Origin of the sequence: Vreelandella halophila, from assembly GCF_009856365.1 — a bacterium.
Lineage (GTDB): Bacteria > Pseudomonadota > Gammaproteobacteria > Pseudomonadales > Oleiphilaceae > Halospina > Halospina utahensis_B.
This window is the reverse complement of record NZ_WMEX01000002.1, coordinates 452,458-500,435: the sequence shown is the minus strand read 5'-3', so window position 1 is coordinate 500,435 and position 47,978 is coordinate 452,458. Positions and strand designations below refer to the sequence as shown.

Sequence of the window (47,978 nt, the reverse complement as noted above, 5' to 3'; positions counted from 1 at the left end):
GGTGGCGGTAGTTGATCACCACCATCGCGTCCTGATCGTAGTTGTAGGGCTTGAAGCGGGGCATGCCAACGACTCCCTGTTGCTCGGTGCCAGCCTACCAAATCGGGGGTTTTTCTACAGTCTCAACGCGAAGCTAAGCGGCGCGCTTTAGCGCGTCCGGTGTAGGCCCAGCGGGCCGAAACGTACTTGAGCGATTGGTTACACGGCTCTCAGCGATACGTACAAGTTTAAACATCCGCTCCCTTTGCACTAACCATAGAGCTTCAGCGATATAGATGGGAGAGGAGATTAACGCCTGCACACTGAACGGAAGCTGACCTATCTCTTTTAGTGGACCTAAAACGATAAGCAAGAGATAGACTGCAAAGACAGATAAAAAGAGAAGAAGCAACGCATAGGTTCGGACAATGCTCAAAGTGACGCTATGATGCCCCCGCGCACTATTAATCAGCTTTCTTCTAGACCTCCACCGCTTCACCCTCAATCGCGTGCGAGATTTTCTCGAAATGAGGGAAGCGTGGCCGATCAGGTATTCGCCGAGCATAGAGAGACGCTTCGCGAACATAGCGCCCAAAACAGTGACAACGACACTCAACATTACAGCTGGTTCAAACAGAACGTCCATATTCACCTTTTTCGATACGTGTAACAGAGATTAGACCGAATTCCGCATGATTGAATATACGAGCGTTCTGTATAACACCGCAATTTCGGGCCTCTGCCTGTGAGGCTTTTGCTCCTCAAAACAACAGCCTAGCCGATGGCCAGGATTCGGTCTATGTAATCGTTTGAATTCCCGTTTTCGCGCAGCGAATAGTAGGGTCGACGTCGCGCTGCCAAGGGTATGGAGTCAGTCCTGCTCAAGCAGATCCGTCCTGACGTGCTCGGCCACAGCATCGGCCAACCGGTCCAGCTCTGCCAACCTGTGTTGCTGATAATCGGTGGTTGCCTGGTCGTTCTGTAGCCCGGCCCATATCAGCAGGGTGTCGCAGGCCTGTGCGTCATCAAACACCCCATGGATGTAGCAGCCAGCGATGGCCTGGTCCTGGCTAACCGCCCCATCCGGCCGCCCATCCAATGACACCAAAGGCCGCGTCAGAGCATTCCCGGTCGTCACCCCGTTATGAATCTCATACCCACTCATCGGCGTCCCGCTTTCCGCAAACACCCCGTTCACCCGCCGCAGCTGCTTCCCTTGCACCAGCCGCGTCTCAAGATCCAGCAGGTTCAGCCCTTCGGTTTCGCCGGGCTCGCCTTCGATGCCGTCCGGGTCGGCAATGGTTTTGCCCAGCATCTGGAATCCCCCACAGATCCCGAGCACCTTGCCGCCGTAGCGCAGGTGGCGCTGGATGTGCTCGTCCCAGCCCTGGGTCTTGAGCCAATCCCGGTCACCTCGGGTGCTTTTGCTGCCGGGGAGGATGATGAGGTCGGCGCCGGGTTTGGGTTGATCGGGGCCGATGAACTGGAGGTCCACCTTGGGGTGGAGGCGCAGGGGGTCGAAGTCGTTGTGGTTGCTCATTCTGGGGAGCGCGGGGACGACGACCTTGAGGGCGTCTTCGTCGGCGTCGGTGCCGGTGAGGCCGACGCTGTCTTCGGCGTCCAGGATGAGGCCCTGGAGGTAGGGGAAGACGCCGACGATGGGTTTGCCGGTGTAGTCTTCGAGCCATTTGAGGCCATCTTCGAGCAGGGCCGGGTCGCCGCGGAAGCGGTTGATGAGCAGGCCGGTGACGCGGTCGCGTTCGGACTGGGACAGGAGCTGGAGGGTGCCGACGAGCTGGGCGAAGACGCCGCCGCGGTCGATGTCGCCGACGAGCAGTACGGGGAGGTCGGCGGCTTCGGCGAAGCCCATGTTGGCGATGTCGTTTTCGCGCAGGTTCACTTCGGCGGGGCTGCCGGCGCCTTCGACGATGATGACGTCGTACCTTGCCTTGAGCGCTTCCCAGGCAGCCATGACGCTCTTGCGGGCTTCTTTCTTGAAGCCGTGGTAGTCGACGGCGTCCATGTTGCCGTAGACCTGCCCTCTCAGGATGACCTGGGCGCCGCGGTCGGTCTGGGGCTTGAGGAGCACGGGGTTCATATCGCTGTGCGGTTCGATGCCGCAGGCCAGGGCCTGGAGGGCGGTGGAGCGGCCGATCTCGCCGCCGTCTTCGGTGACGGCGCTGTTCAGGGCCATGTTCTGGGGCTTGAACGGGGCCACGGAGATGCCCTGGCGGTGGAGCCAGCGGCATAGGGCGGCGACGATGGTGCTCTTGCCGGAGTCCGAGGTGGTGCCCATGACCATCAGCGATTGCATGAGGTGTTGCCTCCGTTGTGCGTTTTCCCTATAGGAGCTTGCTTGCAAGCGATAGTGCCAGAGAGGGTATCGCGAGCAAGGCTCGCTCCTACGGTAGATTGATTCGCCCGCGATATCGCTTGCAAGCAAGCTCCTACAATTCGACGCCTTTCTGGGCACGGACGCCGAGATCCTTGAACGCGTGCTTGACGATGGTCATGTCGGTCACGGTGTCCGCCAGCTCGATCAGCTCTTTCGGCGCGTTCCGGCCGGTGACCACGACGTGCTGCATCTCGGGGCGGTTCTGGAGGTCATCCAGGACGCGGTCGAGGTCGAGGTATTCGTAGCGCAGGGCGATGTTGAGTTCGTCGAGCAGCACCAGGCTGTAGCGCTCGTCGGAGAGCATGCGCGCGGCTTCCTTCCAGGCGTTCTCGGCGGCTTCAACGTCCTTTTCACGGTCCTGGGTGTCCCAGGTGTAGCCGTCGCCCATGACGTGGTAGTCGACGTTGGCCTGGTCCCGGAAGAAGCGTTCCTCGCCGGTCTGCATCTTGCCCTTGATGAACTGGACGATGCCGACCTGCAAACCGTGGCCGAGGCTGCGGGCAACCATGCCGAAGCCGGAAGAGCTTTTGCCCTTGCCGTTGCCGGTGTTCACGAGGAGGACGCCATGGTCTTTCTGGGCGTTGGCCATGCGTTCTTCCATGACCTTTTTCTTGCGGGCCATGCGCTGGGCATGGCGTTCCGGGTCTTTTGCGTTCTCTCGCATCGTTATTGCTCCTGGCCTTTGAAAAGTTCCGCAACCAGTTTGGGGGCCGTGGGGAAGTAGCCGTGGAAGTAGCTCGCTGTGAGTGAGCCCTGTTTGAACACGCGTTCCCCTTCGCTGCCGTTTTTCTTGGTCGTTCTCATGGCCGGCTCCCGTTCCGTTTCGAGTTCGGAGTGGTGGAAGGTGTGGCCGCGGAGTTCGCCATTGTCGGTGTTCAGGGACTGGATGCCCAGTGCCTTGAGCTTGGGGGCCATGGAGACTTTGCCGGGCATGAGGGCATAGAGGCTGTGTTCGGTGCCGTCTTCCGGGTCGATCATGGTTTCGGTGCAGGCCATCAGGCCGCCGCATTCGGCGTAGATGGGTTTGCCGGCCTGGTGGTGGGCCTGGATGGCGGCTTTCATTTCTTTGTTGTCGGCGATGGTCTGGCCGTGGAGTTCGGGGTAGCCGCCGGGGAGCCAGAGGGCGTCGGCGTTCGGGAGTTCTTTGTCCGTTAGTGGGGAGAAGAACTTGAGGGGGGCGCCCATGGCTTCCAGGAGTTCCGTGTTGGCCCGGTAGATGAAGGCGAAGGCGGCGTCTTTGGCGATGGCGATGGTGGTGCCTTCGAGGAGCCTTGGCGGTTGTTCGGGTGTTGTTGCTTCCAGAGTGACCTGGGCCGGGAGCTGGTCGAGGCCGGCTTCCTTGAGGACCTCGGCGGCGGCATCGAGTTGTTCATCCAGGTCGGTGATTTCGTCGGCCTGGACGATGCCGAGGTGGCGGTCCGGGATGTCGAAGGCCTCATTCCTCGGGATGGCGCCGAGGAGGCTGATGTCTTCGGGCAGGCTCTCCCTGCACAGGTGGGCGTGGTAGCCGCTGCCGGTGCGGTTGGCGATGACTTCCTTCACTTCCAGATCATCGCGGTAGCGGGCGAGGCCCAGAGCAATCGCGCCGAAGGTCTGGCCCATGGCGTTGGCGCCGATGACCGGTAGCGCGGGGATGCCGCAGGCGACGGCCATGTCGGCGGTGCTGGGGTCGCCGTCGAAGAGACCCATGGAACCTTCGACCAGTATCAGGTCAGCGGTCTGGGCGGCTTCGGCGAGGCGCCAGCGGACTTCGTCCATGCCGGTCATCCAGCCGTGGACCTGGTAAACCGGATTGCCGGAGGCTCTTTCGAGGACCATGGGGTCGAGGTAGTCCGGGCCGTGCTTGAAGACGCGGACGTTGCGGCCTTCGTTTTTGTGGAGGCGTGCCAGGGCGGCGGTGACCATGGATTTGCCGTGGCCAGAGCCCGGGGCTGTGATCATGGCGGCGGCGGTGGTGCCTGTGATGGTCTGGGTGTTCATTGAATTCAGCCTCGGTTAGTCCTGTTCCCTGCAGGAGCGAGCTTTGCTCGCGATTGTTTTATCGCTTGCTTTGTCTGGATCGCTTGGATCGCTTGCAAGCAAGCTCCTACAGGGGGGTCATTTTTGGGGGTTCTTTCCGTCATGACGGCACGAATACGGGAGCCCCATCCACCTCCGCCCACGTGAGGGGCTGGCCGTAGAGCTGTTCGAGGGCTTTGGGTTTGAGCATGCTTTCGGCCTCGCCCCAGCAGGCTTCGCCGTCCGGGTACAGGAGCAGGAGGTGGTCGCACCAGCGGGCGGCGAGGTTGAGGTCGTGGAGGCACATGACGACAGTGTGCCCTGCCCTGGCCTGTTCCGAGAGCAGTTCCATCACGGCCACCTGGTGGCGGAGGTCCAGGTGGTTGGTGGGTTCGTCGGCGAGCCAGATGCTGGGGCTCTGGGTCAGGGCCGTGGCCAGGGCGACGCGCTGGCGTTCGCCACCGGATAGGGTACTGACGGAACGATCCGCCAGGTCGCTGAGTTCCAGGCGTTCCAGGGCCTTTTCGGCCATTTCGAGGTCGTCGCCGCCTTCGAGCTGCCAGGGGGACAAAAAGGGGTGCCTTCCGATCAGGGCGGTTTCGAGGACGGTGGCGGGGAAGCCGTCCTGGCGTTCCTGGAAGACGAGGCCGAGCTGCCGGGCGATGGTGCTGCGCCGCATCTGGCGCAATGGGGTGTCGTCGATCCGCACTTCCCCGCTCCTCGGGCGGTTGAGGCCGCCGAGGGTGTGCAGCAGGGTGCTCTTGCCGGCGCCATTGGGGCCGAGGATGCCCCAGGTCTGGCCCGGTTCCATGCGCAGGCTGAGCGGGCGGCCGTCCGCGCGCTCGGGGATGTCGATGATGAGTTCCCGGGTTTCAAGCACGGCCATCAGCGACTCCGGTACAGCAGCACGAGGAAGGTCGGCACGCCCAGCAGGGCGGTGATCACACCCACGGGGAGCTGTTCGGGGGCGATGACGATGCGCGCGAGCGTGTCCGCCAGCGTGAGCAGTGCGCCCCCGGCCAGCGCGCAGGCCGGCAGGATGAGGCGCTGGTCGTTGCCCAGCACCAGCCGGAGCATGTGCGGCACCACCAGCCCCACAAAGCCGATGCTCCCAGCAGTGGTCACGGCCAGTGCGGTGAGCAGGCTGGCGAGCACGTAGATGGTCCATTCCAGCGGGCGCACGGCCACGCCCAGCGCCGCCGCCTGCAGCGGGCCACGTGCGAGGACGTTGAGGCTGCGCCCGAGGGGAATGACCAGCAAGCAGACCAGCGCCAGCGTGATCAGCGCCGGCCAGGGGGTCTGGGCGTAGGTGAGGTCGCCCATGAGCCAGTAGAGCATGCCCGGGAGTTTGTCCGTCGGGCCGATGGCCAGCATCAGTGTGATCACCGCGCCCCAGCCGGAGGCGACCACGATGCCGGTAAGCAGCAGCCGCGCGGGGGTCCAGCTGCCGGTGCCGTGGGCGAGGCCGAAGACCAGGAAGGTGGACAGCAGCGCGCCCGCGAAGGCGGAACCGGAGAGCACGGCGGTGCCGGTTCCGGCAAGCATGGCGGCGAGCGCACCCACCGAGGCACCGCCGGAGACACCGAGCACGTAGGGGTCCGCCAGCGGGTTGCGCAGCAGGATCTGCATGAGCGCCCCGGCCACCGCCAGCAGGCCCCCGGTGGCGAACCCGGCCAGTGCGCGCGGCGCGCGCAGCTCAAAGATGAGGGTGCGGTGCAGTTCACTGCCCTCGCCCAGGATCACCGCCCAGAACTCGCCCGGCGCGATGGTCACGCTGCCGATGGCGACGGCCATCATTAGGGCCAGCAGCCCCAGCAATGCCAACCACACCAGCGGCAGAAAGGGACGCCAGGCGGAAATGGCCATGGAGGCGCTGGCCCGGTGTGCGACGGCCTCAGCGGCGTTCACGGGCGGTCTCCAGTTTCTTGCACAGGGTGGCGCCGCCTTCCAGCAGGCGTGGTGTAGGCCGCTGCAGGGTGGACGGCGGCACGAAGAAAAGGTTGCCCCGCTCGGTGGCGGTCAGCGAGCCGTACTGTTTCCATTCCTGCAACCAGTCCCGGTTCTGCTCGCCCATACCGCCGGCGACGATCGCCTCCGGGTTGCCGGCCAGAACGGATTCCCGGTCGATGCGTGGCACCAGCCGATCGAGCTCCGCGTAGATGTTTTCGCCACCGCACAGTTCAATCACTTCGTGGATGAAGTGTTCGCCATTAACCGTCATCAGCGGCTGATCCCAGACCTGGTAGAACACTGGCACCGGATCGGCATCACCGTATTCATCACGCAGCGACTCGATCCCGGCGCGGAACCGATCGGCTTCCCTGTAGCCCACCTCTTTGGTATCCGCCAGGGTCGAGAGGCGCTCGATGGCGCTGGCGATGCCCTCGAAATCCCTGGGCTCGAGGTAGTACAGGGTGAGGTCCAGCTCTTCCAGCCGCTCGGTCTGTTCCTTGGGGTTACCGGTCACCCAGACAATCACCAGATCCGGCGACAGGCTCAGGATTCGCTCAACATCCAGCCGCTTGAGGCTGCCGATGATGGGCAGTTCCCTGGCGGCCTCGGGGTAGTCGCTGTAGTTGACCACACCCACCACGTCGTCCCCGGCGCCGGCGGCGAAGAGCAGCTCAGTGGCGCCGGGCGAGAGGCTGATGATGCGTTCAGCGGGGCTGTCCAGGCAGACCTCCTTCCCACGATCATCCGTGGCACAGACTTCCGCGTGGGCCGTCGTGGTGGCGACCAGAAAGAGAAGGGCGACGGCGGTGAGTCGGTGCAGCATCCGGATCACTGGCTGTTCCCCTTGTCGATCATGATCATGCGCCCGGTTTCCGGGTCCCGGTAGACCTGGCCCATGGGCTGGAAGCCTTCACCGGATTCGCCCGCGCCCTCGGGCAGTTCCGGCATCTCGCGGCCCGCCTTCACGTCCACGCCGCTCTGCTGCGGATCGTTGGCCCTTTCGGAGGCGGCCAGCGCCACCATCAGGCCAACGGCGAATACCAACATGATATCAGCCAGGTTCGCCAGCGGGCCCATGGGGTCCTCGTCGGTGATGTCGAAACGGCTGCGGCGGTACTCGGGCACACTCATGCCGCGGCCTCCTCCAGCTGGGCCATGGCGCCATCGTACCAGCGGCGGCGCATGCGCCCGAGCAGGAAGCCGATGATGCCGGCAAGCAGGCCGAGGACGGTGGTGTTGAAGGCCACGGTCACCGCCTCCGCCAGCACGTCGAGCTCACCGCGCCCGAGCGCGGCCAGGCCCGGGCCGAGCGGGATCAGGGTGCCCATGAGGCCCATCATGGGGCCGACACGAGCGATCAGGTCGGCGCGGTCAATGCGGCGCTGGGCGCGGGCGGCGAGGGATTCCGTATCACCGCGTTCGATCATCCGGCGCAGGCCGCCGGTGCGTTCACCGATGGCCAGGCCAGTTTCCCAGAGCGCCAGGGCGATCAGCGCCAGCAGCGCGATGATCACCGGCTCCAGGAGGAAGCTCACCATGGAGTCCATGATGTCGAGGGTTGCGGATGTAAACATTGCTTGCCTCCTTCAGGCCTTATGAGAGGCGTCGACCGGCGACGACACCACCACCGAGAAGCAGCAGGACACCACCGCCGATGAACCACGGAAGCAGGACCTGTCCGCCCTCGGCCGAGGCCTTTTGCGCATCGGGTTGCTCGGACGTTTGTTCCGTTTTCTTTTCCGATTGCTGCTGGGCCTTCTCTTCGGCTTCCTGCTGCTTGGGTTTCTGTTTCATAGTGACTTCGCGCATGCTCACCGGCTGGGCCTTGCCGGACTCCGGCGATTGCATGCGCGCGGCATCGAGGACGGCCCTGAAGTCTTTCTTCAGCTCGGCATCGCTCAGGTTCTCGGCCACCCACTGCATGGTGGGGTGGTCCGGGCGGGTGTGGCCGCTGCCGGGCAGGCCGTTCTCGACGACGAGTTGGGCGAACTCCTGGCGCAGTTTCTTGAGGGTTTCCTCGTCGGGCTTCCAGAAGCCGCGATGCGCGGCCACCAGTGTGATCGCCTGCATGTGGGTTTTGACGTGGACGTTGTGGTCCTTCTCGAGGAACTTATCGAGACCCAGGTTGTGACGGTCCTCGAAGTAGACCTCGTTGATGTCGTCCCAGACGGCGGATTTCACCACGTCCGGGCTCGTCACCTGCCAGCCCCAGAGGTTGTCGAGGAAGTCCGCGGACATGGTGCGTGCGCCGGCGTAACCCTGCTCCATCAGCGGTTTGATCCACTGCGGGTTCAGGTTCTGGCCACGCAGCTCGCTGAGCAGGGCCTGCTGCAGGGATTCGACCCTGGGGTTGTCCGGATCCGCATGCATGAGCACGCGGTTGGTCGGGGCCTCGCCGGTTTCGTGTTCCACGGCCATGGAGAGCCCGCCCTGGAAGTCGAAGCCGTCGTCGTTGTCGAGCAGGCCGTAGACGTGGCTGGCGCGGCCGAGATAGGTGCGGCCGACGTCATCCAGACGATCCTTGAAGGCATCGTGCGCAGGGCGGCCTCCCTCTTTGTCGCCGCCGAAGGCGTAGCCCATGCGGCGGGTGTAGGCGTCGGCGACCTTGCCGCGGTCGTCCCAGGCGCCGGAGCGGTCCGCGAGGCGGTTGACGCCGGCGCCGTAGGAGCCAGGGGCAGTGCCGAAGACGCGCAGGGCCGCATCCGAGCCGGCTTTTTGGGCCTTGGCGCCGTTGGCCATCATGGCCTTGGTATCGGCGACCCAGCGGGCGGCCACGTCATTCTTCGCGAGGCTTTCACTGCCGGGGTCGCGCATTTCCTCGGGCAGCGGTTCCATGGCGGCTTCCAGGGCGCGGTCCAGCTGCGGGTGCTTGTTCATGATGGTCTTGTAGGCGCCATCCAGGGCCAGGCGCGAGGCCTGGTCGAGCAGCACCAGCTGGTCCTCGTAGAGGTCCCGGAACAGGCCGGAGGTGGTGAAGAGTGCGTCGCGGCGGCGGTTGCGCTCATCCAGCGGCATGCGCTCGAGGCCTTCCACGATGCCACGGGAATTCCACTTGGGCTTGATGCCGAGCATGTCCAGGCCGAAGGCGATCATCACGCCCTCGTCACGGACGGTATCGGAGGCCCAGAGGACGATGGCCTCGCTGCCCTCGGCCTTGGGGTCACCCTTGTTGCGGGCGTCCTTGGCCATTTCCGCGCCCAGGGACCAGGCGACGCGGGTCGGGACCAGGTCGCTGGACAGGGCGTGGAAGTTGCGGCCGGTGGGCAGTACCGCCGGGGTTCGCACGGGGTCGTTGCCCTCGCCCGGCGGGACGAAGCGGCCGTCGAGGCCGGCCATGAGGTGGTCCATCTCTTCGCCGGGGGAGGCCTTGAGCTTCTCGCGCCACTTGGGCTTCGGCTCCTCGTCGTCACCGGCCATGGAGTTGAGCATGGTTTCGATGCCTTCCTGTTCCCAGTCACGCCCGAAGACGTGCAGGCCGAGGGGCATGAAGCTTTCCTGCATGGTGGTCAGGTAGTGGCCCACCTCGTGCACCAGGAGTTCGTCATCCACGTCTTCCAGGTGGACGGTTTCCTCGTCGTGGTGGTGCTCGTGGCCATGCCCGTCACCGTCCTCATGCTTATGGGCGTGGGCGTGCTCGCCGCCCTCTTCCGGCGCCTCGACGTCTTCATGCTTGTGGTGATGTTCGGTCTCGGCGTGCACCTCGCCCTCTTCGTGCTTACCCTCTTCTTCGCCTTCCTCCTCGTTGTGCTCTTCTTCACCGTGGTGGTGCTCGGCGGCGAGTTCCTTCTCGATATCCTGGACCATGTCCAGTTCCCTGAGGCGCTTGCGCAGTTCCTTCACGGCACGGTCGCGCGAGGAGGAATCCGGATCGTTGGAGGACTCCCAGGTTTCGACGAGCTGGCGCAGTTCCAGCAGGTTGTCGTAGAGCTTGGTGGTTTCCAGCGGCGGCGTGAGGTGGCTGATCATTACACCCATGGCGCGGCGCTTGGCCTGGATGCCCTCGCCCACCCCGTCAACGATGTAGGGGTAGATGAGCGGGAGATCCTTGCCCAGCAGCTCCGGGTAGTCGTCCTCGGCCAGGCCCGCGCGGCGCCGGGGCAGGAACTCGCGGGTGGAGTGGCGGCCCAGGTAGACGAGCGCGTCCGCGTTGAAGTCCTTGCGCAGCCACTGGTAGAAGCCGACGTACTGGTGGGTGGGCGGGAAGGTGGTGTTGGCGTGCAGCAGTTCCTCGCTCACTTCCCAGCCACGCGGCGGCTGCGGGCCGATGAAGACGTTACCGAAATGGATGCCGGGGAACAGCATCTCGCCTTCGTGAACCATGGAGCGGCCCGGCGCTTCGCCCCAGCCCGAGAGGCCGGGGATGCCGGTGCGGATCAGGGCATCGCGGATGCTGGTGACCTTCTCCGTCGAGTTCTGCTCATTGCGGAGAACGGCGCGCCAGCCGGTCTGGTACTGGTCGAGCAGGTCCAGAGCGCGCTGAGTGGCGTCGTGCTCGTAGTTGCGCAGCATGTGGCGCAGGTCCTTCACGCCGTTCTTGAGCAGGTCGTTACCCAGCTTGGTATGGCCGTTGTTGGCGGCGTTCTTCAGCTGGGCGTGGAGGTAGCCCACGGGGCCGTGCTGCATCTCCGCCTGGACTGCTTCCGGCAGTTGCTTGAACCGTTCCAGATAGGTTTCCTTACTCACGGAGGGGACCTTGCCGGCCAGATCTTCCAGTCCGGACTGCTGGTCCGGGAGGTTCACGCCACGATCCTGGATCTCATCCAGCAGGGCTTCCGGGGACTCGGGAAGCTCGCCCGTCTTGTAGCCCTCAGCCTTGAGCCGCTGCAGGATCTCGAACAGGGATTCCGGGACGTTGAGCTTGTCCGCGCCGATGTTCTGCCGGCCCGGCGGGTGATTGTAGTAGACCACCGCAACACGCTTGTCCGAGTTCTCCTTGGTCTGGAGCGTGACCCAGCGATCCATCCGGTTCGCGAGGGCGTTGACGCGCTCGGCCACCGGCGTGGTCAGCGTGAGTTCCACGCCCGTTTCCTCATCGATGCGCGGCGGCTCGGCCACCGCCAGCACCATGGGCTGGCTGATGCCCTGGAGTTCGGGCATGGCGAGCTGGTAATGCACCGAATCCCACGGCAGCCCTTCATCGGAGAGCAACCATTCGGGCTTGGTGAGCTTGGAGATGCGGATCCCCTTGATGACCGGCACATCCAGGTTATTGAACGCTTTGGTCACGGCTTCGCGGCCATCGCCACCGCCAACGGTGAAATACTGCAGGCTGACGATGCCGGACAGCGTAGCCGGCTGGATCCGTTCCTCCAGCGTCTTCACCGCTTCAACGCTCGCCCCACCCCAACGGGCCAGGATGGTGAAGCACTGGATGCCGCGCTTTTCCATCTGCTCGCAGGCGGCGTCCAGCAGGTCCCGATCGCCGGGGCGGTCGCCCGAATCCAGGTCCAGCAGGGCCACGGCCGGGCCTTCCTCCAGGTTGAGGGAATCCGGATCGGCACTGGCTTCGCCATTACGGTAGTACCGGATGGGCTCGCGGGGCTTGGGTTCCGGCACCTCGATGTCATACCCGGCCTGGGCCAGCGCCCAGCGGAAGAGGCCATCCATGTGCTCGGGGCTGCGGCCCTGGTAGAAGGCGCGGCCGGTGAGCCATTCCGCCTGCTCCGGGTACTGCTTGCGGCGTTCATCCAGGTGCGCGGCGGGGTCCTCGCCGGGTTCAGGGTTCGCGACCATCTCGTTGATGGTCCTGTCCGAGAGATCCGCCATCACGCGCTCGCCCTCGAGCCGGGAAAGGCGGGTTATGCCGCGCTTGCTGTTCATGGCCATGATGGGCACGTCCGCCCCCGGCCCCTGGTCACGCACCAGCCGGCGGATGCGGCCCGACTCCTCGCCAAAAACGGCGGCCAGGATGAGCGCGTCCGCGTCGCTCCAGAGGTCCGTAACCTGTTCGTCGGGAAGATCCTTCAGCTGCTCGGGCGTGCGCAGCACGATCTCGTGTTCCGGGAACGCGGCCAAATGCTCCTCGGCGCCCGCCGCCATTTCGGCGGAGGAGCGGTCCGAGACGATGCCGACGATGGTGGCGGCGTTAAGCGCCGGTGCAGCCACCAGGATGAAGCATGCGACCAGCAGGCGCTTCATTGCCACGGCTCCCAGCGGATACCGACAAACGCGGAGAGATCGCGCGTGTTGTAGGTGTTCGCGAGCTGGTAGTCACTGTTGGTCAGGTTCTCAACGCGCGCCTCGAGCTTCAGGCCCTCGCGGAGCTGACGGGTTGCGGCCAGATTCACGACCCCGTAGCCGGCCAGGGTGGTACTCCCATCCGGGCGTTCACCGGCGACTTTCGCTTCCACGGAGAGCCGTGTCCGGTTGTCGAGGTCATGCCCAAGCACCAGGCTTGCTTTCTCATCCGGCCGCCGTGCCAGACGTTCCCCGGTGGTGCGATTCTCGGCCTTCTGGAAAGTGGCACTGAAATCCAGGTGCCAGTCCTGGAGGGAGCGACCGTAGATGAACTCCAGCCCCTGAATCTCGGCCTCATCCACGTTCACCGCCTGGAAATCCTGCCCCTGGTACGCAATCAGGTCATCGATGCGGGTCACGAACAGGTTCACCTCCGCCCGTTCACTGCCGCCCTGGTCCCGGAAACGCACTCCGAGCTCACCGCTGCGGGACTCCTCGGGTTCAAGATCAGGGTTACCAGCGTAGAGTCCGCCAAAGAACCCTGGGCTGTAGAGTTCGTTGGCACTGGGCGCCTTGAAGGCCGTGCCCAGGGAGGCTCTGAGGCGCACACCCTGCTCAACAGGAATGCCTCCGGCCAGTTGCCATGTGGTGGCGCTGCCGAAATCCCGGTTGTCGTCGTGGCGCACGGAAGCTTCTGTGTCCAGGCCGTCGAACATGCCGCGCCAGAGCGCGTAGACACCAGTGTTGCCGAGTGTCTTGTCAAAATCCTCGGTCCCGGTTATCCGGTCCTCGGAGAGAACATTCGCCTCGCGGAAATCCGCGCCGAACTGCACCGTCTGGCTCTCGGTGACGCTCACGTCATGACGCCAGTCAACGGTGGTACGGCGGGTGCGGATGAGGTTATGGACGTCGTCACTGCGGGCCCCGAAGTTCTCCAGCTGATCTTCCGAATAGCCCACACCGATCTCATGATCCCAGGCCGCCATCAGCGACTGTTCCAGCGAGACCCGCGAACTCAGGTTGCGGGTATCCTGCTCTCCAGTCTCGAACTCGCCCTGGCTGTTGGTGGTGGAGAACTCCACGGCACTGCTGTTGGCCCAGACACGGCCGGTCAGGCGGGTTTCTGCGGCAACGGGTGCGGAGGCGAAGCCGGATACGGTCCGCCCCCGGTACCCATGATCCTCCTGAACACCGGCGCCTTCCTCCTGGGAAGGGAATCCGTCCGTCGCCTCATAGCCAACATTCAGGCCATAGCGCACGGGGCCGTCATCGCCGAAACCCGCTTCAACCTGGCGGGTCCGGTTACTGCCGCCGCGCAGCCTCAGGTAGGGCTCGTCCGGCTCCCGGGAGAACACCTGAACCACGCCACCGATGGCGTCCGAGCCGTAGAGGCTCGCGCGCGGACCACGAACAATCTCGATGCGCTCGACGCTGGCCGGCGGCAGGGCCCGCCAGGCGAACTGGCCGGTGGTTGCCGAGGACACCCGCATACCATCCATCAGGACGAGTGTGTGGTCCGATTCGGTGCCGCGCAGAAAAACGCTGTTGTTGGCGCCACGCCCACCGTTACGGGCAACGTCGACACCTGGCTCGGTCTGCAGAAGATCAAACGTTGACTGGGGCTGGCGCTGCTCAATCTCTTCGCGATCGATGACGGAAACGGCCGAAAGCGCCTCGTCGGCGGTCTCTGTCATCCGGGAAGAAGTAACGATAAGCGGATTAAGTTCCAGCGAGGAAACCTGAGTGATCCCATCAGCAGTCTGAGCCGTAGAAACGGATGCGCTAAGACTGATTGCAGCTGCCAGAGGCAGAATGGCCTGTCGGTTGGTCATGGTGTAACTCCCTGTTGCCTGCTGCGCTTCCCCGCACAGCATTGCTGGACGCGTCGCGGGGGCAGACTCAGGGTGACAGGCGGCGGGAGGTTGAATAGTGCGCAGCGTGAGCCGCGGGGGAAGATCCGGCCGGCCTGTCGTTGCCCTCCGCAACGCATGGCGATCCCTTCAGGCCGGTCTACGGGCTGATGAGCGGATGCCCATGGCATCCCCAGCGACCGCCTTCCCATGCTTCTCCGGCACAGTGGCGTGATGGCCGCCTTTGACTCAATCACCGTTGCGGGGGCAGCGCCGGCCTCGCTGCGTCATGCAGCTCACCGGCTTCCCGTTTCATCCCTGCCACAGCAGGGACACCTGAAAGTGGATCGAACCCTACCAAGGGCCCATGACCGGGTCAACTCAGTCATGAATGCCAGAACCAGCCACCGGGCACGGGAAGTACGGATGACGGGCGGCTTGGACTTCCACCTGGCGCTGGCTATCATAGGCCGCCTGACGATTAACACTGGACATTGGATGGAAGGGATTTGCTGAAAACTCAACTCAGGGAACTCGGGCAACGCCTGAGCTGGACCGGCTGGTTTCTGTTAGCCAATGGCGTACTGGCTCTTCTGGTTGGCCTGCGTTATCTGCCCTGGATCACCATTCCAGACGGTACCACCGGCATCTATGTCACCTTCCTGTACCTGGCGCAGTTCCCGCTGCTGGCACTGGTCGCCGGCCTGCCGCTGCTGGTGATCGGACTCATCCCCAGCCGCCGGCTGCTCATCGCTTTGGGGACGGTGTATGCAACGGGCGCTCTCGGGCTCCTGCTGATTGATACCGTCACCTATGCCCAGTTCCGTTTCCATCTCTCCGGGTTTGTTCTGGATATGGCCCTTAAGGGTGGCACCCAGATCTTTGCCTTTCCCTGGCAGATGTGGGCCATAGCCGGCGGCGCGACGCTCGGGCTGCTGCTTCTGGAGCTGGTCATGGGCATCTTCCTGTTCCGGCGGCGGCCACGGGGGCGCTGGCTGGCACTCGGTATTGCCACCGTCTTTGCCGGCCAGCTGGTTGTGCACGGCTGGCACGCCTGGGCGGATGCCAACCACGACAGCCGCATTACCTCAATCACCCGGGCCATGCCGCTGTATTACGGCGCAACCGCCAAGCGTTTCATGGAAAAGAACGGACTGGTGGACCCCGAGGCCATCCGGGAACAGAGCGCTGCCAGCGCGCTCACCACTGGCGGCGGCGGTGGCCAGTTGGATTACCCCACCGAGCCCCTGAGCTGTGAAAGGCCGGCCGAACGCCCCAACGTGCTGGTGATCGCGATAGACGGCGCCCGCGGCGACATGGTCGATCCCCGGTGGATGCCGAACATCCATGAATTTGCGGGCAGGAGCCTGCAGTTCACGGATCACTACAGCAATGGTAATGCCACCAAGCCGGGCATTTTCACCCTGTTCTATTCACTGCCCAGCGGCTACTGGGAGGCGTTCACCACCGCCAAACAGCCGCCGGTGATGATTACGCGCATGCAGGAACTGGACTACCGGATGAAGATCCTGAGCTCCGCGCCGCTGATCAGCCCCGCGTTCACCAAGAACGTCTTCGCTTCTGTGGACGATCTGCGCCTGGAAACACCCGGGGACAAACCCTGGGACCGTGACACCCGCATCACCAATGACTGGTTGGACTTCACTGCGCAGCACAGTGAGGCCAGCACCGGTGAGCCATTCTTCGGGTTCCTGTTCTACGACACACCACACAACCACCGGGTGCCGGACGATTATCCGGTAAAATTCCAGCCATACTGGGATCCGGTGAACAAGCTGGCCCTGGGCCCGGACTTCAACCCGGAACTGATGCGCAACAACTACAAGTCCACCCTGCATTTCGTGGACAATCAGGTCGGGCGCGTGCTTTCCGACCTCCGTGACCGGGACCTTCTGGATTCCACCATCGTCATGATCACCGGGGACCATGGCCAGGAGTTCAACGAATACGGAAAGAATTACTGGGGCCACGGCAGCAACTTCGGGCAGTACCAGCTGCACACCCCCATGATCGTGCACTGGCCGGGACGTGACAGCCGAACCATCGAGTACCGCACTGAGAACTTCGATGTTGCCCCTACGCTCATGGGCAGGGCCCTTGGCTGCGGCGCCACGGCCCCGGAGACCTATGCCACCGGCAACGGCCTGTTCCAGAAGCGCGAACGGGACTGGAGCATTGCCCACAGTTACATGGACTACGCGGTGTTACTGGACGATCACCGGATCGTTCAGTATGCCTCAGGCCGGGTGGAAACCGTGGACGATGAGCTCAATCCGGCGCCGGAGTTCCGGCCGGATCCCCGCACTATCAAGGAAGTGCTCCAGGAAATGTCCCGGTTCTACCGCTAGAGGGTCTGGAGCGCACGCGCCAGCTGTTCCCATTCGGGCTCTGCCCCAGGCAGGCCAAAGCGCAGGGCGGGCGGCGCCTCGAACACACGCACCAGCACCGCCTGCGCGGCCAGCGCCTCTGCGACCCGCCCAGGCTCATCATGGGGGCAGTACGCAAAGTACGGCGCACTGCCCCGGGGAGCCAGGCCGGCGCTCCTGAGCAGTGCGACGAGGCGGTCGTGCCCGTGATGAAGCTGGCTTGCAGCGGCTTTCTGCCAGGCCGTATCCGACAGGGCCTGCTGCGTCAGATAGCGCGCAGGGTGGCTGACAGCCCAGGGGCCAAGCAGCTCACCAAGCGAGCCACAGAGCCCGCCAGGTCCGAACACCAGTCCGGCCCGCAGGCCTGCCAGCCCGAAGAACTTGCCCATGGAACGGTAAACCACCAGTCCTTCACGTCCCGTCTCAGGCACCAATGTCTGAGTCGGCTCCGCGTCGATAAAGGCTTCATCCACCACCAGCCAGCCCCCATGGGCCGCCAGTTGCTCGTGGCAGGCCACCAGATCACGGGCCATCACCGGCTCCCCTGTGGGGTTGTTGGGATTGATCCAGACCAGCGCATCCAGCGCGGCCAGCTCCTCATCGCTGGGCAGGGTCGTGAACGGGATAACCTCATGCCCGGCAGCCCGCCACCCTTCGGCGTGTTCAACATAGCCCGGGTCCGGCACGCCGATGCGCCCCGGGGCCCTTAATCGGGGAAGGGCCTGTATCGCGGCCTGGGTTCCGGCCACGGGAAGACATCCGGCATCTGGCGGCGCACCGGCCCAGTGCCGTGCCTGAGCCGGTAGACCGTCGTCCTCCTCCGGGAGCCGCTGCCAGACTTCAGCCGGCACCGCTGGAACCGGCCACGGCCAGGGGTTGATGCCAGTCGAAAGGTCCACCCACTGGCCGCGGGGAATCCCCCACTGCTGTACCGCCTGGTTCAGTCGGCCACCGTGTGTTGCCATTACCACAGCCCTCCCCGGCCCAGAGCTTCCACCAGCACCGTCACGATGGCCACCGCAAGCATCCAGAGCACAAGACTGCGCTGGATCAGCGTGATGGCGGATGGGATGGTAAGCGCATCGGGCAGCTCGCCATAGCCGAGCAGCGGCCGCTCACGCCAGCCGTCGTGATAGGGCGCACGCCCGCCAAGCCGTACGCCCAGCGCGCCCGCGCCGGCTGCCATCACAGGGCCGGCATTGGGGCTCTCCCATGCCCGGGCCTGGGTTTTCCAGCACCTCAGTGCCATCCGCGTGCGGCCCGCAAGCGCGTACCCCAGCGCGGTCAGCCGTGCGGGAGCCCAGTTCAGGGCATCATCCAGCCGGGCCGCCACCCTGCCAAAGCGGTTGAACCGGTCGCTGCGGTAGCCCCACATGGCGTCCAGTGTATTCACGGCCCGATGCAGCAACAGCCCCGGAAGACCGGCAACCAGGAACCAGAAGAGGCTCGCGAAGATCGCATCCGCGCCATTCTCCAGCAGGGATTCCGTCGTAGCCTTGGCGATGGCTTCTTCATCCAGCCCCCGGGTATTGCGGCTGACCATCATGCCCACACGTTCACGGGCCGTCTCCAGATCCTCATCCATCAGTGGCTGGTAAACCGCCATACCGTGCTCCGCCAGGCTGCTGTGGCCGATGCAGACCCACAGAAGAATCACCGCCACGACCAGCCCATAGGGCCACGGCAGCGCCGACGCCACCAGGGCAACGCCGATCACCGGCAGCACCACCAGCACGGTTGCCAGCCCGCCAGCCAGAATGCCCCCCCGCCCACAGGGATTCAGCGCAGCTTCAATACGGTCCGCATACCAGCCCAGGCCTACCAGTGGATGCCACCGGCGGGGCTCGCCCACCAGAAAATCCAGAACGAGGGCCAGCAGGCAGCTCAGAAGCGCCACTGCCATCACAGAAACTGCCGCACCAGAGCCGCCGCTACGAACCCTGCGCCGATGGCCGGCAGGGAGCGGCCCGTGGCAACCATGATCACCGCCGTGGTCAGCAGCGCCGCCTTGGCACCCAGATCCCCGGCGAAGGCCATGGGCACGACAATGGCGATCAGAACGGAGCTGGCCATGGCATTGATGAAGCTCTCCACCCGGCGGCTCAGGGGGACCCGTGCCATCAGGAAGGCGCCCCCGAAACGGGTGCCCAGGGTCACCAGAGACATGATGAGAATGATGGCCAGGATGCCGAGGGTTGTGGTCTCAATACTGGTCATGATGCGGCTCCAGCCAGAAGAGACCCACAACGCCGCCGGCCAGCGCGCCCACGATCACATGGGTGTGCGGCGGCAGCCATCGCCAGGCGAGCACCGCCGAGATGCCCGCCACCGTCCATGCCACCAGAATCCGCCGTGATTTCGGCCCGCCCAGTGCCATGGTCAACAGGAAACATCCCAGCACCATATCCAGCCCGAAGGCTTCCGGGTTCTGAACAAGCCCGCCGAAATAGCCACCGAAGAGGGTACCCGCCACCCAGGCCATCCAAAGCACCAGACCACCACCGAGGATGGCTTCCAGATTCTCGCGCCCGGCCTGATACTGCTGGAAGGAGCGCGCCCAGTTGGCGTCGGTCAGCACCAGCAGTATGCCGTAACGCCGCGCCGGCGGGAGCTTGCGGAGCACGGGGTAGAGCGAGGCGCCCATGAGGATGTGACGGGAGTTGATCGCCAGCACTATGGCGACCAGGGGGATCAGCGAGACCTCCTGCCCCCAGAGCCCCAAAGCCGCGAACTGGGCGGCACCGGCGAAGACGGTGACACTCATCAGGCCCGCCTGCCACGGCAGCAGCCCCGCCTGCCCGGCCGCCAGACCGAACGCGATACCGAATACGGTTACGAAAACCGCAATGGGCAATAACTGGAAGAACTCGGCTTTCACCTGATCGGGGTTGAGCCGATAGGTGTCCGTCTTCGCGTCAGTGGCCATGAGGTGTCCCGGGCAATCGGATGGATCGAACGGGGATTCTATAGCCCGGACAGTGCCCGGTAAAGGCGCCACCCTGGCACTCCCGCAGTCTTCGGAGTAAGGTGCACCCATTTCAGCAATGCGATACTGAATGATGACCGACCCCTTCTGGCAGCTGCCCCTTCCGCAACCTTCCCGCGCCCACTATGACCGGGCCCTGGCCCGCCAGCAGCAGCTGACCAAGCCACCGGGCTCACTCGGGCAGCTGGAAGCACTGGCCTGCCACCTCTGTGCCCAGCAGCACCGCGACCGCCCGGCCGTGGACCGGGTGCATGTGGCGGTTTTCGCCGCGGACCATGGCATTGCGGCCGACGGGGTCTCGGCCTTTCCCCAGGAAGTGACGGCCCAGATGGTGGCCAACTTTGCCGCCGGCGGCGCGGCCATCAGCGTTCTGGCCCGCCAGCTGGGCGCCTCACTGGAGGTGGTCAATCTGGGCGTGGCCCACCCGCTGCCGGACGATCGGGGCGTGACGGACGAATGGATTGCGGCAGGCACCGGCAATCTCATGAAGGAACCCGCCATGACGGCGGAGCAGCTGGAACAGGCCCTGGAGGCTGGCGACCGCTCGGCGGCACGCGCCTCCGAAGCTGGGGCGGAACTGTTCATCGGCGGTGACATGGGCATCGGCAACACCACCAGTGCCTCCGCTCTGGCCAGCCTGCTGCTCGGGGCCCGTGTGGAGGAGCTCGTCGGCCCGGGAACCGGGCTGGATGAGGTTGGCGTGGCCCGCAAGGCCCGCCGCATCCGGGCGGCCCTGCAGCGCCACGGCAGCGACACGGACCCGTTCAATGCCCTCGCCTCGCTCGGCGGCTTTGAGATCGCCGCGCTTGCCGGCGCCATGATCGGTGCGGCCCACCGGGGGATCCCGGTCCTGGTGGATGGCTTCATCGTTACCGCGGCCGCCCTGGCCGCAACGCACCTGAGCCCGAACCTGATGACCTGGCTGCATTTCTCCCACCAGTCACGTGAGTCCGGTCACCGCTACCTGCTTGACGCCATGGGGGCCACGCCGGTTCTGGACCTGGACATGCGCCTGGGCGAAGGCAGCGGTGCCGCCGTGGCCGTTCCAGTGCTACGCTCTGCCTGTGCGCTCCACAATGAGATGGCAACCTTCACGGAAGCGGGAGTAAGCGATGGCTGACAGCGCCGAGCAACCGGGCACCTTTTTCGACCTGATCCGCCATGGCGAGCCGGAAGGCGGCCGCAAGTACCGCGGCCTGATCGATGACCCGCTGAGTGACCAGGGCTGGCAGCAGATGCAGGCGCAGGTTTTTGAGTCGGATCAATGGGATGCGGTTCTGACCTCACCCCTGAAACGCTGTGCCGATTTTGCCGCCTCGGTGGCCGAGGCCCGGGGCCTGCCCCTGCTGGAGGAGCCGGACCTGCGCGAGATGAGCTTTGGTGACTGGGACGGGCACTCGCCGGAGGCGATCGCCCGGGAGACCCCGGAAGCGTTGCAGGCGTTCTGGCGGGATCCGGTCCACTGCCCTCCGCCGGGGGGTGAGAACATCGGCGTTTTCTACCGGCGGGTTGAGGGCGCCATGATGCACTGGCGGGAACAGCTGGAGGGTCAGCGTACACTGCTGGTGTGCCATGGCGGGGTTATCCGCATGATCCTGGGGATGGTCATGGCAACGCCGCTGGAGCATGCCATGGGTGCCGTGTCCGTGCCCTTTGCCTGCCGCAGCCGGATCCGGATGGACCGGATCGCAGAAACCAGCGAGTGGCTCAGCTGCCTGATTGCCCACCAGCCGGGGAACCCTTGAGAACCTGGGGCAGCCCGGCCACCGACAGCACCACCTGATCGCAGCGCTGGGCCAGCGCCTGGTTGAGCCAGCCCATTTCATCGCAGAAGCGGCGGGTCAGTGCGTCCATGCCGATCACGCCCAGCCCCACCTCGTTGCTGACGATCACCAGCGGCCCGGGGTAGCGTTCCAGCTGGGCCAGAAAGGCCTCGCGCTCGCGTTCCAGCGCGCCCTCCTCTTCTCCCAGAAGGTTGCCCAGCCAGAGACTCATGCAGTCAATCAGCAGGCAGGGTGCTTCTTCCCGGTGTCTTGCCAGGACGCCGCCCAACGCCACCGGCTCCTCATCCAGCCCCCAGTCATCCGGCCGCCTCTGCTGGTGACGGGCGATCCGGTCGACCATTTCGCCGTCATCAGCAGTGGCTGTGGCCACGTACACCACAGGCCGGCCGCAGGCAGCCGCCTCGGCTTCGGCCAGGGCGCTCTTGCCTGAGCGGATACCGCCCAGGATCAGTGTCCGGTTGCTCATCATCGGCTCCGTTTGCGGTGGCCCAGTGGCACCCAGAAGGGCGTCTCGTCCGAGCCCACTTCCTTCAGGGGAACCCCGTAGAGGTGTTCCAGCCGGTCCTCGGTCAGCAGTTCCGCCGTATTACCGGCCTCCCAGGTGCCGTCAGCGTACAGCATCAGCAGGCGGTCCGCGTACTGGCTGGCAAGATTCACATCGTGCAGCGAGACCATGATCAGCCGCCCGTCGTCCGCATAGTCCCGGAAGCGGTCCATCAGGGCCACCTCGTGGCGCACGTCCAGGTGGTTGACGGGCTCATCCAGAAGCAGGGCGCCGGGCTCCTGTGCCAGAAGGGTGGCAATGGCCACGCGGCGTTGCTCGCCGCCGGAGACCTGGTCCGCCCGAAGCTCGGCGAGCTCCAGCAGGCCGGTCTCCTCCAGGGCGCGTTCAACCGCGGCGTGATCCTCCCGGCGCAGCGGCCGCCACGGCGGCCTGTGGGCATAGCGCCCGGCACTGACCGTCTCGCGCACGGAATAGGGAAAAGCCACGTCCTGGTGCTGGAGGAGCAGACCGAGCCGGCGGGCCAGGACCTTGCGCGGCATGCGCCGGAGGTTCACGCCGTCGACAGCAACCTGTCCTGCCAGCGGCGGCACAAGCCCCGCCAGGGTGGCCATAAGCGTGCTCTTACCGGAGCCGTTCTCGCCCAGGACGGCCCAGAATTCCCCGGATCGGGCCTCCACCGTCACCGGCCTGGTGAGCGCCTGGCCGCGATGCCCGAACACAAGCCCATCCAGCTGCAGTGATGCCATCAGCCACCGATCCTTGTGCGCTGCAGCATGTAGAGAAATACGGGAATGCCCACGATCGCCGAGAGAATGCCAACCGGAATCGACCCCGGGATCAGCGGCAGACCGGCGATCGCATTGAGGCCCGTCAGATAGATACCGCCCACCAGAACCGAGAACGGCAGCAGTATGCGGTGGCGCGCGCCGACACGGAGCCGGACCAGGTGCGGCACCACCAGACCGACGAAACCGATGGGCCCGGCCAGCGTCACCGCCAGGGCTGTCAGTACCGCCGCCAGGACATAGCACACCAGGCGCACCCGGTGCACCTCCACGCCCAGCACCGCAGCCTGTTCATCGCCACGCACCAGCAGATCCAGTGCCGGTGCCATGACCCAGCCGGCCACCAGTGCCAGCGCCAGGGCGACCAGGCCCCACCAGGGGGAGATGGAACGGGTCAGGTCGCCCATCAACCAGTAGAGCATGTCGTGCACGGAGGCGCTGGATTCCATCGCCAGCAGGAAGCTGATAACGGTGCTCCAGCCAGCGGCCATCACGACCCCGGTCAGCAGCAGCCGTTCCCGGGGCACCCGGGCATCACCGCCGCCGACCAGAAACACCACTGCCAGGGAGAAGAGGCTCGTCACCAACGCGGAACCGGAGATCCACCAGCCGCCCAGCCCGAGCAGCATGCAGACCAGACCGGCACTGGCGGCCCCGCCGGAAACACCGAGCACATAGGGCTCCGCCAGGGGCGTGCGCAGCAGCACCTGCATGAGCACACCCGCCATGGCCAGCATGCCCCCAACGGCAAACCCGGTCAGCAGCTCCGCCAGCAGGGCGTTACCCATCGTCCTGGATGGAGAGCTTGTCCACCGAGCTGGACAATTCGTCTGCCGTGGCCGCATCGGCCCCGAGCTTGATCATCAGGCGCAGGTCATTGGCCGAGTCCGCATGGGCCAGGGCATCCTTGTAGGTGATCCGGCCGTCGGCGTAGTGGTGGTACAGCGCCTGATCGAAGGTCTGCATGCCCGCCTCGCCGGATTTGGTCATCAGGTCCTTGAGCTTGTCCACCTCGCCCTTGCGGATCATGTCCTGGGCCAGCGGTGTATTGATCAGCACCTCGATCGCCGCGACCCGGCCGTTGCCGTCCGGCGTGGGGATGAGCTGCTGGGCCACGATGGCCTTGAGGTTGAGCGACAGGTCCATCCAGATCTGGTTGTGCACTTCCGGGTTGAAGAAGTTGATGATCCGGTCCAGCGCCTGGTTGGCGTTGTTGGCGTGCAGGGTGGCCAGGCACAGGTGGCCGGTCTCGGCGAATGTGACGGCGTATTCCATGGTCTTGGCGGTACGCACCTCGCCAATGAGGATGACGTCCGGCGCCTGGCGCAGGGTGTTCTTGAGCGCGGTCTCGAACGAGTCCGTATCCACCCCCACCTCGCGTTGGGTGACAATACACCCGCGGTGCTGGTGGATGAACTCGATGGGGTCTTCCACCGAGACAATGTGCCCGCGGCTGTTCTGGTTGCGGTAGCCGAGCATCGCCGCCAGCGAGGTGGACTTACCCGTACCGGTGGCACCCACGAAGATGATGAGGCCCCGCTTGGTCATGGCCAGCTCACTGATGATGTCGGGCAGGCCCAGGTCGTCCAGCTGTGGAATCTCGGTCTCGATCCGGCGCAGAACCATGCCGCACAGGTTGCGCTGGAAGAAGGCGCTGACACGGAAGCGCCCGATACCCCGGGCACTGAGCGCGTAGTTGCATTCGTTGTTCTCGTCGAACTCCCGCGCCTGCTTGTCCGTCATTGAGCCGTACACCAGCTCCCGGGTTTTCTCCGGCGTCAGTGGTTCCTTGGTGACCGGCACGATGCGCCCGTTGATCTTGACGCTCGGCGGCACACCGGTGGTGATGAACAGGTCGGAGCCGTTTTTATCGACTACAACCTTGAGCAGCTTTTCGAGTTCCATGACCGTATTCCCCGCCCCTTATCAGAAATTGTCCGGCATCTTGGCCTTGGCCTGGGCCTCCTCGCGGGAGATGGTGCCCTTCTGCAGCAGGTTCTGCAGGTGCTGGTCCAGGGTCTGCATGCCCAGCTGACCGCCCGTCTGGATGGCGGAGTACATCTGCGCCACCTTGTCCTCGCGGATCAGGTTCCGGATGGCCGAGTTGCCGATCATGATCTCGTGCGCGGCAACCCGGCCGCCACCGTTTTTCTTCAGCAGTGCCTGGGAGACCACCGCCTGCAGGGATTCCGACAGCATCGAGCGTACCATGGCCTTTTCCTCAGCCGGGAATACGTCCACTACGCGGTCGATGGTCTTGGCGGCGGAGGTGGTGTGCAGGGTGCCGAATACCAGGTGGCCGGTCTCAGCCGCGGTCAGGGCCAGACGGATGGTCTCGAGGTCCCGCAGCTCGCCGACCAGGATGATGTCGGGGTCCTCACGCAGCGCGGAACGCAGGGATTCGTTGAAACCGAGTGTGTCGCGGTGGACTTCCCGCTGGTTCATCAGGCACTTCTTGGAGTCGTGCACGAACTCGATCGGGTCCTCAATGGTGAGGATGTGGTCGTACCGGGTTTCGTTGATGTAGTCGATCATCGCGGCCAGCGTGGTGGACTTACCCGAACCGGTGGGGCCGGTGACCAGCACCAGGCCGCGCGGGTTGGAGGAGATGTCCTTGAACACCTGGCCCATGCCGAGGTCTTCCATGGTCAGGACCTTGGAGGGGATGGTCCGGAAGACGGCGCCGGCGCCGCGGTTCTGGTTGAAGACGTTGACACGGAAGCGGGCGACACCGGGGACCTCGAAGGAGAAGTCGGTCTCGAGGAACTCTTCGTAGTCCTTGCGCTGCTTGTCGTTCATGATGTCGTAGATCAGCCGGTGCACTTCCTTGTGCTCCATGGGCGGCAGGTTGATTCGCCGGACGTCGCCGTCCACCCGGATCATGGGGGGCAGGCCGGCGGAGAGGTGGAGGTCGGATGCGCCCTGTTTGGCGGAGAACGCAAGCAGTTCGGTTATATCCATGTACAGCCTCGGTCGTTCTGGAAGCCTCTGACTCCGTGCCTGCTGGGAGGTGGGGAGTGCTTTGCGGGAATCGCTGTGAATACATCCCTGTACGCTGCTATTCCGCCATCCATGGCTCCATAGCTTCCCGCAAAGCACTCCCCACCTCCCAGCTTCAGACCTTATACACGGCGGTCAGGGCAATCTGAATCTGGTCGTAGCTTGGTTTTTACAGGGGCAGACGTTACTTTATGAGCCGTCACATTCCCCCGGGCAGAGCCAATGATCAGCATAGCAGAGAACCTCGAAAAGGCAGCCACGCGCATCCGTTCCGCAGCCGAGGAGGCTGAAAGGGATCCGGCAGGCGTGCAGCTGCTGGCCGTGTCCAAGACCAAGCCGGCGGAACTGCTCCGGGAGGCCGCCGAGGCGGGGCAGAAGGCGTTTGGGGAGAACTACATTCAGGAGGCGCTGGACAAGATTGAGGCGCTTTCGGATCTGCCGGATCTGGAGTGGCATTTCATCGGGCCGCTGCAGTCGAACAAGACGCGGCCGGTGGCGGAGCATTTCAGCTGGGTGCACAGCATTGACCGCACCAAGGTGGCGCGGCGGCTGAGCGAGCAGCGCCCGGAGGGGATGGCGCCGCTGAACCTCTGCATCCAGGTGAACATTGATGATGAGCCGACGAAGTCGGGGGTTCGGCCGGAGGAGGTTCCGGGGCTGGCGCAGGAGCTGAATGGGCTTGAAGGGTGCCGGTTGCGGGGGCTGATGGCGATTCCGGATCCGGCCAATCCGGCGGCGGTGCAGCGTGAGCGCTTCCGTGAACTGGCCGGTTTGCTGGCTGAGGTAAGGCGCGGCGTGGATAATGGGGTTCTGGACACTCTGTCCATGGGCATGTCCGGCGACCTGGAGGCCGCCATCGCCGAGGGCGCGACCATCGTGCGCCTGGGCACCGCCCTTTTCGGACCCCGCGACTACGAGGCTCAGTGATGCAACAGGATCCGCAGCAACCCGCCATTTCGTTCATCGGCGCCGGTAACATGGCCCGCGCCATCCTGGGCGGCCTGGTCGCCAACGGCTATGACCCCTCGCGGATCTGGGCCAGCGCACCGGAGGACAAGCACCTTCAGAGCCTGCGCGACGACTTCGGTATCTATACCACCACGGACAACCGCCACTGCGCCAGCCAGGCGGACATCCTGATCCTGGCGGTGAAGCCCCAGATCATGGCGGAGGCCTGCCAGGACATCGCCAGCGTGGTCCAGAACACCCGCCCCCTGGCTGTATCCATCGCCGCCGGGCTGGATTCGGAAACCATCGGCAACTGGCTCGGCGGTGACGTGCCCATGGTCCGCTGCATGCCCAACACGCCGTCACTGGTCGGCAAGGGCGCGACCGCGCTCTATGCCACGGACGGCGTATCCCGGGAACAGCGTGACACCGTGACGGATATCTTCAGCAGTATCGGCCTCGCCGTCTGGCTCGAGCGGGAAGAAGAGATGCACGCCGTCACCGCCCTCTCCGGCAGCGGGCCCGCCTACTGCTATCTGCTGGTGGAGTCCATGGAGGCGGCGGCGATCGACGCTGGCGTCCACCCGGACACCGCCCGCCAGCTCGCCATCCAGACCATGGCGGGCGCGGCGGAGATGTGCTCCCGTGGCGACGAGGCGCCGGAGCAGCTGCGGCGTAACGTCATGTCCCCCGGTGGTACCACGGAACAGGCGGTGGATGCCCTCGAGAAAGGCGGCATAAGGGACATCGTGAAAAAGGCGTTCAACGCGGCGAAGACGCGTTCGGCGGAGCTGTCGGAGCAGTTGAAAAAAGCTTTATAATCCAACCAACTGGCAACAACACAGAGGAGAGGCCGGGAGTGCTGTATGGGAAGCTCTGGAGCCATGGATGGCGGAAGAGCAGCGTACAGGGATGTATTCACAGCGTTTCCCATACAGCACTCCCGGCCTCTCCTCGTCTGAATGAGACAACGACCCAAAGCACCCAACTGGAGTAAACAACACAATGGGCACCGAAATCCTGGTTTCATCCCTCCAGATGCTTACCACCTTCTACCTGACACTGCTGATCCTCCGGTTCCTGTTCCAGCTCTGTCAGGTGGACTTCTTCAACCCCATCAGCCAGTTCATCGCCAAGGCCACCAATCCGGTCACCGATCCCGTGCGCAAGGTGGTCCCGCCGGTCAAGCGCTTTGACGGCGCCTCGCTGATTGTTGCCATCCTTTTCCAGGCCCTCATGTACCTGATCATCCTCAGCCTCGCCGGCTACGCCTTCCCGCCGCTGGCACTGCTGGTCTGGGGGCTGCTCAAGGTGATCAGCCTGGTGCTGACCATCTACTTCTTCGCCATCATCGGCATGATCGTGATCAGCTGGCTGGCGCCCGGCAATCCGCACCCCGGCATCCAGATCATCCACCAGATCACCGAACCCATCATGGCGCCGTTCCGCAACCTGCTGCCCCCCATGGGCGGGCTCGACCTGTCGCCGATCCTGGTCTTCCTGGTGCTGAACATGGTCCAGGTGGTGATGAGCAGCCTCCAGCAGGCGGCGGGCATGCCGTTCTGACGAACCCGCGTATTCAAACCGAAACATAAAGGCACAGGGGCATTACATGCCCCTTGTTCAGGGACGTTCTATACTTCCGCAAAATCCCGTCAAACGGATTCCGGAAGCTCAGGGGCCTATGATGGCAGATGCAGTTACCCTCACGGATCAGGTTGAGGCCTACCACAGCTGGAAAAAGGAACTGGTCCGGAACATCACACGTTACCGGCGCTGGCTCCAGTTCAACGAGCTGCTTGAAGGGGATATTGAACGCCACCTCCAGCGCAGCATCCGCCTCCTGGTGGAGGACGAACTGACCATCGCCTTTGTGGGCGAATATTCCCGGGGCAAGACCGAGCTGATCAATGCCCTTTTCTTCGCCGGTCACGGTCAGCGGCTGCTGCCATCTGAGGCCGGACGCACCACCATGTGCCCCACGGAGCTGTTCTACGACCGGCACGCCCGCACCAGTTACCTGATGCTGCTGCCCATCGAGACCCGGAACGGCGCCATGTCCCTGCAGCAGCTGCGTCACGAGTCGGGTGCCTGGGAGACTGTGACACTTGACCCGGCCGACACGGAGACCATGGCGGCCACACTGGCCCGGGTTGCAGAGACACGCACTGTCCCGCGCGCCGAGGCGGCGGATCTGGGCTTCAACGATGCCATGCTTGATGCCTCTCCGGACGACCCCGCGCAGGTGCTCATTCCCGCCTGGCGCCATGCCCTGATCAGCCTCCAGCATCCGATCCTTGAGCGCGGCCTGCGGATCCTGGACACCCCGGGCCTCAATGCGCTGGGTTCGGAACCGGAGCTGACCGTCTCCATGCTGCCCTCAGCCCAGGCGGTAGTCTTCCTGTTGGCGGCGGATGCCGGCGTTACGGCCAGCGACATGACCATATGGAATGAACACATCGACACCCGGGATGCGGATCACCGCGCCGGGCGTTTCGCGATCCTCAACAAGATCGATGTCCTCTGGGATGACCCGTCCGGCAACGACCACACCGGCAATGCCATCGAGCGTGTGCGCGAGACCACCGCCCGCCAGCTCGGCCTCGGCATGGAGGATGTGCTGCCTGTCTCCGCCAAACAGGGTCTGCTGGCTCGCATCCGCGATGACGACGGGCTGCGCCGCAAAAGCGGCGTGGCGCAACTGGAGGAGCTGGTCAGTGAACGCATCCTCGGGCGCCGGGAACAGCTGATCAGCAGCGAGCTGGTCTCTGATCTGCGCTCCATGATCCGCGACAACCAGGCGGAGCTGGAGAACCAGAAGGCATCACTGGATGCGGAATTTGAACTCCTGCAGGCCCAGGGCACCGACCGCCAGGAAATCGCAGAGCTGGCGGAGAAGACCCGGCACGACTATGACTTCTTCAACCGTCGGCTGATCACCCTGAAATCCAGCCGGCGCCTCATGGCCTCCCAGGGCGATATGCTGCGGCGCATTCTCAACCCCGAGCGTTTTGAGCAGCACGCTGAGCGCACCCGCCAGCGCCTGGAAGGCAGCTGGACCACCCCGGGGCTGGCCAGTGCCATGAATGCCCTTTTCGAGGTGCTGGAGAATGACTTCAACAACCTGATGGCGGAAGGCCGCCGGGCGGAGAAGATGGTGGGATCCATCTACCGCCGCCATACCAGCGGCGACGATGACCGCACGCTGGAGCCGGTGCCGCTGCGCCTGGGCAGGCACCTGATTGCCCTGCGCGACCTGCGCAGCCGCGCTGATCGCTTCCGCAGGGACCCACGCTCGCTGCTGATGCAGCAAAGCCGGCTGATCCAGCAGTTCCTGACCACCATTGTCAGTGAGGCCCGCCAGATCATCCACCGCACCATGCAGGACATTGACCGCTGGCCGGGCGAAGCCCTGATGCCCCTGCTGCAGCACACCCAGCAGCAGAAACAGCGCCTTGAGACCCAGTTCCAGCGGCTGCGCCATATCGTGGACGACGAGAAGGAACTGAAGGCCGAAGCGGACAAGCTGCGACAGCAGCGCGAGACCCTGGACCAGCAGCTGCGCGTGGCGCGCAAACTGGAGGAAGGGATTGCCCCACCGCCCGGCGCACAGTTGCCTTAGGGCCGGCCCCTCGATACACTGCCCGGCCTGACCGGAACCGTCCATCACCGAAGGATCCTTTTCGCATTCATGGCTGCTGAATCCCAGGCCGCCGACTCGGTGGGCATTGTCGAACCACAGAGCCTGCACTTCCCGGAGCCCATCCGGCTGGAGTCCGGCCATACCCTGCCGGAATTCAATCTGGTGTTTGAGACCTATGGCACCCTGAACGCGGATGCCAGTAACGCGGTGCTCATCTGTCACGCCCTGAGCGGCCACCATCACGCCGCCGGCTACCATTCCCGTGAAGACCGCAAACCCGGCTGGTGGGATGCCTGCATCGGCCCCGGCAAGCCCATCGACACCAACAAGTTCTTTGTGGTGTGCCCCAACAACCTCGGGGGCTGCCACGGCAGCACCGGCCCGGCGTCCGAAAACCCCGATACAGGCCGTCCTTACGGGCCTGATTTCCCGGTGATCACGGTCCGTGACTGGGTCAAGAGCCAGGCCCGGCTGGCCGACCGCCTCGGCATTGACCAGTGGGCCGCGGTTATCGGCGGGTCCCTCGGGGGCATGCAGGCGCTCGACTGGGCCATCCACTACCCGGAGCGGATCCGCCATGCCGTGGTGATCGCCGCCACCCCGAGGCTGACCGCCCAGAACATCGCTTTCAACGAGGTGGCCAGGCGCGCCATCACCTCGGACCCGGAATTCCACGAGGGGCGGTACCTGGAGAACAACGCCATTCCCCAGCGCGGGCTGATGCTCGCACGCATGGTCGGGCATATCACCTATCTGTCGGACGTCTCCATGGGCGAGAAGTTCGGCCGGGAGCTGCGCGACCACGCCTATCACTTCGGCTTCGATGTCGAATTCCAGGTGGAGAGCTACCTGCAGTACCAGGGGGTGCGCTTCTCCGAGTCCTTTGATGCCAACACCTATCTGCTGATGACGCGCGCCCTGGACTATTTCGACCCGGCGCGGGAGTTCGGTAATGACCTGACCCGCGCCATGGCCGAGGCCCGCTGCCGCTTCCTGGTGCTGTCGTTCAGCTCGGACTGGCGCTTTGCCCCGGAGCACTCCCAGAAGCTGGTCAACGCCATGGTCGATGCCCGGCGCGACGTGAGCTACGCGGAGATCGATTCCGACTGGGGCCATGATGCCTTCCTGGTGCCGAATGAGCGCTACGAGAGCCTGTTCCGGGCCTACATGAACCGGGTAGCAAAGGAGCACGGCGATGCGGGCTGATCTCAAGCTGATCGAACCCTGGGTGGCCCCCGGCTCCCGCGTGCTCGACCTGGGCTGTGGTGACGGCACTCTGATGGACTACCTCCAGCGCGAGAAGAGCGTTGTCGGTTACGGGCTGGAGATCAACCCGGACTACATCGAGGAATGCGTGCGCAAGGGTGTAAACGTGATCGAACAGGACCTGGATGAGGACCGGCTGCACAGCTTCCGGGACCAGACCTTCGACACCGTGATCATGACCCAGGCCCTTCAGGCCGTGCGCCGCCCCGATCGCGCCCTGACGGAAATGCTGCGCCTCGGGCGTGAAGGCATCGTGACCTTCCCCAACTTCGGCTACTGGCGCCTGCGGCTGCACCAGCTCTGGAACGGGCGCATGCCCATGTCCAGCACCCTGCCGCACACATGGTACAATACGCCCAATATCCACCTGTGCACGGTGCGCGATTTTGAGGCGCTGTGCCAGGAGCACCGGATCCGTATCAAGGATCGGACAGTGGTGGACAACGCCCACCGTTCCCGCTGGTACAATCGGCTCTGGCCCAACTTCCTGGGGCAGATCGCGGTCTATCGCGTCACCCGCTGACGGAGGTCATCCATGGTAAAACGTCTCCTGGCCCTTGCCCTGCTGCTTGCCAGCCCGCTCGCCAATGCGCTACCCGACGAGAACCAGGGCATCACCGAGTTCGACAACTACCGGGTTCACTACTCCGTCATCCCTTCGACCTTCCTGGAAAAGAAGGTCGCCCGTGAATATGACCTGACCCGCAGCCGTTCCGTTGGCCTTCTCAATGTCGCGGTCCATAGGACCTCCGGGGACGATGCCCCCAAGCCCATCACGGCCCAGATCAAGGGCACCTTCACCAATGAGGCCCGCCAGACCAAGGAGCTGTCCTTCCGGCGCGTGCAGGAGGGTGACGCCGTCTATTACCTCGCCCAGTTCCAGTACCGCCAGGGTGAGCTCCTGATTTTTGAGCTTGAGCCGGCCCCCTACGGGGATTCCACAACCCTGCCGGTGCGTTTTTCCCGGGAGCTCTATGATGACGAGTGATCGGCACTGGGTGCTGGCCAGCAACAACGCCGGCAAGATCGCCGAGTTCAACCGGCTGCTCCAGCCCTGGGGCATTGAGGTCAGCGCCCAGAAGGACCTTGGCGTGGACTCGCCGGAGGAGACCGCCACCACCTTCGTGGAGAACGCGCTGATCAAGGCCCGCCATGCCGCGCGCATCAGTGGCCTGCCGGCACTGGCGGATGACTCCGGGCTGGCGGTGGATGCCCTGGGCGGCGCTCCGGGTGTCTATTCCGCCCGCTATGCGGGCGAGCCGGCGGACGATGACGCCAACAACCGCAAACTGCTGGATGCCCTGGCGAACGTGCCGGATGCCAAACGCACCGCCCGCTTCCACTGTGTACTGGTGCTGATGCGTTCCGCCGAGGACCCCATTCCCATGATCTGCCACGGCCAGTGGCCTGGCCGGATCGCCCGTGAAACGACCGGGGGTGGTGGCTTCGGCTATGACCCACTGTTCCTCGTGCCGGAAGACGGCTGCACTGCCGCCGAACTGCCAGCGCAGCGCAAGGCCCAGGTCAGTCACCGCGGCCGTGCCATGGCCGAGCTCAGGGAGCGCCTTGGTGACAGCGTCGCCTGAGGCTTTCACCGCCCCGCCGCTGACGCTCTACGTGCATACGCCCTGGTGCGTGCGCAAGTGCCCGTACTGCGACTTCAACTCCCATACGGCGCCGCAGACGATCCCGGAGGACGACTACCTGGACGCCCTGCTGGCGGACCTGGATGCGGACCTGACGATACCGGAAACCCGCCCCATTGAAGCCATTTTCATCGGCGGCGGGACGCCCTCACTCATGTCGCCAGGGTTCTACGAACGCCTTTTCGAGGCGCTGGCACGCCGTCTGGATCTATCCCGGCTCGACGAGATCACGCTGGAGGCCAACCCCGGCACCGTGGAGGAGGCGCGCTTCACCGGCTTTCGCAGGGCAGGCATCAACCGCCTCTCGCTCGGGGTACAGAGCTTCGACCCGGATCACCTGGAGCGCCTGGGCCGGATCCACGGCGGTGACGATGCCTCGCGGGCGGTAACAGCGGCCCAGGCCGCGGGCTTCGAGCGCATCAACATCGACCTGATGCATGGCCTTCCGCAACAGACACCGGAACAGGCGGTCGCAGACCTGGAGACCGCCCTGGCCTTCAACACCGGCCACATCTCCTGGTACCAGCTCACCATCGAGCCCAACACGGTATTCCACTCGCAGCCGCCCACGCTGCCGGACGAGGACACCCTGGCCACCATCCAGGAGGCCGGCGAAGCCTGCCTGCAGGAACACGGGCTGCAGCGCTATGAGGTCTCGGCCTGGTCGCGCCCTGGCGAGGAATGCAGGCACAACCTGAACTACTGGCGCTTCGGGGACTATCTGGCCATCGGCGCCGGCGGCCACGGCAAGCTGACCGACCCGGAGGCCGACCAGATCACACGCTACTGGAAGACCCGCCGGCCCGAGGACTACCTCAACCGCATCGGCAGCCGCACTGCCGGCCGCCAGGAGCTGGAGCACGTGGATCGCCCGCTGGAGTTCCTGCTGAACACCCTGCGGCTGAGTGCCGGTGTGCCGACCTCTTCCTTCCCAGAGCGAACCGGCCTACCCTTGGAGCGCATCCATGATCAGCTCGAACAGCTCCGCAGGCGCGGGTTGCTGGTGGCGGATGAACAGCGCCTGGCCGTGACCGACCAGGGCCAGCGCTTCCTGAACGACGTGCTGGAGGCCTTCGTGCCATGAAACTCTTCGGCGTGGAACCCCGACCCTGGTCGCACAGGCTGCGCTGGCTGGCCCTGCTCACCGGTGCCGCACTGGTAGCGGTGATGCTCACCAACCAGTACCTGGCAACCCCTGAGATTCCCCAGCATGTCATGAGCTATGAGCTGGCGGATGAGCCGGAACGCGCCGAGCAGCTGCACCGCCAGTGGCAGCGCAACCACACGCCCCTGCCGGAGCTCACGCTCTGGGTGGATTTCGTGTTCATCGGGCTCTATGCGGTTTTCCTGGTGGCCCTGGCCAACCACTTCCTGTACGACCGCCCGGGGATCCGCGAACGCAAGGCCGGACGCCTCGCGAAGGTTCTGCTGGTGCTCGGTGCCCTGGGGGATGCGGCGGAGAACGCCTTCCTGATCACCGCCATCCACCAGCCGGAAACCGAAGTCTGGCCACAGCTGGCCGCCATCGCCACCCTGGTCAAGTTCACCGGGCTGCTGGTGGGTGGCGCCTGTCTTCTGGTGGTCCGGGCCGCCCGGCGCCAGCCGGTGCAGCCCGAAGACTGGCGTCACTGACGCTCGAACAGCATATCGGCCACACCGTGACCACGGGCCTCGCCCCGCTTCTCGAACTTGGTCAGTGGCCGGTCCGCCGGGCGCGGCACCGTGGTGCCATCCTCTGACAGGTTCCGGTAGCCCGGCGCCTCGTTCATGACTTCCAGAATGTGCTCGGCGTAGGGCTCCCAGTCCGTAGCGATGTGCAGCAGGCCGCCTGGGCGGATGTAGCGGTGCAATGTCCCAACGAAATCCGGTTGGATCAGGCGGCGCTTGTGGTGCTTCTTCTTGGGCCAGGGGTCCGGGAACAGGATCAGCGCCCGGTCCAGGCTGGCCTCCGGAATCGCCTCGCTGAGCACGTCCAGGGCATCCGCCCGGTAGAGGCGGATGTTGTCCAGACCGCGCGCTTCCATCTCCATCAGCAGTGCACCGCAGCCCGGTTTGTGCACCTCCACGCCGATGAAATCCTGTTCCGGCGCCGCCTCGGCCATCTCGGCCAGCGACTGGCCCATGCCGAAGCCAATTTCCAGGTTCAGCGGTGCCTGACGGCCAAACACCCGTTCCCGGTCGATGGGGCCATCCGCCAGGCTGAGCCCATAGCGCGGCCAGAGCCGGTCCCAGGCATTCTGCTGACCACGGGTCATGCGCCCGGCGCGCAGCACGAAACTGCGCACGGATCGCTCCTTGCTGCGGGCCAGGTCGTCGCTGGAATCAGTCATGGGGCCTCCGGCTCTGGGGTTTGGGCCACGGATTATCCGGATTCGGCGCCGGACTGCAATCGGTAACCCAGAGCCTCCACCAGATGCGCCTTTTCCACCCGTTCCGCACCGGCCAGGTCCGCAATGGTGCGGCTCACCCGCAACACCCGGTGCAGCGCCCGAGCGGACAGCCCCAGCCGCCCCATGGCCTGCTCCAGCAGCGTTTCACCCTCGCTGTCGAGGGCACAGGCCTGGTGCAGGGCATCGCCCGCCAGCTCCGCGTTCAGTGCACCACGCTGGTGCTGGAGGGTGCGCAACCGGCTGACCCGGTCACGCACCTCGGCACTGCTGGTCTCGCCCTTCTCCGGGCGGAGCAGTGTGCGCCCGTCCTGAACAGGAACGCCCACGTGCATATCAAAGCGGTCCATAAGGGGCCCTGAGAGGCGGCTCTGGTAGCGCAGCACCTGCTGCGCCGAGCAGCGACAGGCGATATCCGGGTGCCCTTCATAGCCACAGGGGCACGGGTTCATGGCACCCACCACCTGGAACCGAGCCGGGAAGGTCACCCGGGTATTCGCCCTGGAAATGACAATCTCACCGGATTCCATGGGCTCGCGCAGCACTTCCAGAACCTTGCGGTCGAACTCCGGCAGCTCGTCCAGGAAGAGCACACCCCGGTGCGCCAGCGAAATCTCACCGGGGCGCGGGCTGCTGCCACCCCCGACCAGGGCCACGGCCGAAGCGGTATGGTGGGGTGCCCGGTAGGGCGGCGTGCGCCATCCCCGCGCCTGGCTGAACGAGCCCGCCACTGAGTGCACGGAGGCAACCTCCAACGCCACCTCCCGCGCCAGCGGTGGCAGCAGCCCTGGCAAGCGGCTCGCCAGCATGCTCTTGCCGGTCCCGGGCGGACCGTGGAACAGCAGGTTGTGGCCCCCGGCAGCGGCTATCTCCAGGGCCCGCTTGGGAATGTGCTGCCCCTGAACGTCCACCAGATCCGGCACCGCTCCCTGCCCCAGGTCGTCCGCCTCGCGGGGCGCAATGGCCGCCAGCCGCTGCTCGCCTTTGAGGTGGGCACAGACGCCGAGCAGATGGTCCGCGGCGAAGGTATCCTCCTGGCTGGCAAGGGCTGCTTCGTCGGCATTGCCTGCGGGCACCATTATGGTGCGCTCCATACCGCGCGCGCCCATCACGGCGGGCAGTATGCCCTCCAATGGACGCAGGCTGCCGTCCAGCGCGAGTTCTCCCAGGAACTCCATCCCGGCCACGGCCTCCGGCTCAACCTGCCCGGACGCGGCCAGTATGCCCAGGGCGATGGGTAGATCGAAGCGGCTGCCTTCCTTGGGCAGATCGGCGGGCGCCAGGTTGATGGTGATGCGGCGGGCGGGAAAATCGAAACCGCTGTTGAGCAGGGCACTGCGCACCCGGTCCTTACTCTCGCGCACGCCCGCCTCGGGCATGCCTACAATGGACAGTGACGGCAGGCCGCCGGAAAGGTGGGTCTCAACGGTAACGGCGGGGGCATCCACGCCCACCCTTGCCCGTGTGTGGATCACGGCAAAACTCATGGCAACATCCCTGTTGTTGGTGGTGTTGTGCGGTTACTGCTGGTCGCGGCCCAGTTGCTCTTCCAGCGCCGCAACGCGCTTCTCAAGCGCCTCGACCTTCTCCCGCGTGCGGGTAAGGACGGCGGACTGGGCATCGAACTCTTCCCGCGTTACCAGATCCAGTCGATCGAGTACCGAGGTCACCGCCATGCGCACGTGCTGCTCCACGTCGTCCCGGGCCACCCGGGCCATATCCGGCATGAACTGGTCCAGTTGACCACGCAGTTCGCTGAAAAGATCCTGGGGGCTACGGGGCATGGCTCCACTCCTCGGTTCATTAATGGCGGTATGCTAGCACAGCGGCCAGGGCGCTCCCACAGGCCGCCGGACGCCCAATGTTGGGTCACGTCGGGTGCGAATGCGCTACAATGGGGCAATGCAGCCGGGCCGCACCCCGGCGGCATCAGATAACTTCCTGTTTTTACAGTTCGTTTCTGCGTTGGCACAGGGCGTGCAAAGGCCTGCGCAGAGTCCGCACAACCTGCTGCGGGCCTGGTACGCACCCCGATTAAGGCCGCCATACCCAGTTCGGCTGGGCCGGCAACGAAAGGAGAAACCCATGAAACTTGTGACAGCGATTATTAAGCCGTTCAAGCTTGATGACGTGCGCGAAGCCCTGTCCGAAATCGGTGTCCAGGGTGTCACCGTCACGGAAGTCAAAGGCTTCGGCCGGCAGAAAGGCCACACCGAACTCTATCGCGGCGCGGAATACGTCGTTGATTTCCTGCCCAAGGTGAAAGTCGAGATCGCCATCAGCGAAAAGCTGCTGGACCAGGTCATCGAGTCCATCTCGAAGGCCGCCAATACCGGCAAGATCGGTGACGGCAAGATCTTCGTCAGTGAGATGGAGCAGGCGATCCGGATCCGGACCGGCGAGACCGGCGAGGAAGCTGTCTGACGGCCGGTCACTCCAGACGCCAGAACACCATTCCCGAAGTTGAAAAGCCTTGTGCGGAGGGCTTATTCCAATGGAAAACACAGTTAACGAACTGCAGTTTGCGCTCGATACCTTCTACTTCCTGATCTGTGGTGCCTTCGTCATGTGGATGGCGGCAGGCTTCACCATGCTTGAGTCCGGACTGGTCCGGGCCAAGAACACCACCGAGATCCTGACCAAGAACGTTGGTCTCTATTCCATCGCCTGCATCATGTACATGGTCTGCGGTTACGCCATCATGTACGGCGGCGGCACCTTCCTGTCCGGCATCATGGACCCCGGTGTCTCCGAAGGCTTCACCTATGAAGCGGTTTCGACCTACGCGCCGGCCTCGGATTTCTTCTTCCAGGTCGTGTTCGTGGCAACCGCCATGTCCATCGTCTCCGGCGCCGTGGCTGAACGGATGAAGCTCTGGGCGTTCTTCGCCTTCACCGTTGTCCTGACCGGTTTCATCTATCCAATGGAAGGTGCATGGACCTGGGGGGGCGCTACCGTATTCGGCATGTACAACCTCGCTGACCTCGGCTTCAGTGACTTTGCCGGTTCCGGCATCGTGCACATGGCCGGCGCGGCCGCTGCCCTGGCCGGCGTTCTGCTGCTGGGCCCGCGTAAGGGCAAGTACGGTCCCAATGGTGAGGTGCGCGCGATTCCGGGCGCCAACCTGCCGCTGGCCACACTGGGCACCTTCATCCTCTGGATGGGCTGGTTCGGCTTCAACGGCGGTTCCGTGCTGGCAGCGGCCAGCGTTGAGTCCGCCAATTCCATAGCCATTGTGTTCCTCAACACCAACACCGCTGCTGCCGGTGGTGCCGTGGCTGCACTGATCGTCTCCCGGCTGATGTTCGGCAAGGCCGACCTGACCATGCTCCTCAACGGGGCGTTGGCCGGACTGGTTGCCATTACCGCCGAGCCCTCCACCCCGACACCGCTGACTGCCACGCTCTTCGGCGCCCTTGGCGGTATCCTGGTGGTCTTCTCGATCGTGACACTGGACAAGCTGCGTATCGACGATCCGGTAGGCGCCATCTCCGTCCACGGTACTGTGGGTCTCCTGGGCCTGCTGCTGGTGCCGATCACCAACGGCGGCGCGAGCTTCAGCGGCCAGATCATCGGTGCCCTGACCATCTTCGTCTGGGTCTTCGTGGCCAGCCTGGTTGTCTGGGGCATCCTCAAGGCCGTGATGGGCATCCGGGTCACCGAGGAGCAGGAGTACGAAGGCCTCGACATTGCCGAGTGCGGCATGGAAGCCTACCCCGAGTTCGAACACACCAGCTGATCCGGACAACGCGTAACAAAGCAGGGAAGACAGGGGCGCCCCCACGGGGCGCCCTTTTTCATGGTTCAGCCAGTACCGGCCGCCACCACGCGCACCACCGCATCGCCACGATTGGATGGCAGCTCCACGTATTCCCGGTATTCCGCCGGGTCATGGACCCGCACGCCGGCAAAACCAGCCCCCCGGAATACCCGCTCCACCTCACCAGCATCCGCGAAATGGAAGGTCACATCACTGTCACTGAGCCGCCCCAGCGCGTTCGCCCCCATACGGATGGCCCGACTGAACGCGCCACTGCGTGGCACAAGATAGGTCTCCATGAGATATCGACTGCCTGGATGGCGCGCACCAAGAGCGGCTATGCGTTCCCAGAACGGGACCATATCCTCAAGCGTGAAGTAACTGGTCAGCCCCTCGGTGATCACCACAATGGGCTCACCGGGCCGGAAGCACTGCTCAACCACGCTTTCCATGGATTCCGGCCCTTCCCGGTGAAAGACATTGAGCGGCACGACCTGATGCCCCTCGCTCAAGGCCCCCTCCTGCTCCAGGGCACGGCGCTTGCGCTCGGCCATGCCCGGCATGTCGGTCTCCACATAGGTCAGCTCCGGGAAACACTGCCGGAAGCGGTGGCCTCGGGGGGACAGGCCGCTGGCAATCTCCAGCACCTGGGTAACACCCTCCTCCCGGATCCAGTGCTCCAGAAGGTGGTCCATGATGCGGTGGCGCTGCAGCAGGATGGTGCGCAGGTTGCTGCCGCCCAGAGTGCGACTCAGCCATTCCACGGGTACCAGCCCGCGGTACAGCCAGGGCCCCGCCCCGGACCCAAGCCATTGGGGCGCCAGGTCGTTGCGGCGCCAGACCTCCCCGGTATAGAGGCCAGTGAAGCTTATGGATGCGGTGTCGTCGGACTGTCGTTTCATGATTCGGAGGCCTCCCCTGTCCATAGCCCTGAAGCGGCGGCCGCCCGCTGCCAGTAGACCAGCATCGCCAGGCCCACACCGGCAACCGGCAATGAAAGCACCAGACTCCCGGACCAGCCCAGCAGGTGATAGAGCGCACCCGCTGTCAGTGCGCCCACCGCGGCCAGGCCGGAGACAACCGTATCGTTGATGCCCTGGATACGGTGCGCCCGCTCCGGTGAGTGGCACAGCGTCAGGAACGCGCTGCCACCCACGTAGAGAAAGTTCCAGGCGACCCCAAGGAGAATGAGTGACGGAACCACGAATACCGGCGCCCTGCCCGGCATCCCGATGAGGGCGGATAACGACAGCAGCAGAAAACCGAGCGTCAGAACACGGCCATGCCCCAGTCTCTCCAGCAACCGCCCGGTGAAGAACGAGGGCAGGAACATGGCCACCACATGGAGCTGGATGGCCACGCCCACCAGCGTGTGGCTGCCCGGCCCGCTGTTGAGGGCCAGCGTGGACTGGACCATGAGCAGGTTCATGACCATATAGCCGGCACCCGCGCAGTACATGGCCAGAAAAGCTCCGAAGCCGGCCATGGCGGGTGGGACGGCGGGCGCCGGCGCCGCCTTCCCTGCATCCGGTGCTGTCCCTCCGGCATTGAGCCCCGGCACCGTGAGCATGACCAGGAAAGTGACCGCACCAGCCAGTGAGAAGATCAGGTAACTGTGGGCGAAGGACTGGCCTTCGAACAGGGCCCCGGCTTCCAGCGTGAGCAATGGCGCCAGGATGCCGGCCAGGACGCCACCCGCTGTGACCAGCGCCACCGCCCGCCCTCTCAGCTCCGCTTCAACCCCATCGGTGGCGGCGAACCGGTAGTAGTTGGCGTGGGTAATGAAGATGCCCAGCAGCACATGGCTGAGGATCAGCCCGGTGAAGGAGCCACCGCGGATGGCCAGATAGCCGGTCACACCCGCCGCCATGGCGAAACAGGCGCCCATCAGGAAGACGGGCCGCCGCCCCAGAGCCCCCATGAGCCTTGAGACCGGGTAGGCGCACAGGATCACAACCGCGAACTGCAGGCCATAGGGCAGTGTGGTCATCCAGGGGGTGGGCGCCAGTTCCGAGCCCACAATCGCGGCGACCGACACCGAGGCCACCGCACAGGTCAGAAACAGGGCCTGGCACAGAGCCAGCAGATAGACACGTTGCTGTTGTCGGGTCATTCAGAGCACTCCTTTGCGTTTGCGTCCGGTTCCAGTCGAGGCTTCACCCTTCGCCGCCGACGGGATGATCCTCGCCGATGATATCCTGCAGGAAGGGCGGTGTCGCCAGGGCTCCCCGGTGCACGTCCGCGCTGTAGTAGCGGGTCGGGAAGGGGCGCGCCCCGGCATCCGCCTCCCGGAAGTGTTCGAGCGGCGTCACCTTGCCCGCAATGGTGCAGCTCCACCAGCCCGTGGGGTAGACGGGCTGCGGGAACACCAGCGTCTTGCTGTGATGGTAGCCCGCAGCTTTCATGTCCTCATGCGCCTTGCGGATGATCGATTTCGGCCGCTCCATCAGCGGCGACTCGGTCTGCTGCACCATCAGGCCGTTCTCCCCCAGCGCCATGTAGCAGTCGCGGTAGAAATCCTTCGTGAACAGCCCTTCCGCCGGGCCCACCGGGTCCGTGCTGTCGATGATGATGACATCGAAATAGCCCGGATCCGTGTCCTGGATCCACTTGATGCCGTCGCCGAAGAAGAAATTCGCGCGCGGATCCTCATTCGCCTCGCACAGCTCCGGGAACCACTGCTCGGAAAGCTCTGTCACACGCTGATCGATTTCCGCCTGCCAGACCTCTTCCACACCGTCATGGCGCAGCACCTCGCGCAGCGTGCCGCAGTCACCACCGCCAATGATGGCGACCCGCCTGGGATTGCGGTGAGTGAACAGCACCGGATGGGCCATCATCTCGTGGTAAAGGAAGTTGTCCCGGGTGGAGAGCATGACGCAGCCATCAATCGCCATCAGATACCCGAATGTCTCGGTCTCGTAGATGCTGATGCTCTGGTAGGGCGACTGCTCCGCGTGCACCCTCCCCTTGATACGGAGCGAGAAGGCAATGGACTCCTCCGGGTAGATCTCGGTGAACCAGTTATCGTCGAGTCCGCTCATGGCTCTCTCCTGCGCCTGGGTAAAGGGATCATTGTACGACCCGCCGGCAACGGACAGAAGCCTGTTCCATAAACGCCCGCGGCCTTACAATCCCCGGAAAGCCATCTGCCCGGAGCCCGCATGCACAGTGATACCCCTGGCCGCACCTGGAACATCGATCGCTGGAGCGAGGGCTACGTCACGGTCGGCACCGGAGGTGAGCTGCGCATCAACCCCGATACCCGGAGCCCAGGGGTGTCGCTCGCCGAGGTCGTGGCACAGGTGCAGCGCGAGGGCGCCCGCCTGCCAGTGCTGATCCGCTTCAGCGACATTCTCCGCCACCGTGTGAACCGTCTGTGCCGTGCTTTCAATGAGCCCATCCGGAACCTTGGCTACGAGGGAGGCTACACCGCTGTCTACCCCATCAAGGTCAACCAGCAGCGCCGCGTGGTGGAAGAGATCCTGCGCAGCGAACCGGCCGCGGGAGAGGGCCAGATCGGTCTGGAGGCCGGCAGCAAGCCGGAACTCTTCGCGGTGCTGGCTCTGGCCCCACCCAATGCCCGCATCATCTGCAACGGCTACAAGGACCGCGAGACCATCCGCCTCGCCCTGATGGGGCAGCGCCTCGGCCACCGTGTCTTCATCGTGGTGGAGAAAGCCTCGGAGCTGCCGCTGATCCTGGACGAATCCCGCCGGCTGGGTGTCCGCCCTCTCATCGGGGTTCGCGCGCGGCTGGCCACCATTGGCGAGGGCAACTGGCAGAACACCGGCGGCGAGAAGTCCAAGTTCGGGCTCTCCGCGCAGCAGGTCCTGACGGTGGTGGAGCAGCTGCGTGAGGCCGATGCCCTGGATCGCCTGCAGCTGCTGCATTTCCACCTGGGGTCCCAGATCGCCAACATCCGGGACATCCAGACCGGCCTGCGCGAGGCGGCACGCTTTCACCATACCCTGCACGAAGCGGGCGCGCCCCTGAATACCGTGGACGTGGGCGGCGGCCTGGGCGTGGACTACGAGGGCACCCGTTCGCGCAGTGCCTGCTCCATGAACTACAGCATGGAGGAATACGCCCGCCAGGTGGTGCAGACCTTCCACGAGTCCTGCACCCATAACAACCTGCCCCACCCGCACCTGATCACCGAATCCGGCCGCGCCATGACCGCCCATCACGCGGTACTGGTGACCAACATCATTGACCGGGAAGCGCCCGAGGCGGCCATCCCGGAAGCGGTCCCCGAAACCGCCCCGGCGCCACTGCGCAGCCTCTGGGCGGATTATCAGGCGCTCAGCGGCGACGGGCCCGAACGCTCGGCCGTCGAGATCCATCATGATGCGGCGCAGGCCATGGCGGACGTTCAGACCGAATTCGCCCATGGACTGCTCTCTCTGCAGCAGCGCGCCCAGGCGGAACAGCTCCAGCGCCAGGTGGCCATGCGGCTGCGCACCCGCCTCAACCCCGGCAACCGCGTGCACCGCGACCTGCTTGATGAGCTTAACGAACAGTGCGCGGAACGGCTGTTCATGAATCTTTCGATCTTCCAGTCACTGCCGGACATCTGGGGCATTGACCAGATATTCCCCATCCTGCCGCTGCAGGGACTGGACCAGCCGACCACGCGACGGGCGGTGCTGAGGGACATGACCTGCGACTCCGATGGCCGCATCGACCACTACGTGGATGGCGACGGGATTGAGACCACCCTGCCCCTGCCCGATGCCACGGACGTGGATCAGCTCGCCTTCTTCATGACGGGCGCCTACCAGGAGATCCTGGGGGACATGCACAACCTGTTCGGCGACACGGACGCCGCTGATGTCAGCCTGGATGCCGCGGGCAACGCCCAGGTCACCCACCTGGCCCAGGGTGAGACGCTGGCCAGTGTGCTGCGCCAGGTCAACCATGACCCGGAGAACCTGTTCCGCCAGCTGGAATCCCGGATCGAGACCGCCGGACTGGCGGACGAGGAGCGTCTGCGGCTTCTGGAACAGATCCGCCAGGGGCTGGGGAGCTACACTTACCTCACCGACCACTGATCCGTACCCGTACCGCCCGCGTAATTCTGTCCAGGTTTGGATTTCCCAACATGGCAACGGGCACCTACAATGGAACTCATAAGAAGCAGCCAGACGGCAGCAACCAAGAGTCGCAACGTGACCACAGCCCCGGACAGTTCGCGCGCCGAGCGCAGCAAGGACCACTGGAGCCAGCTTCTGGAGCGGGTCGCCAGTCATCAGGACAGGGCGGCCTTCCACGAGCTGTTCGAGCATTTCGGTCCCCAGATCAAGTACTATGCCATTTCCAATGGCATCGCCCATCAGGCGGAAGAGCTCGTCCAGGAGGTCATGATCTCCATCTGGCGACGCGCCTCCACCTATGACTGGCGCAAGGCGGCTGCCTCCACCTGGATCTTCACCATTGCCCGTAACCAGCGCATCGATATGCTGCGCAAGATCCAGCGCGGCAGCGCCGAGATGGCCATCGAAACGGAAGACCTTTGGCAGATCCCCGGTGACGATGAGAAGGATCCAGTGCCCTCCCTTCACCGTATCATTGCCGAACGGCGTATCCGGGACTCCTTCGAACACCTGCCACAGGAACAGCTGACCGTGCTCAAACAGGTCTATCTCGAACACAAGTCGCACCAGGCCGTGGCTGAGGATCTCGACATTCCACTCGGTACCGTCAAGAGCCGCGTCCGTCTGGCACTGGGCAAACTGAAAGTGATTCTTCAGGATCAGGATCTATGAGTACCCATCATCCCGATGAAGTCCTTCTGATGGAGTACAGTGCGGGCACGCTCTCCGAGCCCATGGCCCTGTGCATGCGTATGCATCTCGACCGGTGCTCCCATTGCCGCGGCCAGCTGGACATGCTGAACAGTCTGGGCGCGATCATGCTCGACCACAGCCAACAGGCCAGCCGGGTCTCAGACGATCTTTTCGACAATATTGTCGCGCAGATTGACAGCGAACCGGCGCCCCGTGAGGCGGAGACGGAAAAGCCCGCCCATGATTCCCCGCTCGAACGGCTGCTTGGCAGTGACCTTCAGGAGCTGCCCTGGAAGCGCCAGCTGGCGGATGTCAGCGTCTATGACCTGAGCGACCGGTTCCCCGGGGATGAGCGCGTCACCCTGCAGAAGCTGTGCGCGGGTGGACGGGCCCCTTCCCACAGTCACCACGGCTCCGAGGCCACACTGGTGCTGACCGGTGCCTTTGCCGATGCCAATGGTGTATTCAGCAAGGGGGACTTCGTGATCCTTGATCAGCACCACGACCACCAGCCGGTGGCACTGCACGGTGAGGACTGCATCACCCTCTCGGTGATGGACGCCCCCGTGAAGCTCACCGGCCGGCTGACGCGGCTGCTCAACCCCTTCATCCGCTAGCCCCGGGGCTGATGGATACCCTGGTTGCCGGAATCAGTGGTGGCATCGGCCTGGCGCTGGCGGCCCATGAGCTGCAGCGCAATCCCGAAACCCATGTGGTTGGACTGAGCCGTAACGCTTCCCGGAACCACGAGGCCTGCACCCTGGCGGAGGCCTTTCCCGGGCGGCTCAGCCTGGTGGATGCGGATGTGGCCGAGAGGGGCACCCTGGATGCTGCCCTTTCTGACCATTTACCCGGGGATGCCCGGGTTACCCGCATTCTCTATGCCGTTGGTGTGCTCCATGGCGAAGGGCTGTTTCCGGAAAAACGGCTGGAGGACGTGGACCCGGAGGCCATGCTGCACAGCTACCGGGTCAATACGCTGGGATTCCTCAACACCGTACAGGCGCTGCTCCCATGGCTGCGCCACCGCGATGCCAAGCTGATCGCCGCGGTTTCCGCCAAAGTCGGCTCCATTGGCGATAACAGCTATGGCGGCTGGTACGGCTACCGCTGCAGCAAGGCCGCCCTCAATATGGCGGTGCGCAATCTCGCTATCGAAACACAGCGCCGGCTGCGGCCCGCAACCGTGGTGGCCCTGCACCCCGGCACCACCGAAACGGCCCTGACCGCCCCCTTCCCACAGTCCCTGGCTCACCTCAAGGTGCACAGTCCCGCTGATACCGCCGCCAACCTGTGGACGGTTTTGGACGGGCTGGGTCCCGAGGACAGCGGTCGCTTCCTGAGCTGGGATGGCTCGGAACTTCCCTGGTAACCCTGAACCAGCAGCCCGCCTCATCCGTAATCACTGGTACATCCTGAATCTCCATTCACCTCACCATAGCGAGGCGTTTCATGGCCTACGATGCACCGGTTACCGATTACCGCTTCCTCCTTTACAACGTACTCGGCGCCGATCGCCTGTGCGAACTTGAGCCCTACGCCGAGGCCACTCCGGATCTGATCAACGCCATCCTTGAGGAAGGCGGGCGTTTCATGCGGGACATCATGGAACCCACCAATGTGCCGGGTGACCGTGAGGGCTGCCAGTTCAATCCGGACGATGCCAGCGTCACAACGCCTTCTGGTTTCCAGGAGGCCTACCGCCAGTTCTCCGAAGGCGGCTGGACCTCGCTGGACGCGCCAGTCGAGTACGGCGGCCAGGGCCTGCCGCACATCCTCAAGTTCATTATCGATGAGATGGTGTGCGCCACCAACCTGTCGCTGGGCATGTACCCGGGGCTGACCCACGGCGCCATCAGCACCCTGCACGAGCACGGCTCCCGGGAACTGAAGGACACCTACCTGGAGAAACTGATCTCCGGCGAATGGACCGGCACCATGTGCCTGACCGAACCCCAGTGCGGCACCGACCTGGGCCTGATCCGCACCAAGGCCCAACCGGATGCCGACGGCAGCTATCGGGTCAGCGGCACCAAGATCTGGATCACCGGCGGTGAGCACGACCTGACAGACAACATCGTGCACCTGGTGCTGGCCAAGCTGCCAGACGCGCCCAAGGGCACCAAGGGCATCTCTCTGTTCGTGGTGCCCAAGGTCATCCCCGAAACCGGTGAGCGCAACAGCATCTTCTGTGGTGGTCTGGAGCACAAGATGGGGATCAAGGGCTCTGCCACCTGTGTCATGAACATGGACGAAGCCAGGGGCTGGCTGGTGGGTGAACCCCATGACGGCATGCGCCAGATGTTCACCATGATGAACGAAGCCCGGCTGATGGTAGGCATGCAGGGGCTTGGCCTGGCCGAATCCGCCTACCAGGTGAGCCTCGGGTTCGCGAAGGAGCGCCTGCAGAGCCGCTCCCTGGCCGGCCCGAAAAACCCGGAGGGCCCTGCAGACCCGGTCATTGTCCACCCGGACGTGCGCCGCATGCTGATGCGCCAGAAAGTGCTTAACGAAGGCATGCGCGCCATGGCCCTGTACGCCGGGCATCAGCTGGACCTTTCCAAGGCCCACCCGGACGCGGAGACCCGCCAGACGGCGGACGACATCGTCCAGATCATGACCCCTGTGGTAAAAGCCTTCCTTACGGACGAGGGCTACGCCAACGCCAACACCGGCCTGCAGGTCCTCGGCGGTTCCGGCTTCACCCAGGACTGGCCCATTGAGCAGTACGTGCGCGACG

Annotated in this window: 45 protein-coding genes and 1 riboswitch (1 of these 46 running past the window's edge); of the genes, 20 read left to right on the top strand and 25 right to left on the bottom strand. The window is 64.6% G+C overall.

Going from position 1 to position 47,978, the window contains the following annotated elements; genetic code table 11:
- Window positions 1-850: 850 nt before the first annotated feature.
- The 10 genes from GLW01_RS05605 to GLW01_RS05560 form a co-directional block, all read right to left on the bottom strand.
- A complete protein-coding gene (locus tag GLW01_RS05605; RefSeq protein ID WP_160898428.1) occupies window positions 851-2,293 on the bottom strand; it encodes a cobyric acid synthase in 1,443 nt (480 codons plus the stop codon).
- A gap of 133 nt (window positions 2,294-2,426) precedes the next feature.
- Window positions 2,427-3,038: a cob(I)yrinic acid a,c-diamide adenosyltransferase gene (gene cobO, locus GLW01_RS05600; protein WP_160898427.1), complete on the bottom strand. Its 612-nt coding sequence runs from the start codon at window positions 3,036-3,038 to the stop codon at window positions 2,427-2,429.
- 2 nt (window positions 3,039-3,040) lie between these two features.
- A complete protein-coding gene (locus GLW01_RS05595; RefSeq protein WP_160898426.1) occupies window positions 3,041-4,354 on the bottom strand; it encodes a cobyrinate a,c-diamide synthase in 1,314 nt (437 codons plus the stop codon).
- Between the two features lie 139 nt (window positions 4,355-4,493).
- A complete protein-coding gene (locus GLW01_RS05590) occupies window positions 4,494-5,258 on the bottom strand; it encodes an ABC transporter ATP-binding protein (protein WP_160898425.1) in 765 nt (254 codons plus the stop codon).
- The gene (locus tag GLW01_RS05585) at window positions 5,258-6,238 is read right to left on the bottom strand and encodes a FecCD family ABC transporter permease (protein ID WP_160898460.1); all 981 of its coding nucleotides are present in this window, start codon (window positions 6,236-6,238) and stop codon (window positions 5,258-5,260) included. The genes GLW01_RS05590 and GLW01_RS05585 overlap by 1 nt, the downstream gene beginning before the upstream one ends.
- A gap of 28 nt (window positions 6,239-6,266) precedes the next feature.
- On the bottom strand, window positions 6,267-7,148 hold the full coding sequence (locus tag GLW01_RS05580) for a cobalamin-binding protein (RefSeq protein WP_160898424.1): 882 nt from the start codon (window positions 7,146-7,148) through the stop codon (window positions 6,267-6,269).
- Window positions 7,149-7,153: 5 nt separating this feature from the next.
- Window positions 7,154-7,456: a DUF2149 domain-containing protein gene (locus GLW01_RS05575; protein ID WP_160898423.1), complete on the bottom strand. Its 303-nt coding sequence runs from the start codon at window positions 7,454-7,456 to the stop codon at window positions 7,154-7,156.
- Window positions 7,453-7,899 (bottom strand): MotA/TolQ/ExbB proton channel family protein, encoded by a 447-nt coding sequence (locus GLW01_RS05570; protein ID WP_160898422.1) that lies wholly within the window; start codon window positions 7,897-7,899, stop codon window positions 7,453-7,455. Before GLW01_RS05570 ends, GLW01_RS05575 begins: the two co-directional genes overlap by 4 nt.
- Window positions 7,900-7,918: 19 nt before the next feature.
- Window positions 7,919-12,463, bottom strand: a complete 4,545-nt coding sequence (locus GLW01_RS05565) for a cobaltochelatase subunit CobN (protein ID WP_160898421.1) — start codon at window positions 12,461-12,463, stop codon at window positions 7,919-7,921.
- The gene (locus GLW01_RS05560; RefSeq protein ID WP_160898420.1) at window positions 12,460-14,196 is read right to left on the bottom strand and encodes a TonB-dependent receptor domain-containing protein; all 1,737 of its coding nucleotides are present in this window, start codon (window positions 14,194-14,196) and stop codon (window positions 12,460-12,462) included. The genes GLW01_RS05565 and GLW01_RS05560 overlap by 4 nt, the downstream gene beginning before the upstream one ends.
- A 292-nt stretch (window positions 14,197-14,488) precedes the next feature.
- Window positions 14,489-14,707, bottom strand: a riboswitch (cobalamin riboswitch).
- Window positions 14,708-14,861: 154 nt separating this feature from the next.
- On the opposite strand from GLW01_RS05560, the gene GLW01_RS05555 reads away from it, so the two are divergent.
- The gene (locus GLW01_RS05555) at window positions 14,862-16,721 is read left to right on the top strand and encodes a DUF3413 domain-containing protein (protein WP_160898419.1); all 1,860 of its coding nucleotides are present in this window, start codon (window positions 14,862-14,864) and stop codon (window positions 16,719-16,721) included.
- Here the strand turns inward: GLW01_RS05555 and cobD are convergent.
- The 4 genes from cobD to GLW01_RS05535 are packed head-to-tail and all read right to left on the bottom strand — an operon-like array spanning window position 16,718 to window position 19,665.
- Window positions 16,718-17,704, bottom strand: a complete 987-nt coding sequence (gene cobD, locus GLW01_RS05550) for a threonine-phosphate decarboxylase CobD (RefSeq protein ID WP_160898418.1) — start codon at window positions 17,702-17,704, stop codon at window positions 16,718-16,720. The genes GLW01_RS05555 and cobD overlap by 4 nt on opposite strands.
- Window positions 17,704-18,642: an adenosylcobinamide-phosphate synthase CbiB gene (cbiB, locus tag GLW01_RS05545; protein WP_160898417.1), complete on the bottom strand. Its 939-nt coding sequence runs from the start codon at window positions 18,640-18,642 to the stop codon at window positions 17,704-17,706. Before cbiB ends, cobD begins: the two co-directional genes overlap by 1 nt.
- Window positions 18,642-18,956: an AzlD family protein gene (locus tag GLW01_RS05540; protein WP_151440655.1), complete on the bottom strand. Its 315-nt coding sequence runs from the start codon at window positions 18,954-18,956 to the stop codon at window positions 18,642-18,644. The genes cbiB and GLW01_RS05540 overlap by 1 nt, the downstream gene beginning before the upstream one ends.
- Window positions 18,943-19,665, bottom strand: a complete 723-nt coding sequence (locus GLW01_RS05535) for an AzlC family ABC transporter permease (RefSeq protein WP_160898416.1) — start codon at window positions 19,663-19,665, stop codon at window positions 18,943-18,945. Before GLW01_RS05535 ends, GLW01_RS05540 begins: the two co-directional genes overlap by 14 nt.
- Window positions 19,666-19,795: 130 nt before the next feature.
- Here GLW01_RS05535 and cobT point away from each other — a divergent pair, with 130 nt between their 5' ends.
- Together cobT and GLW01_RS05525 are read left to right on the top strand one after the other, a co-directional pair.
- Window positions 19,796-20,845, top strand: coding sequence for a nicotinate-nucleotide--dimethylbenzimidazole phosphoribosyltransferase (gene cobT, locus GLW01_RS05530; RefSeq protein ID WP_340162432.1), 1,050 nt, complete (start codon window positions 19,796-19,798; stop codon window positions 20,843-20,845).
- A complete protein-coding gene (locus GLW01_RS05525; protein ID WP_160898415.1) occupies window positions 20,838-21,470 on the top strand; it encodes a histidine phosphatase family protein in 633 nt (210 codons plus the stop codon). The genes cobT and GLW01_RS05525 overlap by 8 nt, the downstream gene beginning before the upstream one ends.
- Here GLW01_RS05525 and cobU read toward each other — a convergent pair.
- From cobU to GLW01_RS05500, 5 genes are read right to left on the bottom strand one after another with little or no spacing between them, the layout of a single operon-like run.
- Window positions 21,433-21,975, bottom strand: coding sequence for a bifunctional adenosylcobinamide kinase/adenosylcobinamide-phosphate guanylyltransferase (cobU, locus tag GLW01_RS05520; RefSeq protein WP_151440658.1), 543 nt, complete (start codon window positions 21,973-21,975; stop codon window positions 21,433-21,435). The genes GLW01_RS05525 and cobU overlap by 38 nt on opposite strands.
- A complete protein-coding gene (locus tag GLW01_RS05515) occupies window positions 21,975-22,760 on the bottom strand; it encodes an ABC transporter ATP-binding protein (protein ID WP_160898414.1) in 786 nt (261 codons plus the stop codon). The genes cobU and GLW01_RS05515 overlap by 1 nt, the downstream gene beginning before the upstream one ends.
- Window positions 22,760-23,587, bottom strand: coding sequence for a FecCD family ABC transporter permease (locus GLW01_RS05510; protein ID WP_160898413.1), 828 nt, complete (start codon window positions 23,585-23,587; stop codon window positions 22,760-22,762). The genes GLW01_RS05515 and GLW01_RS05510 overlap by 1 nt, the downstream gene beginning before the upstream one ends.
- Complete coding sequence (locus GLW01_RS05505; RefSeq protein WP_151440661.1) at window positions 23,580-24,704, bottom strand: PilT/PilU family type 4a pilus ATPase; 1,125 nt, start codon at window positions 24,702-24,704, stop codon at window positions 23,580-23,582. The genes GLW01_RS05510 and GLW01_RS05505 overlap by 8 nt, the downstream gene beginning before the upstream one ends.
- 21 nt (window positions 24,705-24,725) lie before the next feature.
- Complete coding sequence (locus GLW01_RS05500) at window positions 24,726-25,760, bottom strand: type IV pilus twitching motility protein PilT (RefSeq protein ID WP_160898412.1); 1,035 nt, start codon at window positions 25,758-25,760, stop codon at window positions 24,726-24,728.
- A 261-nt stretch (window positions 25,761-26,021) separates the two neighbouring features.
- Between GLW01_RS05500 and GLW01_RS05495 the strand changes: the two genes are divergently transcribed.
- The 10 genes from GLW01_RS05495 (at window position 26,022) to GLW01_RS05450 (ending at window position 34,934) form a co-directional block, all read left to right on the top strand.
- Window positions 26,022-26,726, top strand: a complete 705-nt coding sequence (locus GLW01_RS05495) for a YggS family pyridoxal phosphate-dependent enzyme (RefSeq protein ID WP_160898411.1) — start codon at window positions 26,022-26,024, stop codon at window positions 26,724-26,726.
- The gene (gene proC, locus GLW01_RS05490) at window positions 26,726-27,568 is read left to right on the top strand and encodes a pyrroline-5-carboxylate reductase (RefSeq protein ID WP_151440665.1); all 843 of its coding nucleotides are present in this window, start codon (window positions 26,726-26,728) and stop codon (window positions 27,566-27,568) included. The genes GLW01_RS05495 and proC overlap by 1 nt, the downstream gene beginning before the upstream one ends.
- A gap of 184 nt (window positions 27,569-27,752) precedes the next feature.
- Window positions 27,753-28,313 (top strand): YggT family protein, encoded by a 561-nt coding sequence (locus GLW01_RS05485; RefSeq protein WP_151440666.1) that lies wholly within the window; start codon window positions 27,753-27,755, stop codon window positions 28,311-28,313.
- Window positions 28,314-28,431: 118 nt separating this feature from the next.
- Window positions 28,432-30,369 carry a dynamin family protein gene (locus GLW01_RS05480; protein ID WP_160898410.1) on the top strand — a complete coding sequence of 646 codons (1,938 nt, stop codon included), beginning with the start codon at window positions 28,432-28,434 and terminating at the stop codon, window positions 30,367-30,369.
- Window positions 30,370-30,438: 69 nt separating this feature from the next.
- On the top strand, window positions 30,439-31,596 hold the full coding sequence (gene metX / locus GLW01_RS05475) for a homoserine O-succinyltransferase MetX (RefSeq protein WP_095616420.1): 1,158 nt from the start codon (window positions 30,439-30,441) through the stop codon (window positions 31,594-31,596).
- The gene (metW, locus tag GLW01_RS05470) at window positions 31,586-32,179 is read left to right on the top strand and encodes a methionine biosynthesis protein MetW (RefSeq protein ID WP_095616419.1); all 594 of its coding nucleotides are present in this window, start codon (window positions 31,586-31,588) and stop codon (window positions 32,177-32,179) included. The genes metX and metW overlap by 11 nt, the downstream gene beginning before the upstream one ends.
- A 12-nt stretch (window positions 32,180-32,191) precedes the next feature.
- Window positions 32,192-32,644, top strand: a complete 453-nt coding sequence (locus tag GLW01_RS05465) for a DUF4426 domain-containing protein (RefSeq protein ID WP_160898409.1) — start codon at window positions 32,192-32,194, stop codon at window positions 32,642-32,644.
- On the top strand, window positions 32,634-33,242 hold the full coding sequence (gene rdgB / locus GLW01_RS05460) for an RdgB/HAM1 family non-canonical purine NTP pyrophosphatase (protein WP_160898458.1): 609 nt from the start codon (window positions 32,634-32,636) through the stop codon (window positions 33,240-33,242). The genes GLW01_RS05465 and rdgB overlap by 11 nt, the downstream gene beginning before the upstream one ends.
- Window positions 33,226-34,386 carry a radical SAM family heme chaperone HemW gene (gene hemW / locus GLW01_RS05455; RefSeq protein WP_340162431.1) on the top strand — a complete coding sequence of 387 codons (1,161 nt, stop codon included), beginning with the start codon at window positions 33,226-33,228 and terminating at the stop codon, window positions 34,384-34,386. The genes rdgB and hemW overlap by 17 nt, the downstream gene beginning before the upstream one ends.
- Window positions 34,383-34,934 (top strand): hypothetical protein, encoded by a 552-nt coding sequence (locus GLW01_RS05450; protein ID WP_151440669.1) that lies wholly within the window; start codon window positions 34,383-34,385, stop codon window positions 34,932-34,934. The genes hemW and GLW01_RS05450 overlap by 4 nt, the downstream gene beginning before the upstream one ends.
- On the opposite strand, the gene trmB is transcribed toward GLW01_RS05450, so the two are convergent.
- The 3 genes from trmB to GLW01_RS05435 are packed head-to-tail and all read right to left on the bottom strand — an operon-like array spanning window position 34,928 to window position 37,473.
- Window positions 34,928-35,632: a tRNA (guanosine(46)-N7)-methyltransferase TrmB gene (trmB, locus tag GLW01_RS05445; protein ID WP_151440670.1), complete on the bottom strand. Its 705-nt coding sequence runs from the start codon at window positions 35,630-35,632 to the stop codon at window positions 34,928-34,930. The genes GLW01_RS05450 and trmB overlap by 7 nt on opposite strands.
- A gap of 32 nt (window positions 35,633-35,664) precedes the next feature.
- A complete protein-coding gene (locus GLW01_RS05440) occupies window positions 35,665-37,176 on the bottom strand; it encodes a YifB family Mg chelatase-like AAA ATPase (protein ID WP_160898408.1) in 1,512 nt (503 codons plus the stop codon).
- A gap of 33 nt (window positions 37,177-37,209) precedes the next feature.
- The gene (locus tag GLW01_RS05435; RefSeq protein WP_151440672.1) at window positions 37,210-37,473 is read right to left on the bottom strand and encodes an accessory factor UbiK family protein; all 264 of its coding nucleotides are present in this window, start codon (window positions 37,471-37,473) and stop codon (window positions 37,210-37,212) included.
- A gap of 301 nt (window positions 37,474-37,774) precedes the next feature.
- Between GLW01_RS05435 and glnK the strand changes: the two genes are divergently transcribed.
- Window positions 37,775-38,113 (top strand): P-II family nitrogen regulator, encoded by a 339-nt coding sequence (gene glnK, locus GLW01_RS05430; protein ID WP_095616411.1) that lies wholly within the window; start codon window positions 37,775-37,777, stop codon window positions 38,111-38,113.
- A 70-nt stretch (window positions 38,114-38,183) separates the two neighbouring features.
- Complete coding sequence (locus GLW01_RS05425) at window positions 38,184-39,428, top strand: ammonium transporter (RefSeq protein WP_160898407.1); 1,245 nt, start codon at window positions 38,184-38,186, stop codon at window positions 39,426-39,428.
- Window positions 39,429-39,493: 65 nt separating this feature from the next.
- Here GLW01_RS05425 and GLW01_RS05420 read toward each other — a convergent pair whose 3' ends face one another.
- Genes GLW01_RS05420 through speE form a run of 3 tightly spaced genes read right to left on the bottom strand, consistent with a single transcriptional unit; the run spans window position 39,494 to window position 42,493 of the window.
- Window positions 39,494-40,351 (bottom strand): class I SAM-dependent methyltransferase, encoded by an 858-nt coding sequence (locus GLW01_RS05420; RefSeq protein WP_160898406.1) that lies wholly within the window; start codon window positions 40,349-40,351, stop codon window positions 39,494-39,496.
- Window positions 40,348-41,562, bottom strand: a complete 1,215-nt coding sequence (locus tag GLW01_RS05415) for an MFS transporter (RefSeq protein WP_160898405.1) — start codon at window positions 41,560-41,562, stop codon at window positions 40,348-40,350. Before GLW01_RS05415 ends, GLW01_RS05420 begins: the two co-directional genes overlap by 4 nt.
- Window positions 41,563-41,605: 43 nt before the next feature.
- Window positions 41,606-42,493: a polyamine aminopropyltransferase gene (speE, locus tag GLW01_RS05410; RefSeq protein ID WP_151440676.1), complete on the bottom strand. Its 888-nt coding sequence runs from the start codon at window positions 42,491-42,493 to the stop codon at window positions 41,606-41,608.
- Window positions 42,494-42,613: 120 nt separating this feature from the next.
- On the opposite strand from speE, the gene speA reads away from it, so the two are divergent.
- From speA to GLW01_RS05385, 5 genes are all read left to right on the top strand, one after another.
- Complete coding sequence (gene speA / locus GLW01_RS05405; protein ID WP_151440677.1) at window positions 42,614-44,503, top strand: biosynthetic arginine decarboxylase; 1,890 nt, start codon at window positions 42,614-42,616, stop codon at window positions 44,501-44,503.
- 117 nt (window positions 44,504-44,620) lie between these two features.
- The gene (locus GLW01_RS05400; RefSeq protein WP_202405577.1) at window positions 44,621-45,217 is read left to right on the top strand and encodes a sigma-70 family RNA polymerase sigma factor; all 597 of its coding nucleotides are present in this window, start codon (window positions 44,621-44,623) and stop codon (window positions 45,215-45,217) included.
- Entirely contained in the window at window positions 45,214-45,855 is a 642-nt protein-coding gene (locus tag GLW01_RS05395; RefSeq protein ID WP_151440679.1) for a ChrR family anti-sigma-E factor, read from the top strand. The genes GLW01_RS05400 and GLW01_RS05395 overlap by 4 nt, the downstream gene beginning before the upstream one ends.
- 11 nt (window positions 45,856-45,866) lie before the next feature.
- Window positions 45,867-46,610 (top strand): SDR family NAD(P)-dependent oxidoreductase, encoded by a 744-nt coding sequence (locus GLW01_RS05390; protein WP_202405576.1) that lies wholly within the window; start codon window positions 45,867-45,869, stop codon window positions 46,608-46,610.
- 80 nt (window positions 46,611-46,690) lie between these two features.
- Window positions 46,691-47,978, top strand: partial view of an acyl-CoA dehydrogenase C-terminal domain-containing protein gene (locus GLW01_RS05385; protein WP_160898403.1) — the 5' portion only. It continues 488 nt past the right edge of the window; 1,288 of the gene's 1,776 nt are visible here — the first part of the coding sequence; the start codon lies at window positions 46,691-46,693; its stop codon lies beyond the right edge, outside the window.

Coding starts and splice junctions, on each gene's coding strand:
- GLW01_RS05575 (WP_160898423.1), bottom strand. CDS start 7,456: ATGAGTGTGCCCGAGTACCGCCGCAGCCGTTTCGACATCACCGACGAG.
- rdgB (WP_160898458.1), top strand. CDS start 32,634: ATGACGAGTGATCGGCACTGGGTGCTGGCCAGCAACAACGCCGGCAAG.
- cobO (WP_160898427.1), bottom strand. CDS start 3,038: ATGCGAGAGAACGCAAAAGACCCGGAACGCCATGCCCAGCGCATGGCC.
- glnK (WP_095616411.1), top strand. CDS start 37,775: ATGAAACTTGTGACAGCGATTATTAAGCCGTTCAAGCTTGATGACGTG.
- GLW01_RS05395 (WP_151440679.1), top strand. CDS start 45,214: ATGAGTACCCATCATCCCGATGAAGTCCTTCTGATGGAGTACAGTGCG.
- GLW01_RS05585 (WP_160898460.1), bottom strand. CDS start 6,238: ATGGCCATTTCCGCCTGGCGTCCCTTTCTGCCGCTGGTGTGGTTGGCA.
- GLW01_RS05425 (WP_160898407.1), top strand. CDS start 38,184: ATGGAAAACACAGTTAACGAACTGCAGTTTGCGCTCGATACCTTCTAC.
- trmB (WP_151440670.1), bottom strand. CDS start 35,632: ATGACTGATTCCAGCGACGACCTGGCCCGCAGCAAGGAGCGATCCGTG.
- GLW01_RS05435 (WP_151440672.1), bottom strand. CDS start 37,473: ATGCCCCGTAGCCCCCAGGATCTTTTCAGCGAACTGCGTGGTCAACTG.
- cobU (WP_151440658.1), bottom strand. CDS start 21,975: ATGAGCAACCGGACACTGATCCTGGGCGGTATCCGCTCAGGCAAGAGC.
- cobD (WP_160898418.1), bottom strand. CDS start 17,704: ATGGCAACACACGGTGGCCGACTGAACCAGGCGGTACAGCAGTGGGGG.
- speA (WP_151440677.1), top strand. CDS start 42,614: ATGCACAGTGATACCCCTGGCCGCACCTGGAACATCGATCGCTGGAGC.
- GLW01_RS05390 (WP_202405576.1), top strand. CDS start 45,867: ATGGATACCCTGGTTGCCGGAATCAGTGGTGGCATCGGCCTGGCGCTG.
- GLW01_RS05500 (WP_160898412.1), bottom strand. CDS start 25,760: ATGGATATAACCGAACTGCTTGCGTTCTCCGCCAAACAGGGCGCATCC.
- metX (WP_095616420.1), top strand. CDS start 30,439: ATGGCTGCTGAATCCCAGGCCGCCGACTCGGTGGGCATTGTCGAACCA.
- GLW01_RS05580 (WP_160898424.1), bottom strand. CDS start 7,148: ATGCTGCACCGACTCACCGCCGTCGCCCTTCTCTTTCTGGTCGCCACC.
- cbiB (WP_160898417.1), bottom strand. CDS start 18,642: ATGGCAGTGGCGCTTCTGAGCTGCCTGCTGGCCCTCGTTCTGGATTTT.
- proC (WP_151440665.1), top strand. CDS start 26,726: ATGCAACAGGATCCGCAGCAACCCGCCATTTCGTTCATCGGCGCCGGT.
- GLW01_RS05590 (WP_160898425.1), bottom strand. CDS start 5,258: ATGGCCGTGCTTGAAACCCGGGAACTCATCATCGACATCCCCGAGCGC.
- GLW01_RS05605 (WP_160898428.1), bottom strand. CDS start 2,293: ATGCAATCGCTGATGGTCATGGGCACCACCTCGGACTCCGGCAAGAGC.
- GLW01_RS05570 (WP_160898422.1), bottom strand. CDS start 7,899: ATGTTTACATCCGCAACCCTCGACATCATGGACTCCATGGTGAGCTTC.
- GLW01_RS05485 (WP_151440666.1), top strand. CDS start 27,753: ATGGGCACCGAAATCCTGGTTTCATCCCTCCAGATGCTTACCACCTTC.
- GLW01_RS05595 (WP_160898426.1), bottom strand. CDS start 4,354: ATGAACACCCAGACCATCACAGGCACCACCGCCGCCGCCATGATCACA.
- GLW01_RS05495 (WP_160898411.1), top strand. CDS start 26,022: ATGATCAGCATAGCAGAGAACCTCGAAAAGGCAGCCACGCGCATCCGT.
- GLW01_RS05560 (WP_160898420.1), bottom strand. CDS start 14,196: ATGACAGAGACCGCCGACGAGGCGCTTTCGGCCGTTTCCGTCATCGAT.
- GLW01_RS05450 (WP_151440669.1), top strand. CDS start 34,383: ATGAAACTCTTCGGCGTGGAACCCCGACCCTGGTCGCACAGGCTGCGC.
- GLW01_RS05515 (WP_160898414.1), bottom strand. CDS start 22,760: ATGGCATCACTGCAGCTGGATGGGCTTGTGTTCGGGCATCGCGGCCAG.
- GLW01_RS05540 (WP_151440655.1), bottom strand. CDS start 18,956: ATGACCAGTATTGAGACCACAACCCTCGGCATCCTGGCCATCATTCTC.
- speE (WP_151440676.1), bottom strand. CDS start 42,493: ATGAGCGGACTCGACGATAACTGGTTCACCGAGATCTACCCGGAGGAG.
- cobT (WP_340162432.1), top strand. CDS start 19,796: ATGATGACCGACCCCTTCTGGCAGCTGCCCCTTCCGCAACCTTCCCGC.
- GLW01_RS05565 (WP_160898421.1), bottom strand. CDS start 12,463: ATGAAGCGCCTGCTGGTCGCATGCTTCATCCTGGTGGCTGCACCGGCG.
- GLW01_RS05510 (WP_160898413.1), bottom strand. CDS start 23,587: ATGGGTAACGCCCTGCTGGCGGAGCTGCTGACCGGGTTTGCCGTTGGG.
- GLW01_RS05440 (WP_160898408.1), bottom strand. CDS start 37,176: ATGAGTTTTGCCGTGATCCACACACGGGCAAGGGTGGGCGTGGATGCC.
- GLW01_RS05480 (WP_160898410.1), top strand. CDS start 28,432: ATGATGGCAGATGCAGTTACCCTCACGGATCAGGTTGAGGCCTACCAC.
- GLW01_RS05505 (WP_151440661.1), bottom strand. CDS start 24,704: ATGGAACTCGAAAAGCTGCTCAAGGTTGTAGTCGATAAAAACGGCTCC.
- GLW01_RS05525 (WP_160898415.1), top strand. CDS start 20,838: ATGGCTGACAGCGCCGAGCAACCGGGCACCTTTTTCGACCTGATCCGC.
- GLW01_RS05415 (WP_160898405.1), bottom strand. CDS start 41,562: ATGACCCGACAACAGCAACGTGTCTATCTGCTGGCTCTGTGCCAGGCC.
- GLW01_RS05535 (WP_160898416.1), bottom strand. CDS start 19,665: ATGGCCACTGACGCGAAGACGGACACCTATCGGCTCAACCCCGATCAG.
- metW (WP_095616419.1), top strand. CDS start 31,586: ATGCGGGCTGATCTCAAGCTGATCGAACCCTGGGTGGCCCCCGGCTCC.
- GLW01_RS05420 (WP_160898406.1), bottom strand. CDS start 40,351: ATGAAACGACAGTCCGACGACACCGCATCCATAAGCTTCACTGGCCTC.
- GLW01_RS05465 (WP_160898409.1), top strand. CDS start 32,192: ATGGTAAAACGTCTCCTGGCCCTTGCCCTGCTGCTTGCCAGCCCGCTC.